The organism is Paenibacillus maysiensis (assembly GCF_000520815.1).
GTDB classification, from domain to species: domain Bacteria; phylum Bacillota; class Bacilli; order Paenibacillales; family Paenibacillaceae; genus Paenibacillus; species Paenibacillus maysiensis.
Genome location: NZ_ASRY01000014.1, coordinates 1 through 53,206 on the forward strand (window position 1 = coordinate 1; position 53,206 = coordinate 53,206).

The window sequence follows — 53,206 nt, forward strand, 5'->3', positions numbered from 1 at the left end:
GAGGCTGTCTCCAGCCACCAGTATGCGTCTGCCGGGCCACCATCCAGCCCCAATCAACTCAGCCGTCCGCAGGCTGTACAATATATCAGCCTCGCCTTTGCCGGATTTTCGCTGATCCTTGCGGGTATCCGTGTGATGCAAACAATCGGCCCTTGGATTGAGCAGGCCGGGTTGTTCCGCTGGTTTCTTGACCACGCTGCGGCCAACATGTGGTGGGCCTTCGCCGCTGGGGCCTGCCTGACCGCACTGGTTCACAGCAGCGCCGCCGTTATTGGCATGGCGATCAGCCTCGCTGCTGCGGGAGCTTTGCCAGCCGATGTGGGTATCGCCATCGTCATTGGCTCCAACGTTGGCACCTGCGTGACGGCCCTGATTGCCGCTGTTGGCGGCAGCGTATCCGGCAAATTTGTGGCCTGGTCCCATGTACTGCTGAACGTAGGCGGGGCGTTGCTGTTTATGCCGCTGATCCCCGGGCTGGAAATGGCAGCCGCCTGGATATCCGCCGAGCCTGGAGCCAAGGTCGCCCATGCCCAAACCCTGTTTAACGTGATCAGCTCTCTGCTTGTCTTGCCAGTCTGCTATTTACCTGTATGGGCACGTTTGGAGAATCGCATGTCTCCCAACATCATCAAACGTTAATTCCAAGCATGGACAGCGCTTTGCTCAAAATGACATCATTGTTGTCATATCCGCCTTGGCGCTGGAGACGCCATGCTTCCTCAGGCGTATGCCACGCAACACCTTTAATTTCTTCAATCTGTGCCTGTAAATCCCCATCCAGTGCCTCTACGAGATAATAATGAACTTCCTTGTCCACTTCCCCGAATTCAGGATGCTGATACGTATAAGCAATCATATCTACATGCTGGATAATCCGTCCGTTCAGCCCTGTTTCCTCACGAATTTCACGCAAAGCCGTCTGTTCGATCGTTTCTCCCGACTCCATTTTGCCTTTAGCCAAGGAGACCTTGCCGTATCGGTCGGTAATCAGCTGAATTTCAAGCTGCTCCCCCTGTTTACGGTACACAACACCGCCTGCGGAAATTTCCTTTTTTGCTGCCATCCTGTAATCCCCTTTCCTTGCGCAACAAGGATTCCGTCCTCCCTGTAAGGAAAGGCGAAATCCTTGTTTGCCATCACTATGGCCTGTTCAGGCTTTTTTTAGTTATTATAGGGCTGTTTGCAGTCCATTCTCCAGCACACGGACCAATTGGCCTTCACTTTCATTAACGCCCGCCTTCGTCAGCTTCACGCGGCACACCTTGCCCACCAGATCCTCAGAACCTTCAAACACCAGTTGAATGTAATTGTCACTGTAACCGTGAAGCATGCCGCTATCTTCGGTCCCTTTCGGCGCAACTTCCGGAATGACCTCCAACACCTGACCGACAAACTTCTCTGCATAAGCCAACTGCATTTGCTCTGACAGTTCAATCAGCTCATGCACACGTGCATTTTTCACGTCCTCGTCCACCTGATCCTCCATACGCGCCGCAGGTGTGCCACTGCGCTTGGAATAAGGGAACACATGCATTTCCGAGAAGCCGATTTTTTTCATCAGCTCATAGCCGTTGCGGTACATTTCGTCCGTCTCCCCAGGGAAGCCAACAATAACATCTGTCGTAATCGCCACATCCGGCATCGCCTTGCGAATCATGAGCATTTTATTGTAAAACTCTTCGGTTGTGTATTTACGGCGCATCCGTTTCAACACAGTGTCGTCTCCCGCTTGAAGCGGTATGTGAAAATGACGCACCAGCTTGGTGGAACGATTCAGCACATCGAGCATTTTTTCATCTATCTGGCTGGCTTCAATCGAGCTGATACGGATACGCTCCAGCCCTTCCACCTTCTCCAGATCCCACAGCAGATCGGACAGGTCATAGTTGTCCATGTCGTCACCATAACCGCCTGTATGAATGCCCGTGAGCACAATTTCCTTGTAGCCCGCATGCACCAGTTGACGCGCCTGAGTCATAATGCTCGCGGCATCGCGGCTGCGGGACAGCCCACGCGACCACGGAATGATGCAGAAGGTGCAGAAATTGTTGCAGCCGTCCTGAATTTTCAAAAACGCACGTGTGTGGTTAGCAAAATCAGGTACATCCATTTCCTCGAACACGCGCGTTTTCATAATATTGCGCACAGCATTCACTGGTTGACGCGACTCTTGAATCTCCTGTACAAACGGAATAATTTTGTCCCGGTCCTGTGTACCAATAACGAGATCGACACCGGGAATATCCATAATTTCGGCAGGAGAAGTTTGGGCGTAGCAGCCCGTCACTGCCACAATGGCATCTGGGTTCCGACGAATCGCACGGCGAATGATCTGACGACTCTTTTTATCGCCGGTATTCGTAACGGTGCATGTATTAATAAGGTAGACGTCAGCTGTCTGCTCATCAAAATCTACCTGCTCATAGCCTTCATTTTTGAACAGCTGCCAAATCGCTTCTGTATCATAAAAGTTTACCTTACAACCCAATGTGTAAAATGCCACTGACGGCATGTTAAACCCCTCCCATTTCTCCTGACTCATATAAAATGCAAGCCAAGGCAGCCATACCTGCGGTTTCCGCACGCAAAATGCGTCTTCCCAGCCCCGTAGACTGCGCTCCGGCCTGCTCGGCCTCCAGACTCTCCGCTTCGCTGAAGCCGCCTTCCGGACCCACTACTAGCAGAACACGCGGCTTGTCCATCGACGTCCATTGTCCTGCCAAAGGCTGAATCACATCCCGTAGCTGCCGCCCCTGCTCTTTTTCATAACAATAGCATATCAAATCATACTGCGAAAAAGAAGCCAGCAGCTCCTTCCACGTCATCGGCGCGCTAATTTCCGGAATCCGGTTACGGTGGCTTTGCTCAGCCGCTTCCTTCACAATCTTGCGCCAGCGCTCCAGTCGCTTGCCTTCCTTTTTGGCATCATACTGCACGACCGTACGCTCGGACAAAAACGGTACAAACCCCGCTGCCCCGATTTCTGTACATTTTTGCATAACAGTCTCCATCTTGTCTCCCTTGGGGAGACTTTGGGCAATGGTGACCTGCACATGCGGTTCGGAGGTCATTTCCAGCGGCTCGATGATCGTCGCCGTCACACGATCCTGTTCTATCGTATCCAGCGCAGCCAGCGCTTCCCTTGATACCCCGTCACTGACTATAATTTTGTCACCACTACGACCCCGCATGACCTTGGCGATATGCCGCGCGTCCTCACCCGCAACAATCACGTGATCTTCCAGAAACTGCTCTGCCGGAATAAAATAACGCTGCATTCTCTCTCACACCTATTCTAAAAATAACTGTTATCCACTGACGTTCCGTACAAAATCCGAATAAATCACCAAGCAACATCATATCATCTTTTGCGCCTGTATGACCAGTCTGTTCCCTCTTCCATTCGTGTAATACCTATCTGTTCTCGTAAAAAAAGGAGCCCTTAGGCTCCAAATAATCCGGTGATGTAAAAAGAAAACTGCAAAAACTGGATATAGATCATCTGGGCCAGCATGTAAAGAGGTTCAATCGTTACAGCCCGAACCTGCGGAATGACCAGTATAAGCAGAAAAATAAAGATGGACCACTGTTCAAACTGCTGAAGCTTACGGCGCACAGGAGTTGGGGCTACGTCTTCCACAATGCGGTATCCATCCAGCGGAGGCAGTGGAATCAAGTTAAAGATAAACAAAAACAGATTCAAATTGATCAGTGCATTGATAAACAAATAGATCGCCTGAGCCACCCGCTGGTTCTCCATCCCCGGCAGCACTTGAAAATGAAGGAGCATGGCATAGATCAATGTAGTGACAAATGCAAGCAGCAGATTGCTCAGCGGACCGGCAGCCGAAACAATAATGCCCATGAGGCGCGGACGGCTAAAATTGTCACGGTTAACCGGAACAGGCTTGGCCCAGCCAAAGCCCCCGATCAGCAGCAACAGCGTACCCAGCAGATCAATATGCACGGCCGGATTTAAAGTCACGCGCCCAAGCAGCTTGGCTGTGGGGTCACCAAATTTATTGGCATAATACGCATGTGCAAATTCATGCACCGTAAAAGATATGATCACAGCCAGCAAGTAAAATGGAAGAACATTTAAATTTACACGAAAAATATTTTGTAAAAAATCCATGGTTACCTCTTTCTCGCCACAAACGCCAGCCAATCCTCATCCCGGCACGTTTCGGCAATGTCGAAGCCAGCCGCCTTCAATGCGTTTTCGACAACTTCTTCTTTGTTCTTCCAAATCCCTGAAGCGATATAAATACCACCTGGCTCCAGAGCCTTGTACACATCATCAATAAACAGCAGAATAATTTCGGCCAAAATATTAGCGACCACCAGCTTGACTGGCAACTGGATACCCAGCGTTGGATCGCTCGCATTCAGTACAGACAGCAGATCGCTCTCTTTAATAGTAATGCGATCCTCCAGTCCGTTCAGATGGGTATTTTCCCGCGCACTGGATACCGCTACGGGATCAAGGTCCAGAGCCAGTACATGCTTCGCTCCCAGTTGTACGGCTCCAATCGCCAAAATGCCGGAGCCTGTGCCCACATCAATAACTTCTTCTCCACCCTTAATCACTGATTCCAGCGCTCTCAGGCAAAGTGATGTTGTGGGATGCGTTCCGGTGCCAAAGGCCATGCCGGGGTCCAGCTCAATAATTTTTTCATCTTCACTGGCAGGCTCATAGGCTTCCCAAGTAGGTTTGATCGTTAGACGATCCGACACACGCAAAGGCTTGAAATATTGCTTCCAGGCATTCGCCCAATCATCCTCGTTGACCGTTTTCAGCTCATACCGAACCTCGCCGGGATCAATATCAAATGTTCTCAATTCTTCGACGCGTGGCTCAATTTGCGCACGTATGCCGTCCATATCCACTTCTTCGGCAAAATACCCCTTGATGGTCGCTTGTCCTTCAGGAATGTCATTCAAGGGCCGATCATACCACTGTCCGTAGGACGTATCGCGTGGTTTGTTCAGCGTACCGGATTCTTCAATGGAAACCCCTCCCGCACCTGCTTCGTGCAGAAAATTCGAAATCATTTCGACGGCTTCTTCGGTTGTATGTATTGTAATTTCATTCCACAACATGGTTTTCATTTCCTCCTCATTTCACATGCATACTCTATATTGTACTATATACATGCATATGAGTTCAAAAAAGCTAGTATCATCGGAGTGCAAAATGTTTTTGTAGAACTTGTGTATGTTGTCCACTCTTTTAGTCCAAGCACCCTTAACTCTAGTATATACAATATAGTATATTCAAAGAAGGAGTGACTTATAATGGCCACGCCTGCGACTACTGCTTTCGTCTCCGGTCCCCTTGTTTTTAGCGCAACAGCATATAGCGGATAATTAATAAAAAGAGGAAAGAACATAAATAAGACGGGCTATCCCACAATCTTTAATGATGGGGGATAACCCGTCTTATTAAATCTACTCGCTGTCGTTTATGATGCGCTGCTGACGACGATCAGCCACTTCACCGCGCCGGATCGCTTCCAAATCCTCAGCATCTGCCTGATCTGCCGAGAACTCAACATCCTCATTTTTAGCAGATTGTGCACGCTTGATTTTCTCGGTTTTGGTCAGTACCTTATCGTACCGTTTGTTTGTGGGCATCTGTCACAGCTCCTTCCAACGTTTTCACAGCATACCACCCGCTTGTTCCACAATAGACATCGCCTGATGATGAATGGATTCATCCACCACAGCGGTTAGCAATATATCACGGCCTGTCGGTCCACCCTGTCCTCCATCGCTCATTCCGCTGGCAGACGGATCGGCCGCAGCCAGTATCGCCGGGGTTGCATCCGTAAAGTCCACTCCCTGTGTTAGTGAGGACAAGCTGCTAATCTGTCCCGAAAATACAGGTAATCCAGCGTTGCCCGTGGACTGTCGCGGATATCGGCTAAATCGGTCTATCGACACATCCGCTACCCGGAGAGCTTCCAGTTTTCTAGCCGCTCCTTGCGCTTCCTCGGGGCTTTTGAAATACGCCAAAATATTTTTTTCACCCATCCCAAAAACTCCCTGTGTGGTATTTAGCGCAACTCCTGTTCAATAACATAGACAGTTGCGCTTTGCTATATCCTGCTCATTGGCACGGATTTATATTCCCCACGAAAGCGGAACGGAACAGACAGCACCGAGTTTAGTAGGCTGAAACGGTTGGAAGTAGTTTGTGAAGACTATAACTTTTGCGGGTGCAGAACGGCGACAGGAGCTTTACCTGCCTTGGCTACCCCCGTCTCCCATGCAGCGCGAACGACAGCATCCCGGACCTTAGAGACTACCTGCGGATTAAACACATTGGGTATGATATAAGTTTCACTTAGCTCTTCAGGACTGATCGCATCGGCAATGGCAAGTCCGGCAGCCAGCTTCATTTCTTCATTAATCGTCGTAGCATGGCAATCCAGTGCGCCCCGGAAAATTCCCGGGAAGCACAGCACATTGTTAATCTGATTTGGAAAATCGGAGCGGCCCGTAGCCAATACACGTACAAAAGGCGCTGCTAAAGCTGGATCAATCTCTGGCTTCGGGTTCGCCATGGCGAAGACTATAGGATCAGCAGCCATGCTCTGAATATCCTCCACACTCAGTAAATCCGGGCCTGACACACCGATGAAAACATCAGCTCCCGCAATCACCTCGGATAAACTACCACTCAGATTATGGGGATTGGTCATATTCGCATACTCTGTCCAATGCGGGTTGCTGTATTCTACTCCACGATGAATGGCTCCTTGCCGATCAACGCCAATCAGATTGCGTACACCTGCCTTGAGTAGCATACGAGAGCAAGCCATACCAGCCGCACCGATACCTGCAAATACAACTTTGACATCATCCATTTTCTTGCCGCATACCTTCAGTGCATTGACCAGACCCGCCAATACTACGACTGCCGTGCCGTGCTGATCATCATGAAATACCGGAATGTCCAACTCCTCTTTCAATCGTCTCTCGATCTCAAAACAGCGTGGTGAAGAAATGTCCTCCAGATTAATGCCTCCAAAGGCAGGAGCGATCATTTTGACGATTTGAACAATTTCATCAGGGTCCTTCGTATTGAGACAGATTGGAAATGCGTCTACGTCTGCAAATTGTTTGAACAGTACCGCCTTACCCTCCATTACAGGCATGGCCGCTTCCGGTCCGATATCCCCTAATCCAAGCACCGCTGTTCCGTCCGATACGACCGCCACCGTATTTTTTTTGATCGTTAATTGATACGCTTTGGCTGGATCATTCGCAATTTCCATACAGATTTCAGCTACACCAGGTGTGTATATCTTGGATAGCTCCTCCATGCTTTCAATCAACTGCTTGGGTTGGGTCTCCATTTTACCGCCCTCATGTAATTGTCTGATTTCATCCAATAAACTACTCATATTTCTCTCCATCCTTTCATGTCTGTATTCAAGCTATGAATTTCATGTCTCTATATAAAACTCGTCAGCTCCATAAATTGAGTAACAAAGTTGCTAAAATGACCGTGGCTGCCCCGCCAATACGGGTTGCAATTTGCGCAAAAGGCATCAGCTCCATCCGATTTGATGCAGACAAAATGGCCACATCCCCCGTGCCTCCTAATCCGCCGCGACAACTGGTCACCAGTGCGGCTTCCACCGGATACATATTAATCCATTTTCCAGTAAAATACCCTGCAACAATTAATGCAACCACAACCGATGCACAGGTGATGGCATAAGGAATCGTCAAAATCCCAACCACACTATCCAAAGGCACGTATAAAATCCCTAATCCTACCATCAATGGCCACGTCAGGCTTGCCGTTATACATTTGTACAAATGAAAGGCTCCCTGCTCCAACTGATTCGGCATGATTTGAACACATTTAATAATAGCCGCTGCCAAAATCATCAGAATGGGTCCTGGAATATGAAGATACGGCTCTAACAGCTTACCTACGATAAAGAAAGTACAGGCCAATAGCAATCCTCCACCCATCAATGGAAAAGAAACGGGTTGATCCAAACTTGTAGGGGCTAGCTTTTCTTCTTTATTAAGTTTCAACAACCTTCCGTTACCCGAAGTATTTGGTCTCTTCTCCGCTAATCTCTTAAGAACACCCGCACCTATAATTGCAACGATGTTCCCGATGATCGCGGCCGGGATAAACTGGGATACGAATACCGCCGAATCTTTGCCCAGGACCAATCCATACGAGATGGACAAAGGTAAAATACCTTCTCCAATCCCACCGGAGATAATGGGAATGATGATATAAAAGAAAGTATGATAGGCACTGTAGCCAAAAGCCATCCCTACGACCATACCTGCTGCAACAGCTGCAATGGAGCCTACTATAATGGGGGCAAAAATTTTGACGATTCCGTTCATCAGCATTTTGCGATCCATACCAAGAATACTTCCGGTTACCAAACAAGCGATGTAGAAATAAAGAAAATTCGATGTTTTCATGAGCGTGTGTACAGCTCCCATCGCGGACGGACTGAACATATTCCAAAATACCATCAACGATGGAACCATGAGTGACAAAATGGCTGGGCCGCCAATATGCTTGAGCAACGGAAGTTTGGCACCCAGTTCACTGAGCAGTATGCCCAAAATCATGATGACGGCGAATCCGCCCAACATATCGTTTGGAAGTCTTTGTGTAATCGCAGCTGCGTATACAACCAACGCAATCACAGCGTAGAGCGGAAGCGGAATAACCCCCACTTTTATCCTGCCTAACATCCTGATTCCATCTGCAGGATTTTTATGCCATTTTTGCCCTTTTTGAATGACAGCCTGGTTTGTAGCATTTTCCATAAAGCTCCCTCCTTGTAGTAAAGAATGATGATCATGTTTCCATTCTACACCTTGGAAAGCGCTTCATTTGGTTTCAAAACTAATAATTCACTTTTGTAACTAAAGTAATTAAAGGCAGCCTAAATTATAACCGGCCATGATTTCTTCTGCCTGCGGCAAAATACGATATTGGTAAACAGGTCGTCCGATGGTACCATAGATGGTTTCCATGGCAAGCACCTCAATCTCCGTCAAAAAAGTCAGATATTTGCGTATAGACACCCTGGATATCCCTGTACTCTCTGCAATATCCTCGGTGGAAAATAGCATCGGTTTATGCTGCCGGATACAATTCCATATCATAGCCAGCGTTGACTTTGTTATCCCTTTGGGCAGTCGGGCCAAATCCTTAGTCGAGCTTTTATGATACAGGAGACGGTCCAGCTCCTCCTGTGAAAGCAAGCTGCGTTCACGCACGATGCTAATATGCTCCCGGTAACCCGTAAGTGCCTCCAGAAAGCGATTAAAGTGGAACGGCTTAATCAAATAATCCATCGCGCCAAAATTCATCGCTTTTTTGACACTGTTCATATCACTTGCAGCTGAAATCACGATGACGTCCGCATTCACTCCCGTCTCCCGTATGAATGACAGCAAATCAAGGCCATTGCTTTCCTGCATATATACATCTAGTAAAATCAGATCAATTGCTCGTTCAGCCAAAAATTCCTTGGCCTCTTCCACAGAAGAAGCCCAACCTCCACATTGAAAACCCTCTACCTGCTCCATGTATTTGCGGTTAAATTCCGCAACCATCGGATCATCTTCTACAATCAGGACATTAATCATATTCATCATTCCCCGTTATAATATATGGAATCATAATCTGAAAACAGCACCCTTGCTCGGCCGGAATCAGCTTTATGGTTCCTTTTAATCTTTTTACGCTTTGCATCACCAGATAAAGTCCCATTCCCCGTGAATCTCCCTTGGTTGAAAAATCTTTTTCAAATATCGTTTCCACGAGACTTCCCGGTATACCCGGACCATTGTCACACATTACACATGTCAGACAGCCGTTCTTCTGATCTTTCTCATAATAGAAGGACAGGGTTATCCACTTATGGTCCAGAGATTCCATTGCCTCCACTGCATTATCGAACAGATTTCCAAGTATGGTTATCAATTCATGAATAGTTTGGGTTCGATCGGTTTCAGGCAAGTGACTGCCTGGAGTCAATTCGAAGCTCACCCCAACCTCTCTGGCCCGGCTTAGCTTCCCCAAAACAAAGCCCGCCATCACCGGGTCCCTGATCTGCCGGGTAATCGAGCCAATCTCCACTTGATGATGCTCAACGGCATCCATGATGTAATGCTCCAGCTTATCGTACATTCGCAAATGTACCATCCCCATAATGACATGCAGCTTGTTCATAAATTCGTGAGCCTGTGCACGTAGCGCCTCCGTGTACAGGGACACACCTGTCAAACGCTCGGCAAGCCGGTTTACCTCCGTTTTATCCCGAAAGGTTACAATTGCTCCCACGATTTCCCCTTTGACCCGTATCGGAACACTGGTGGTGAGCAAGGTTATTCCCCCAAGCTCCATGTCCTCATCCATTCGTGGAGTGCCTGCCGCCAAAACCTCTTGTAATCGAAAAGCGGACAAATAAGCGTTAATCTCCTGCCCTGAAGACGAGATATCCTCAATTCCCGCTTGCCTGAGCAGACGAATTGCTTCCGCATTCATCAGTATGATACGGCTGGACTCATCCACCGCAATGACTCCTTCCTTGATGGATTGCAGCATAGCACTGCGTTCCTCCAGCAAGCGTGCGATTTCCGGTGGCTCCAGACCAACCAGCATACTTTTGATTTTACGGGCCAGCACCACAGCACCTCCAGTGCCGATCAGCATCCCGATACCAATAGCGATAGCAATAAGCCGGTAGTTCCCCACCTGAGCCCGCTCTACATCCTGTAAAGAAATACCAACGACAATTGCGCCTACCTGCTTGCCTGTAGAACTGAATACGGGAGAAAAGGCTCGCATGGACAAGCCCAGCGTTCCCTTCGCAACAGACACGCTCTCATGACCATGAAGTGCAGTGTATTCATCTCCCCCGACAAAGGCTTTGCCGATCTTCCTTACATCCGGGTGTGTTTTACGAATCCCCTTCATGTCCATAACGACGACAAACTGAATGTGATTAGCCGATGAAACACTCTCCACATACTCCTGCATGGGCGGAGACGACCCGGACTGTTGCAAATGCTCGACAATAAGCGGCGTATGGGCGAGTGTACGCGCGATGGACATCGCTTTTTCCTCTAGCCCCATTTCAGTTTCATACTCAACTCTCTCTGCGAATAACAAAGTTACAGGCAGGAGCACCAGTGCCATAACCAGACAAACCAGCAGCGTAATCAGCCCTCTGAGCTTGAATAGCGGTTTACCCCGACGAAGCTTAGGCTGTGACTTTTCGATAGAACTCACCCTTTCACACTTCATGTTAAATCTAAATAGTCCAATATGCTTATACAAAAATGGTTATGTATGTGTTTACGTGAATTTGCATAGCTATAATATCATACAGCTTCATTCTACTCTTTCGCTATAACAAAATAGGGAACTATTCCGTAATTACGGAACAGTTCCCTCCGATTCATGGTTGAAGCTCCGCGATTCTAGCTTAGCTTAGTCGCCTCGGAAGGCGCGCTTCACACGGTCAAAAAAGGATTGCTCATTCTCATGTGTCTGCTCACCGCTAAGCGAAGAGAACTGACGCAGCAATTCCTTCTGTTCCTCGCTCAGCTTGCTAGGCGTGACCACGACCACCTTAATATGCTGGTCGCCCTGACCTACGCCACGCAGTTTTGGCACACCCTTGCCTTTAAGACGGAAGTATGTTCCTGTTTGCGTACCAGCAGGAACCTTCAGCTTCACTTTCTCGGTCAGCGTCGGAATTTCAACTTCATCTCCCAATGCCGCCTGCGAGAACGTTAGCGGAATTTCGCAGTAAATATCGTCTCCCTCACGCTCAAAGAAATCATGCGACTTCACACGGAAAACGACATACAGATCACCTGCCGGTCCACCGTTGACACCGCCTTCGCCCTCACCGTTGATACGCATTTGCGCACCGTCATCCACACCTGCCGGAATGCGGATATGAATTTTACGCTGCTTGCGCACACGACCAGAACCGCTACAAGTGGTGCATTTCTCTTTGATGATTTTACCGGAGCCGCCGCAGTTGGAGCATGCGCGACGATTAACCATCCGGCCAAACGGTGTATTCTGCACCACTTCTTCTTGTCCGCTACCCTTGCAGACGGAACAGGTTTGTGGTTGAGTACCCTTTTTGGCTCCCGTACCATGACACGTATCACACGTTTCCGTGCGCTCAATGTTAATGTCGGTTTCCTTGCCGAATACAGCTTCCTTGAATTCGATCGTCATTGTATATTGAAGATCATTACCACGCTGCGGTGCATTCGGGTCACGTCGACCATTGCCGCCACCGCCAAAAAACATATCAAAAATGTCACCAAATCCGCCACCAAAGTCGGCTCCACCACCGAAGCCGCCTCCCATGCCCTGATTCGGGTCTACATGACCGTATTGATCGTATCTTGCCCGCTTCTGACCATCACTGAGAACGTCATAAGCCTCTTTCACTTCTTTAAATTTGGTTTCCGCGTCCGCAGCCTTGTTCACGTCCGGATGATACTGACGCGCCAGCTTACGGTAAGCCTTTTTAACATCTTCATCCGAAGCGCCCTTCGCGACGCCCAGCACCTCATAATAATCGCGCTTATCAGCCAATGTTCCACCCCCATGCCTACAACGTGTCTGCACTACATATAAAAGGAAAGCCAAAGGCACGGGATGACCCGGCTTTGACCTTCCCATCATTTCAAGGCAGTACAACCCGTAATATGCTTATTTATTCTGAAAATAACTGTTACCCATAGGCTAATCGTTATTTATCAAGGCAGCTACGCTGCTTCTTTTCATTCAGTATATTATAACGCACCGGTGTACCGTAATGCTACCACTACCGATTCGTGGCTTAGTCTTTCTTCTTGTCTTCGTCAACAACTTCATAGTCCGCGTCAACGACATTGTCGCGACCTTTGCTATCTGCTGCGCCGTCTTGAGCTTGTTGAGCCTGTGCTTCTTGAGCAGCTTGCTCATACAGCTTCACAGACAACTGCTGAACGATCTCAGTCAGCTCTTCAGTAGCCTTTTTGATGTCTTCCAGGTTGTCAGTTTCCAGCATTTTTTGCAGATTTTCTTTAGCTGCGTTCGCTTTTTCAACTTCACCTGCATCCGCTTTTTCGCCCAGATCTTTGATCGTTTTGTCTACGGAGTAGATCAGTTGGTCCGCAGAGTTTTTAGCTTCTACCAGATCTTTGCGTTTTTTATCTTCTTCTGCATGCAGCTCAGCGTCTTTCATCATACGTTCTACTTCCTCGTCGCTCAAGCCGCTGGAGGATGTGATCGTAATTTTTTGGCTCTTGCCTGTACCTTTATCCGTAGCAGATACGTTCACGATACCGTTGGCATCCAGATCAAAGGTAACTTCGATTTGCGGTACACCGCGCGGTGCTGGAGGAATATCTCCCAGTTGGAAACGGCCCAGCGTTTTGTTGCCTGCTGCCATTTCACGTTCACCTTGCAATACGTGGATTTCCACGCTAGGCTGGTTGTCAGCATACGTCGAGAACACCTGCGATTTGCTCGTAGGGATCGTCGTGTTACGCTCGATCATTTTAGTGAATACGCCACCTGCGGTTTCAATACCGAGGGACAATGGAGTTACGTCGAGAAGAACGACGTCTTTCACATCACCTGTCAGCACGCCTGCTTGAACTGCGGCACCCAAAGCTACCACTTCATCAGGGTTTACGCCTTTATGAGGCTCTTTGCCTGTCAGTTTTTTAATCGCTTCCTGTACAGCCGGAATACGTGTGGAACCGCCGACCAGAACGATTTTGTCGATGTCGCTGGCACTCATGCCTGCATCTTTCATCGCTTGACGAGTAGGTTCCAAAGTACGTTCTACCAGACCTTCAGACAATTCTTCAAATTTCGCACGAGTCAGGTTCAACTCCAAATGCTGTGGAACACCGTCAGCTACCGTAATGAACGGCAGGGAAATCGTCGTTGTCAGTACGCCGGACAGCTCTTTTTTCGCTTTTTCCGCTGCATCTTTCAAACGTTGTACAGCTGCTTTATCTTTGCTCAGGTCGATGCCTTGATCTTTTTTGAACTCCGTTACGAGATAATCAATAATCACTTGGTCGAAGTCATCGCCGCCCAGCTTGTTGTCGCCGCTTGTCGCTTTAACTTCGAAGAAACCGTCACCCAGTTCCAGAATGGATACGTCGAATGTACCGCCACCCAGATCATAAACAAGGATTGTTTGGTCTTCGGATTTTTCCATACCGTATGCCAGTGCAGCTGCTGTTGGCTCGTTGACGATACGCAGCACTTCCAGACCCGCGATTTTACCCGCATCCTTGGTTGCTTGACGCTGGCTGTCATTGAAGTAAGCTGGAACCGTGATAACGGCTTGAGTTACCGTTTGGCCCAGGTAAGCTTCAGCATCGGATTTCAGCTTTTGCAAAATCATAGCGGAAATTTCCTGTGCAGAATATTCCTTGCCGTCGATGCTTTCTTTATGATTTGTACCCATGTGTCGCTTGATGGACATAATTGTACGGTCCGGGTTCGTGATTGCTTGGCGTTTTGCTGTTTCACCTACAGTACGTTCTCCATCTTTTTTGAAACCAACAACCGAAGGGGTTGTGCGTGCGCCTTCCGGATTTGGAATTACAACGGCTTCGCCACCCTCCATAACAGCCACACAAGAGTTGGTTGTACCTAAGTCAATACCGATTACTTTACTCATCAGACAATTCCTCCTTCAGTATATGCGAGGCCCTCAGGCCAAAATAGTTAAAGCAAACGATTTATTGCTAATGTATATTAAAAAGCTACATGCTCACTTTTACCATAGCCGGACGAAGCACCTTGTCCTTCAGCATGTATCCTTTTTGCACCTCTTCAACGACGATGCCTTCCTCATGCTCTTCGCTTTCCACCTGCATAATCGCCTGATGGAAATCAGGGTTAAACGGTTGGCCCACCGCATTCATGGCCGTCACTCCCTCAGCCTGAAGCACGCTCTCAAACTGACGGAAGATCATCTCCACACCTTTGGTGAATGACTCAGCCTCCGCTCCTTGCGGTGCTGTTACCAGCGCACGCTCGAAGTTATCCAGAACAGGCACCAATTCGGTAACCAGTTTCATGGATGCATATTTGGCAAGGTCCTCTTTCTCTTTTAGCGTACGACGGCGAAAATTATCAAAATCTGCCTGTGCACGTAAAAACCGCTGTTGATTCTCTTCTGCCTCCACGCGAAGCTTAGCCAACTCTGTATCACCCTCCTGGGCTTCCAATGCTGCCGCTTCGTTCACCGGCTCTTCCTGCTGGTTCGTCTCAGTGGCTTCCTCTGTGCTTACATTTTGTTGTTTTTCTTCTTGGAACGCTTGTTCTTTCTTCAAAATGTTTCACCTCCTTCAAGTCATAACGCACTTCAGTTCAAATTGCTGTTACTTTGCAAAAACACGCAGCAATGCACCCGCGCAGGATACATACCGTATCCCGGCGCGGACTTGTAGCACCGCAACATGTGCAGTCTTATTCTATTTAAACCGCTGCGTGAGCATTGCGGTCAAATCCTTAGACAGGATGCCCAAAATATTAATAACTCTCGCATACTCCATCCGTGTCGGACCCAGTATACCTATTGTGCCCAACGCTTCGCCATCTACTGCATACGTCGCGGTGATCAGACTGCAATTGGCAAATGCTTCATGATCATTTTCTGTCCCGATGCGGACTTGAATTTCGGGCGCTCCGGCGACAGGCATCATCAGCTTAAGCAGGGTCGGTGTTTCCTCCAGCAGATCGAGAATATGTTTGACCTTTTCAACATCCTTAAATTCAGGCTGATTTAGCATGTTCGTCGCACCGCTCAAATACAAGCGCTGATCCGATTCATTATCCAGTGCTTTATCCAGCACCTTCATAGCGTCCTCAAAATGAGACACATGCTTTTCCATCTCCTGACCAAGCGCAGTGTAAAGACGTGATTTAAGCTGATAAATCGGCACGCCGACCAGCTTGTTGTTCAGCAAATTCACAACCTTCTCCATCTCGGAAATCGAAATTCCCGGCGGAATATCCACTGTCTTGTTCTCCACCTGACCGGTATTGGTCACGATAATCGCCACAGCAGTTGTTTCGTTGAGTGGCAATAGCTGAAAATGACGCAATGAAGTATGAAAAACCTCCGGCCCAAGCAGGATGGAAGTATAATTGGTCATATGGGACAAAATACCAGATGCGTGCTGGATTACTTGTTCCATTGCATTCAGCTTTTCGGCGTAAAAGGCTTTTAGTTCCCGCGTTTCCATAGGCTTCAGCGTATCCAGTGGTACCAAATGGTCCACATAATAGCGGTAGCCTTTATGAGATGGGATGCGTCCCGCAGAAGTATGGGGTTGCTCCAGATAGCCCTGTTCCTCTAAATCCGACATTTCATTACGGATCGTGGCGGGGCTGAATCCGACATCCTGCCTTTTGGATATGCTGCGGGAACCCACTGGCTCAGCCGAACGAATGTAGTCATCAATAATCGCATTCAGAATGAGTCTCTGACGTTCGGTTAACAAGCGAATCCCCCCTTATGTTTATCCATAATAGCATGATTGTTCAATGGAATCATTAGCACTCGTTCGCGATGAGTGCTAACCGATAATACAAAAATACCAAACCGACCGGATCATTGTCAAGTCAGATCCGTATTTTCAATTACATAAGCTGAACTTTAAAGTTTCTTATTGTGCCACTGCGCAGTCGGATGGTGCTTCCCATCGCCACCGCCCCCGGATTTCTTGAATAAAGCTTATAATTGGGTAGAAATCCGGGGACAAAAGCGACCGCTTCGCTTGTACAGCACCATTCCGCCTACTCCGTTTTATGTTCATTTTTCGAATTCAACTTATAAAGCTTTAAAATATATCAATTCAAAAGTAATTATCAATATTACTTGCGTTGAAATAGCCCAATTTTAATTTACTAACTATTTGGTCTTCCATTAAATTATTTACAATAATTTCTCTTTCGAGATTCTCCAGCCAAGCAATTTTCATGCGTTTCATAAAAATAGTCAACAAAAATTGAAGTAGTATTACAATAATGACCATAACTAAACCATCAAAAATTTGTTTCCACAATATATTATTAAAATTGTAATTTGTACAAATATAACTTGTTAGCAATAAAGTCATTATGAGTTTAAGCAAATCACTAAATAAAAGCCTGATAATAATTATCAAGAGCTTTTCATGAAGCTTATGGGCTTCAATTCTTTTTTCAGAATTCACATCGGTAGATGAATGCTCTTCAAATTCCCCTTTCCTATGCGGATCAATTATAAGCTTGCAAGTAGGTACTGTTTCAAATAAATACCGTATACAATATAGAATAAAATATAGAATAAACAAAAAATTTTTCGAGTGAAATAGAAAATATGCATTTGATCCTAAAAATGATATAAGCATAATTAGCTGATATCTCCACAAAATTTTTAATCCTTTTATATCAATTGAACTGGTTGGGGAACCATACTTCTTTATTTTTCCTTGCCTATAATAACTGTTAAAAAAGTCGAAAAGCGTAATTGCTGTATTACCGAATAGTACATACCCAATTAAAACAGTCTTCCAATTTTTTTGAATAGCTGCGATATCTGGATATATCCAATAAGCAAGGCCCATAACTGCCAAAAGCAAAGTCCAATTAGTAATACCACTTGAAATAATTTTTTGCCGCTCTCTTTCCTGTAGTCTGTTAACATAATCAAGCCAGTCTTTTTGTAATTTCATTCTTTCCATTGATGTTAGGCCCTTCACTTAAAATTAGCACAAAAATAAACCTTACCTTTTTGACTTCAACGATTGCACCTGTACTGAGACGAATCGCTGAATCACTATCCGTGGCACAAAAACGAACTGACCTGATATGCTCAGGTCAGTTCAGCATTTTCAACACCGCAATTTCATCACAATTGTTTTGTTTACTACAGTTAATGCAATCAGTCCATACCTTTTCAGGGAAAATCTCTTTGTTTACCACATCAAACCCGTTTTTTATAAAAAAGGAGACCTCGTAGGTCAAAGCCATAATTTTAGGGATACGCTGTCGCCGCGCTTCTATAATGAGGCCCTCTACGAGCTTGGAGCCGATGCCCATGCCTTTATGTCCTTCAGAAATACCAAGTGAGCGAATCTCTACCAAATCATCACCCAGTTTGCATAAAGAACCACAACCGACGACTTCGCCGTCCACTTCTGCCACAATAAACAGCTCCAGTTGGCGCATAAGCACTTCCCTTGAACGTGGCAGCATTATTCCTCGCTCTGCATAGCCGCTAATCATTTGATATAAAGGCTCCACATCCTCAGGAACCGCACTTCTGCACAATACATCTTTACACACTGAAGCCATCTTGCTCTCCTCCTGCCGCTTGCCGCATATAATGAATAAATATACAACATTGCGCATAGAATCGCAATACTTCATTTACCCTGCCGTGACAGAATTGTGTTATAAAATGAATGTCCCCGCTTATGGTCTGCAAACGTACCGTTTTGTAGCCTACGACTTACGAATTTACTGTAATGGAACCGATGAACTCCGCAAATACATCATTTCCGAACAAAATACCACGTTCGCTCAAACGATAACCGTCCTCGACCGGCTCGATCAATCCAGCATTCAGCATTTTTCCGAGAGGGGCCGTAAATGTATCCTCCAGTGACTGACCGAATTGAGCCTCAAAGCGGGACTTCGAGACACCTTCCAGCATTCTCAAACCGACCATGAGAAAATCCTCCATCGCTTCGGCCGCTGGCACCTCAAAGCTATCCAAACGCGGCAGTCCGTTACGGGTAGCCTCCACATAAGGATTAATACCCTTAATGTTCATATGGCGCTCTCTGCCAACATATCCGTGCGCCCCTGCGCCGAGACCATAATAGTCCTCATTACGCCAGTAGGTCATATTGTGCTTGCTTCCCAGACCTGGTTTCGCAAAATTGCTGATCTCGTACTGCTCATAGCCCGCCTCTTTCATGCGACGCATCAGAAGCAAATACATTTCCAGTTCATCGTCTTCATGTGGAAGTGGAAGCTGATTTTTCTGGTACAGCGTGTGGAATAGCGTATTTTCTTCGACCTTCAAGCTGTAAATGGAGTAATGAGGAAGTCCCAGCTCCAGCGCCCGGCTGACACTTTCATGCAGCATTTCTACGGTCTGATTCGGTAAACCAAACATCAGGTCAATCGACAGATTGTCCAATCCGACCTTGCGTGCATTTTCCAGACTACGATAAACGTCATCTGTATTATGAATTCGACCAATACCCGTGAGTAGCTCGTTTTGAAAAGCCTGTACGCCGAAGCTGAGCCGATTTACACCGCCTTCTTTCATCACGGTGAGTTTCTCAAAATCAGTTGTGCCCGGATTGGCTTCCATGGAAAACTCAATGTCTTCCGACCAATTCGGGAAGTAGGTACGGACGCTTTTCAGGAAATATTCCATTTCCTTCGGATTCAGTGTTGTTGGTGTACCGCCCCCGACAAAAATAGTTTTAATCTCACCCGGCGGGTGAAGGCGAACCGTATGCTCCATCTCCCGTTCCAGTGCATACAGGTATTCCATAACAGGCTGATCCTTGAGTACGTAAGAGTTAAAGTCACAGTAAAAGCATTTGTTCGTGCAAAAAGGTATATGCAGATAAACCGCTTGAGGCGCGGATGAATATTCATGTTTGTGTATGGATGCGGTCATACCGATCCTCCTTGTTAGGTGTGGGTGGTGAAAAAAAGTGCGCCGAGGTCGAGATCAACCGCTTCGTGGATGGATCATTCTTCCGATCGCTGTTACCCCCGGATTTTTTCATTGAAAAATAACCTTAAAAGGTTAAAATCCGGGGGTAAAGGCGAACGCTAACGCTTCTTCAGAACGATTCCATCCACTCCGCTGCTGCCCACCGACAATGAGCCATTTTTTTAGTGTAGGTGTTGCAATTAGCTTGCTCAAATAAAGAACGTCCATTCTCTATGCGCGGCAAATGGCTACATGAAAGAATGGACGAATACCGCTTGGGAACAAGCGGACCGCAATACCTTGGGGGTACATCACAGAGTGTGTGTACCTAAGTTACTACGGAATCATGTTGTTATTACTTATTTGTATTCAATTCATGCACACATTTGTGATGTACCGAATTCAATACGATACTGCTGTTCCAAGCAGCTTTACTCATCTATTTTCAGTACCGCCATAAATGCTTCCTGTGGTACTTCTACGTTACCCACTTGCTTCATGCGCTTCTTGCCCTCTTTTTGCTTTTCAAGCAGCTTCCGTTTACGGGAAATATCGCCGCCGTAGCATTTGGCCAAGACGTTTTTACGCATTGCCTTAACGGTTTCACGTGCTACAACCTTCGTCCCGACAGATGCCTGGATGGGCACCTCGAACATTTGGCGTGGGATTAGCTCGCGCAGCTTCTCACAAATAATACGTCCGCGATGGTAAGCGCGATCTCTGTGGACGATGAACGATAACGCATCAACCTGTTCGCCGTTTAACAGAATATCCATTTTCACCAAATTAGACTGGCGATAGCCTGAAATTTCGTAATCGAAGGAGGCGTAGCCCTTGGTACTGGATTTAAGCTGGTCAAAGAAATCGTACACGATTTCGGACAGTGGAATCTGGTACGTAATAGTTACCCGTGTCGTATCCAGATACTCCATGTTCACATACTCACCGCGCTTGGTCTGGCAAAGCTCCATAACCGTACCTACGTAATCATTAGGCACGATAATGCCTGCTCTTACGTATGGCTCCTCCACATGATCAATTCGTCCGATTTCCGGGTAATTTGACGGGTTATCGATCTGGATCGTTTCGCCATTCGTCAGCTTAATGCGGTAAATAACGCTCGGCGCTGTCGTAATCAGCGGGATGTTAAATTCGCGTTCAATCCGTTCCTGAATAACGTCCATATGAAGCAGACCGAGGAAACCACAACGGAATCCGAAGCCCAACGCACTTGATGTTTCTGGCTCAAAACTGAGCGAAGCATCGTTCAGTTGCAGCTTTTCAAGTGCCTCGCGTAGATCGTTATACTCGGATGTTTCGATCGGATACAGTCCGCAATATACCATCGGATTAATTTTCCGATAGCCCGGCATCGGTTCTGGTGTTGGATTTTTGGCATCCGTCACCGTATCCCCGACACGCGTATCGCCCACATGCTTGATACCGGCAACGATAAAACCAACATCACCGATGTTCAGCTCGTCCACGATGCTCATACGTGGCATGAAGGCTCCTACCTCGATAACCTCAAACGTTTTATCGGTCGCCATCATTTTAATTTTAGAACCAGCCTTGATGCTGCCATCCACGACGCGGACATAGACGATAACGCCTTTATATGGATCATAATGCGAATCAAAAATAAGCGCCTTTAGCGGATTATCCGGATTCCCTTGCGGAGCAGGGACGCTTCTGACCACCTGTTCCAAAATTTCCTTGATACCGATTCCAGCTTTAGCCGATGCGTGTACAGTCTCGCTCGTATCCAGGCCGATAACATCCTCGATTTCCTGCTTCACCCGTTCAGGATCGGCACTTGGCAAATCAATTTTGTTAAGCACCGGCAGAATCTCCAAATTATTGTCCAACGCCAAATATACGTTAGCCAATGTCTGTGCTTCAATACCCTGTGCCGCGTCTACAACCAGCAAGGCCCCTTCACAGGCCGCCAAGCTTCGGGAAACCTCATAGGTAAAATCGACGTGTCCCGGTGTATCAATCAGATTCAAAATGTACTCTTCGCCGTCATCGGCCTTATAGGTGAGTCGCACTGCCTGGAGCTTGATTGTAATCCCACGCTCCCGTTCCAAATCCATCTGATCAAGCACTTGCTCCTGCATTTCACGGGATGTGAGTGCACCGGTGTATTCCAAAATCCGGTCAGCCAGCGTGGATTTACCGTGGTCTATATGTGCAATGATACTAAAGTTCCGAATTTTACGTTGTCTTGCCAAAATGTCAGTCATGCCTTACCCCCACACAATGCCTAGTGTCAATCAGCTTATTATAGCAGTTGTATAGGGGGTCAGCAATATTTCTATTCCGTTACTCCGTCAAAAACAGACACAACCCAGCGAATCCCCTGTCTTGACAGGTTTTGCAGCAGCCCGGCCGTTTTGTCCGCCATGGTATCCACCGAGGTTTGTTCTGCCTTGACAGCCAATAGTTCACGCGGTGTCTCCCGGCCCTGCAAATTGGCATCCTGTGCTGTCGAATACCACTGGCGAGTTTCTCCTGTGGCTTGGGTCTCACCTCGTTCTTGTGGATTAGCTTTGTAAGTAGCCTCTCCCGTTCCCGAGTCCATTACGACATTCTCATTTCCGTTATATGTGCGGGTATACGCACGAGCATCGGCTGCGGGTGTATCTTCAATAACCGTCTGCTCATATCCGACAACGTTCTGCTGTACTTTGCTCTGAACCGATTCCCCGGCCCATTCAGGACCATATACAGAACGCAGTCCGGAGCCTGCCAGTTGCATGCCGAGCAGGACCCCCGCCCCCATCAGAAGTACAAATCCAAGCGCTTTTTTACGAAAATGTCCAGACATTGCATTTCCTCCTTTCCACCGCCTCAATTAATTGCCACCGTTGCTCTTTTTCGTATCGGATACGTTAGTACCCGCTTTCTGTGCTTTCTGATCCTCCCAGTACACCTCACCGATCATATCTGCCAGAACGTCAGAGGTACGTTTCAATTCCTCTTCGGTATTATCAATCCCGCCAATTTCGATCAAAATGCTATGGGAGGACAAGCTCTGATTGTACTCACCGTTGTTGCCTTTACCGCCATCCTTCCCCCATATCCCACGGGAAACGCCGTGATACGATTTTTCCAGCTTCTCATGAATACGAGCGGCGAAAGCTTCATTTTTGCGCCAGTTTTTGTTGTCATGGCCGATAATAAAATACACCTTGGCATAAGAAAGTCCGTTTATCGTTGCTGTCGTTTTGCCGTGACGTTGAGAATCTCTGTGGATATCAAGCAGATAGGTTAAGCTTTTATTTCCAGCCAAGGCTTCCTTGACCGTTTCACGCGAATATTTATAGGAATAATTCCAATTGTAATTTTGAACGGTTTTGGCATAGTCCTTGTTCACATGCAACGTAGATATCCCTTGCTTCTCCAATCTCTTTTTTACAAAATCCCCTACTCTCGACACATTGGCTGATTTAGAGCCAGAATTGGGATTGGAACTGGTTTTACTGAGCAAAGGGTTATATGCCTCACTCGGATGAGAATGGTAGATTAATATACGTTTGGCACCTTTGGATGCTGTATCACTCGGATCATCTTCTTGCGCAGGGTCCGTTTCTGGTGTTGTCGGAAGATCTGGCGTTGTAGAGCTATCGTTCGGCGGGTTCGTAGAAGCGTCCGGGCCGCCGGGAGCATCTGTCGTTCCCTGATCGGGCTGGTAATCCGTAGGTGCCTCCACTTTGTTGTTCCCTGAGCCCTTGCGCAGCAAGACAGGCGTACCCGCAGACATCCCAGGAATTTCGCGAGCTATGAGACTTTTGGGGTCCTGTGGATTAATACCTGTAAGCATTTGAAAAACAAAAGGCGACCATTGTTCACCCGACAATGAAGATTGTTGCTCCTTCTGTGCCAAATGAGGTACTTCCATACCGAGCATGTCCACAAAAAAACCGCTGGAAACCGAGCCTGCAAATCCTTTCATCGAAGACACCGGAGACGTTTGTAAACGATTTTCCGCCAGCCCTCCCAGCCCCAATACAACAAATAAAAGCGCCGAGCCCATAATAAGCAGCACAAGTGTATGTCCCATAGCCAAAATTTCAAGGCCCTTTCTTCTCCATCTTCCGACGTTCCAGGTTTGAATTTTTTTCATGTGGGTCTTGTCCTCCTTCGTCCCGTCGAAGCCCGCCTTATGTTCAGAACCCTATAGGTTCAGTTAGCAGCGGAAATCTCTTATACTTCAACTCTATGAACGGAGAACAATTACTAGAACACAAAAAAATCTCTATCCGCAGGTAAATCCCACCCCTTATTGCAAGAGATAGGATGCCTGCTAGATAGAGAATTTTGTGTATGAAATATGCTTTTACTAACCCTCATTAATGTGTATAAGCGGCGACATTGCCGGGATCGACGGCTTCATGCAGAGCGGCGTTCAATCCGGTTGCAATAATATTCGCAATATCTTCGATAAATTCATCAATCTCCTTAGGAGTCACAATCAGATCATGTCCCAGCGGCTGAAGCACCTCTCTCACCAATCCCAGTCTCTCAGGCTCGGAAATATCATCCAGCATCCCCAGTATTGCTTTCGTAGAAGCCTTTTCCTTGGCAAAATGTGTTTTCATCAGCTCAATTACGTTATTTACGATGGTCGAAGCGTAGCATACGGTTGGAACGCCGATGGCAATACACGGGACACCCATAATATCCTTGGTGATGCCGCGCCGCTTGTTACCAATACCTGAGCCCGGATGAATCCCGATATCTGCCACCTGGATGGTCGTATTGACGCGCTCCAGTGAACGTGACGCCAGAGCGTCAATAGCAATAATCAGCTCTGGCTTCGTTCGATCAACGATACCCTGAACAATTTCGCTCGACTCGATCCCCGTAATGCCAAGAACCCCCGGTGCAATCGCGCTCACATCCCGATAACCCGGATTGATTTGATCAGGTGTCAGTTCAAAAAATTGACGGGTTACCATCAAATTTTCAACGACAAGCGGACCTAGTGAATCGGGAGTGACATTCCAGTTGCCCAGACCTACCACAAGTACGCGTGCCTTACTGGATATCCCTATTTTTTGTATAAATTGCTCCATCTCCTTCGCGAATGCGATGGCTACCCGTTGCTGGAGCCCGGTGTCACCTTTACGTAAATCGGGCACTTCCAGCGTCACGTAATGCCCCTGAACCCGTCCAATGCGGTTAGCACCCTCTTCATTCAGCACATCCAGACGCGTGATTTTAATACCGTTATCTTCCTCCACGTCCTCGTTGATACCCGCCAGCGGCATTGGCTGATTGCGTTCCGCCAGTTCTCTTGCCTCCAGCGCCAAATCCGTACGTACCGCATACTTCTGCAAATCCAAATCCATCATTTATGCCTCCTTTTATACCATCTCAGGTTATAGTGTGCGAGACACCCAGCAGGTTTATGCACATCCATTTTCATCCTGTAATCTACCCCAGCCCGGAATGTTTCCTTATTGCAATTTGAGGTGTGGCATGCTAAAATATTTTAAGTTGTGAAACGTTTGTGTTCATAAGTAATGCCTTTACAGGAGGTGAATGTAATGCCAAACATCAAATCCGCTATCAAACGCGTTAAAACAAGCGACAAACGCCGTGCGTTGAACGCTTCTCAAAAATCCGCGCTTCGTACAGCAGTAAAAGCTGCCGATACAGCGTTGGTGAATAACGAAGCTGAAAATGCTACTGCTGCTTTCAAAGTAGCTTCCCAAAAGCTGGACAAGGCTGTAACTAAAGGTCTGATCCACAAAAATGCAGCTGCTCGCAAGAAATCCCGCTTGGCGAAAAAACTTAACGCTCTTACAGCTCAAGCGTAAGCAAGAGCTACTTTTATACGTTAATGAAAAATCCTGACCAGCCTTGGCTGATCAGGATTTTTTAGTTCACCACGATTGGATTCTGCGATGTTAACTCTCACTTAAAATAAACCGATCGGCAAACGGGCCGGGTTAGACCGAAGCCTCCGCGCCCATTTTCAGCAAAAACATCTCCAGCCCAAGCACCTTGTCGACAACTCCGGTTTTCATGCGGTAATCCAGCTCACCCAAGTCGTAGAGAAGCTGTCGCAACTGCTCAGGACGGAATCTCCGCGCCTGCTCGCCGGCAACTTTCACCCCATATGGATGCAAACTAAGCTGACTTGCAATTTGCTGCTGGGAATAGCTTTGACCCATCAGCTCCTTGACCTGCAGCATAATACGGAACTGTCGCGTGATCAAAGCTGCAATCTTGATCGGTTCCTCTTTTTGCTTAAGCAGCTCATAAAAAATACTGAGTGCCTTATCCAGCCGCAAATTAGCCAAATCCTCGACCATCGCAAACACATTTTGTTCCGTGCTGCGAGGCACAAGTGATTCAATATCGGCTGTGGAGATGATACCCTGCGCTCCTGCATACAAGCACAGCTTGTCTATCTCGGCAGCCAGAGATTGTAGTCCGGTCCCCGTATATTGAATGAGACTTTCAGCAGCTCCCGCAGCCAATTGGACTTCTCGTTCGCCTGCACGCTTATGAATCCATGCCACCAGGTCATCTCCCCCTAACGGAGTGAAGGCAATGACCGAAGCGTCACTTTTCAGCCTTTTAACAATCTTTTTCCGTTCATCCAGCTTTTCAGCCTGAACCGTAAAAATGATAATGCTATAGTCAGCCGGGTTATCCATATAAGTCAGCAACGCTTCAATGCGGTGCTCAATCTTACCGCCATCCTTGCCTGCCGCAAATACACTGGTGTCCCGTACAATAATCAGCTTTTTTGGCACCAAAAAAGGCGCAGTCTCGGCCTCCTCCACGACTACCTCAATTGGCGTCTCGGTCAGATCGTAGGGAATAATAGCAAAGTCACGATGCTCCTCTTCCACCACTTTTTCCTTAAGCATATCGACAAACTGCTTCATTTGATATTTTTCGCTGCCGTAGAGCAAATACACTGGCGAAATATCGCCTTTGCGAATAGCCTTAGCGGCTGTTTTTGCATCCATTCTCCGTACCCCCCATCCATTGATCGTACCCGACATCTGGTCGGAAGGCAAGTCATTATAAAACGAAAGGACCCTGCCTATAGGCAAGATCCCTTCACCACCATCTATATCAACACGGCAGCAGAAAGCTCTAGAAACTTTCGGCCGTCGGGATACGACGTCGGTTCATATATTCTATTCTTTGCTTTTAAAAATGTGCCATCCTCATAGCAACTATTTTCCGGAAGTACGCGGAACGGTATACGTATATTTACTTGCTGTACCATCCTGCTCAGTCTCATACATGAAGGTTTGGCTGTCTTCGGACCAGCTTCCTTTGACCCAAGCACCCTTCAAGGTACGCACTTCCAGCGTTGTCCGGTCTACACCGTTGTCGGAAAGCTTATACACCTTCAGCTTTTTGCCTTCAATGACCACCGCATAGCTGCCATCAGGTGAATTAAGCTGATCTGTAGACGTCAACTGGGCGCTAAAGGTGGAGGCATTATTGCTGTCCGGAGAGATTATTGAATTAGATGAGAAACCTTCATTCCGTACCGGGTTTTGCGACACGGAGGGTTGCTGTTCATTAGAAGCTGTATTGCTGCTCATATCTCCCGTCGTAGTCCCCGAATCCTTGGTAACCCCTTTGGAGGCTGTGTCATTCGACGTTTCATTTGAAGCAATCCGATCCTGTATCTTCATATCCCGACTGACAGACGATGACGAATCATTAGTAGCCGTGCTGTTGTCATTACTGTCTTCAGTAGTGCCCGTACCCGCTATGGGTGCTTTTTCTACATTTGGTTCTCCTTGCTGTTCAGGGGCAATCGTTTGTTGCTCGGATTTTCCCTGCTTTAACTGTTTGTCATCGGACTTAGGAGCATCCGCAGCAGAATCTTGTCCGGCAGATTTTTCTTTTGTAATCTGACGATCCGCGCTTGGCTGTTCCTGCTGTTGATCCTGACGGGGAGGATGTTCCGCTGGCGCATGCTTCGTTGAATCCTTTTCATCAACTCGCTGATCGTCACGTTGTGCAGCATCCTGTGTGGAAGGGTTCTTTTCATCATCCGCACTGTTCACATCCAGTTTGCTCGGATCAGATTGCTTCACTAGAGGTGGCTGGGATGCGTCCGTTCCCTGACCCTGCTCTGACGACTGCTTGGTCGAATCCGTTCCAATAGCTGCATCACGGCCTCCGCTTCCATTCACCGTATCTGGAACTTCTGTCTGTGCCTGCTGACTCATCACTCCAGGCGACTGGGAATCAAGCGAGCCTTCCGCATCCTGCACCGTTTTCGGTTCAAAATTGAATACCACAATGCTCAGTACAACAGCAGCGGCAGCCACGCCCATCGCAGCTCGCCCGCTCATCCGATTCCACCAAGGTATAGGCTGAGTACGCTGTCTCGGTCCCGGTCCAGAATCAACAGCTACAGGCTGCATCTCCTGAAGCGCGCTTCCCTGCTCCTCACGTGCGCGGTCAATGGCATCAAGCTGAGGCATGATGGAATCCACCAGGCTGAACGACGGGGAAACCGCAGGCAATTCCTCCAGCTCGCGCGAGAGCGTCTGAAGAATGTGAAATTTTTCCGCACAGTCCGGGCAAGTCGCAATATGGTTCATTAATTGGGACGTCTCTTCTTCGCCCAGCTCATGATCCACATAACGCTGCATCCAATCCATCACCTCTTCCCCACACTTCATCCTGATACACCACCTTTCTGATATTCCTGAAGTATCCCTTGCAATTGCTGTCTTGCTCGATACAAGTATGACTTGACCGTATTTAGCGGCAGATCCAGAGAGTCGGCAATCTCGTTATAAGAGAAATCCTGCAAATATCTCAATACGATCACCGTCCGGTGGTGCTCTGGAAGCTGCTGTATAGCCTCACGAACATCCTGTGCCAGGTAAGAGGTCAACACCTCGGCCTCCACATTTTGGGGATCGTTGAATATCATGTCATGCTCGTCAATGGATACCGAGGGCTTCGTCCTTCTGAATTTGTCGATACATATGTTCGATACAATGCGTTGAACCCAGGTTTTGAACTGCGCCTTTTCCTCATAAGAGTTAATTTTGGAATAAATCCGTATGAGGGCTTCTTGTGAAGCGTCCATGGCGTCCTGTTCATTGTTTAAAATGTAATATGCCGTACGGTACACATGCTGTTCTATCTCTCTTAATAGGGTAATGAGAGCGTCGCGATCGCCCGATTGAGCGGCTCGAATGAGTCCCTGCTCTACCACAAAGGATCCCCCTCTCCCTGCAATATTACAGACGTTTTCCTTTTGCAAATTGTTGCAGGATAGACGTCTGACGATAATTTTATTTTTTTAGTGAAAAAAATGTTACCAAAAAGCCCAGATTCCCCAGCGTATCCTCCCTTAGAATAACAGAAAAAGGGAAGGTAGTCACCTTCCCTTAGCCCTTACTCACATAAATCTGCTGGAATCTGTCGAATTGAACTTACATATTGTTACTTCTTGGAAATCAGGAAATCCGATATGCGTTCTAGCTGGTAATTCAGGGCAATCGGGTCCTGAAAATAAAAGTCGTCAATGGAGTATTGGTATACTTTCCCTGCTTTAACGGCAGGAAGGTTTCTCCACACGCTTTTAGATTCAATATCTTTCCCCCGATCTACTCCATCTCCCCTAATCCCCGGCATCAGGTAATCGGCATCGCCTAGCATCTCCGGTAAAGCCTCTATTGAAATGCTGGCCCAGCCCTTCTCGAAGGCTGCATTTTCTACCTTTTCTGGAAGAGTGAGCATATCTGTAGTGTTTTTCCTGGATCGCTCTTGTTCGTTGCTACAGTTCAAGCGTGTCCATTGGGGCATCAGCATATCACGGCAATAACTGTGCAATTCATCTTGTATCTGCATGTTCAAGGTTATGTTTGTACCGTACACTCAATTTGCCTTGATGCGCTCGGATTTGGACCTCTCCCATCGTATCTGTTCGATATATAGCAGAACCAACCGCTGATAGACGATCCAATACCGCTTCATTCGGGTGTCCATATGTATTGCTAGCTCCGACTGAAATGACGGATACCTTCGGTCGCCAGTAGGATAACCATTCTTCCGAGGTGGAGTGCCTACTACCGTGATGTGCTATTTTCAAGACATCTACAGCTTGCCTTACAACCGCCGTCCCCCCCTCTGCTTCGGTATGGGATGGAGAATGAGTTAACTCGGAAAGCAACAGCGATTCTGCTGCATCATCCATATCTCCTGTGAACAAAAAGGAAGCCCCCTCCATCTCCAATATCATTGCAACGGAATAATGATTTTGGTCCTTCACAACGGGCAAACTTCCGGTTTCTTCCTCCTGCAGCGGAAGCGGATGAATAAAGCGGATTTTCGTATCCTGATCCGGTCTCCACTCCATACCATAATACGCACCGTACAGCTTAATCTGCTTGTTTACAGCCGTGTTCAACAGCTTGCGGAAAGGTGCCTTGTCTGTCAGGGTGCCGTTAAAGACCAAGGCCGATACTGGAATCTGGTCAAGCACAGCCTGCAATCCTCCAGCGTGGTCATGATCTCCATGCGTTAAAATGACAGCATCCAGCCGATGTACACCGCGCTGCTTCAACAAGGGTACAATCGTATCCTCACCTACCTCGTAGGGGTCTTTTCGCTTACGCCAAGCATTTTTTCCTGTCGTAAAATCCATCGTGCCCCCTCCATCCACCAAAATATGTTTACCGCCCGGCGTTGTAATTAAAATGCTGTCACCTTGGCCTACATCCAGGTATTGAACCGTTCCCGTATTCCCTCCACCTGGAGTTATGTAACCTATACACATGATGCCAAGCCAGGCAATACCACTTAAAGCCAGCGCCAAATGACTATAACCATTCCACTGTCGACGTGCATATTTGCCTGCTCCTTCAGGCTCACGCTCCGTCTGCAATATAGCTGCCCACTCCGCAGATGACGCTAATCCTGTATGTATGGGTGATGGCATAGGAACGGATGTGCTTTGTCCCACCGAATTGCGTCCGGCTGAAAGTCTCTCCTTTTCCCTCCCCAGTGCTGCCCCCAAGCTAGCAGTTTCATCTGTTCGCCTTTGAGATATGATCCATGATTTGAGCCAGTACAGAATACTGTACAAAGCAGCATAATACGCTATGACCCACAGAATGGAGGAAGACGGCCAAATACTCACATAAGCGTCATCCACGTTCATCCATTTCACAAGCCAAAAGGTCAGTTCGTTCAACTGCTCTGCCGGCCATGCAAGGATACGAGCCCCGTCCTCCCATAGAAAGGCGATTCCCATCGCCACCGTACCCAGTGGAAGCACGATATACGTAATGAGTGGAACGAGTACAAAATTAGCCACAAACGATAGCAGCGAGAATTGATTAAAGTAGAAGACCGTCATCGGAAACGAAACAAGCTGCGCTGTGATCGTAATCGCAATTTCGCCGCCAATCAGAAGAGGCCATTTGGCGAAAAACGGCTTCATCAGCGGCATGTAAATGAGCAGCCCGGCTGTTACCAGAAAAGAAAGCTGAAAACTGACACTAAGCAGATAATACGGATTCCAAAGCAGCATCAATAACGCGGACACACTCAAAATGCTAAGTCCGTCCTTGAGCATTCCCCGTCTGGCTGCAAACAGGCCGATCATAGCCATAATTCCAGCCCTCACAACAGAGGGAGAAGCACCTGTCAGCAGTACATAAGCCGGAATAAGCACCATCACGACCGTAAGAGACGTCTCCCGACTCACTCGCAATAGCTTGAGTAAATACAGTAGCGTAGCTGCGTATACCGCCACATGCATACCGGATATCGCTAAAATATGAGTTAATCCAAGCTGCGTAAATTCGTTATACGTTGCCGGGTCCAGCTCATCCGTAACTCCTAGTACCAGCCCTTTCATATATCCTGCGTGATAAAGAGAACCAAAAGCTAAGTCCATCCGTTGCCCCAATTGCTCCCTAAGCTGATCATTCCACCTGAACAAGGTGTAACGGTTCCACTGGGAAGCTTGCTGCTTCTGTAGCGAAGCGGCTCCAATCCCTTTGAAAAGCCAGTGAATCTCCTGTGTATGCAGGTATTCATTGTAATCAAAGCCGCCAAAATTCCCCGCGGTTGCAGGAGCCTTTAAGCTGCCGTACAGTTGAATTGCATCTCCACGCTGCCATTCTGCCGCAAGTTGCTGTTCCTGTTTGGCAGCCAGCTTGATGTGCACCATAACGTGTTCAGAAATAGCTTCGCTCTTTCCAACCCCGCCCTGGAAAGTGTCATTTGGCAGTAATTTAGAACCAGTACGGGTACTACTCGCAGATGTAGGCTTCTTGTTCGGATTGGAATTGCCTCTCGTTTTGCTTATTGCAGTAATCCTCATCTCAAATTGTGCCCGATCACCGTCTACCTGTACCTCGGAAGCAATAAATCCAGATGCTTGAACAGGCACGTCTTCCAGCTTGGAAGCCGATACATGAAGGGCCTCGGGAATATGGCTCACATTATGCGCATCATGCCAAGCCCAATGGAATCCACCTCCGCTCAAGGCAAGCCACAGCAATACCACATGCCGGACTGGAATTTTCATCAATAGAGCTACAAGAGGTAAAATCATCGTGACACCCGCCCAGAGCAACAGCAGCATACGTCCGGAATACAAGCATGCTCCTGCACTTCCCATAATCCAACATACCGTAAGGGTTAAGATAGGTCTGCTTAAAACCAGTTTGGCTTGAATATAACCACCTCCCGGTAGAAAAATAGGGTTCTGTGCTCAAACCGCAAAACAAAAAAGAACCCCTGACTAAATAGCATTTCGTCAGAGGTTCTTCCTCGTGTACTTTTTAATTTATCATGTCTTAATTCATAACATCCATCAGCGTTTCTTTCGGTGGATGATAGTTGTCCAGTATACGGAAGGCAATTCCTTTTTGCTCCATCATGGCACGAACCTTGTCGGCATCCTTTGGGTAAGGACGGTGGTATACAATCTCCACAATACCGCTGTTCGCCAGCATGTTGGCACACGTCCAGCACGGCTGGTCGGTCACATATACCGAGGAGCCTTCACGATCAATCCGGTCCGTGAACAGTAGCAAGTTCTGCTCCGCATGAATCGTGCGGATGCAGCGCTGCTTTTTAACCATTTCCTCCAGCCCCTCGCGATGCACGACCTCGTATTCCTCCGAAATCATACAACCTGCCTCAGAGCAATCAGGTACCCCGGATGGTGCACCATTATAGGCTGTACCCAAAAGCTTTTTGCCTTGTACAAGTACGGCTCCAACATGACGCCGCGAGCAGCGCGAACGGGTAGATACCATATAAGCGATATCCATAAAATAGGTGTCCCAGTCCTTGCGTACATCTGCACTCATATCCATCTCTCCTGTAAACACAAGTTACAACGTAAATACATTCACTAAAGCCATCCTGATAGCCTGCACATCGTCTACTTATGTAATTATAAGCTGACGTAAGGCTTCATTTTCGCCAACATTTTAGCGCCGATTCCCTTCACATGATCCAAATCGTTCACACGCTTGAACGGCCCGTGCTGATTACGATAGTTCAGAATCGCTTCGGCCTTTTTAGCTCCAACCCCCGGCAGTTCCATTAACTCGGCAGCAGTCGCCGTGTTGATGTTCACCTTTTTTTCACCGGAAGCGGATGAAGCAACGGGATCGCTCACTGCATTCGTCCTGTTCGTCGTGGTATTCGAATTGTCAACGCCAGTAGCGGAAATAACGAAATCAGAATCCGTCGCCTCAGACTGCTTTACAGTACTGGAGCTTTCGCTCCCGTCGACCGCTGCACTAGCAGAACCCTGTACAGCATCAGGCTTCACATTGCCAGCTCCTTCGCCATCCGAACTGCGTTCAGCTTTGCCTAAGGCTTCCGTTACAACACGCTTTCCTTGAGTCTGGCCGCTATTGCTCTGCGACTCATTTTGGTCCGGCTCTACTACTAAAGCCTGCTCTACCTTACGATTAAGCAACTGCCACTCTTCTTCCGGCTCCGGACGCTGCCCACCAGCAAACAGAATAAGCCCACTGCCGATTAGGGAAAGCACTATTGCCGTTCCAGTCCATACGCGGTTCATTTCCATTTCGTCCCCTTCTACACATAGATTTAGGGAAAGTGAGCCACTCAATACAGCGTCACAATCGAACAGAGCAAGCCTGTCCTATCCCGTTAACCGGAGGATGTAAACAACCTCCATACGGTTCGCTGTGAGCCATTTTCCAAAGAGAGATACGTCCTTGGGCACGATCTAATATGCTCAGACATAAAATTCGTCATGTCGGCCAAGACCGGGTGCATACACTAAGAAGAATGACAGCGTCTATACCGCAAAGTATGAAAGGAGGACGTTGAACGATGAAAGTTGGATTTATCGGGACTGGCAGCATGGGAAGTCTGCTGATTGAATCTTTTATTCATTCCAACGCACTAAAGCCACAGCAAATATCAGCAAGCAATCGAACGTATTCCAAGGTAGCCGAGCTGGCCCGTCGTTATCCAGGGTTACATGCAGCCCAAAGCAACCGTGAGACGGCAGCGGATAGCGATATCTTGTTTATCTGCGTGAAGCCGCTGGAATCAAAAGCCGTGACGGATGAAATACGCAACGTCATTACAGAAGAGCAAATCGTCGTTTCTATTACAAGTCCGGTACAGATCCGCATCTTGGAGCATTCACTGAAAGCCAAAGTGTCCAAAATTATTCCCAGCATTACCCACCAGGTAGGCAGCGGAGCCTCACTATGCATCCATGGCAGCCGGATTACAGAGGAGGATCGCTCCCTTCTGGAAGAGCTTATGTCCCACATTAGCAGTCCGATTCGGGTTAAAGAATCCCATACGCGTATTACGTCGGATTTTTCCAGCTGCGGCCCTGCTTTCCTGGCCTTTTTTATGGACCAGTGGATTCATGCTGCCGTTCAGGCTACGGGTATAGACCGTACGGAGCTATACGCCCTGGCCGGTGAAATGATTATCGGCACAGGAAAGCTACTTACGGAGGGCGGAATGACACCAGCCGAGTTGCAGGCGAGGGTAGCAGTTCCCGGAGGTATTACCGCTGAAGCCCTCGCACTGCTGGACATCAGCCTGCACAGCGTCTTCCCCGAGCTGATACGGGCTACGCACAACAAGTATGAGGAGGACATGCAAAAGATAGATGCCTCCTTCGGCTTAAAGTCGATTAACCCGCAACAATATTGACCAGTTTGCCTGGAACAGCAATCACCTTGCGGACCGTTTTACCAGCCAGCGCCTGCTGAACGTTGTCCAGCGACAGCGCGAATGCCTCCATCGCTTTGGCGTCAAGGTCTTTGGCAATCGTCGCACGCTGCACGATTTTACCGTTCACCTGCACCACAATTTCCACTTCTGCATCCACCGTCCATGCTTCATCATAAGCAGGCCAAGCCGCGTAGGTAATGCTTTCGCTGTGTCCCAGCAACTGCCACAGTTCCTCAGCCAGATGCGGTGCAAGCGGCGACAGCATTTGCACGAAGTTTTCCATTGCTGCACGCGGCAGACGTTCTGCTTTGTATGCATCATTGGTAAAAATCATCAGTTGGCTGATCGCCGTATTGAAACGCAGCGCGTCCAGATCCTCGGTTACTTTTTTCAGCGTTTTATGCCAAGTCCGATTGAACTCATCACTGCCGACTTCATTTGTAATTTTATCGTTCAGGCTGCCATCCTCGGAGACGAACAGGCGCCATACGCGGGACAGAAAACGATGCGCTCCCTCAACCCCGTTTTCGCTCCATGGCTTGGTCGCTTCCAGCGGCCCCATAAACATCTCATAAATGCGCAGCGTATCGGCGCCAAACGTATTCACAATATCGTCAGGGTTGATGACATTACCGCGTGATTTACTCATTTTTTCATTATTGTTGCCCAGAATCATACCCTGGTTGACCAGCTTGTAGAAAGGCTCTTTCGTTTCCACAACACCGATATCATACAGCACCTTGTGCCAGAAACGGGCATACAGCAAGTGAAGAACCGCATGTTCCGCACCGCCGATGTACAGATCCACAGGCAGCCATTCGCGCTGCTTCTCCTTGGATACAGGCTCTTTATCATTGTGCGGATCAATATAGCGCAGGTAATACCAGCAGCTTCCTGCCCATTGCGGCATGGTGTTCGTCTCACGGCGTGCTTTCAAGCCCGTCTCGGGATCAATAGTTTCTACCCAGTCCGTCGCATTCGCCAAAGGAGACTCCCCTGTGCCTGAAGGCTTGATGTTATCCATTTCCGGCAACACGAGTGGCAGTTGATCCTCAGGAACTGTTTTGATCGTTCCATCTTCCAGATGAATCACCGGAATCGGCTCGCCCCAATAGCGTTGACGGCTGAACAGCCAGTCGCGCAAGCGGTACGTCACTTTGCCTTGCCCTTTACCCTCGGCTTCCAGCCATTCAATCATCTTCGGAATTGCTTCCTCATTCGTAAGTCCATTCAGCGGACCTGAATTGACGTGCGGACCATCCTCGGTGTATGGCGCTTTAGCCACGTCCCCACCTTGGACAACCTCAATGATATTCAGCCCGAATTGCTTCGCAAATTCCCAGTCACGTGTATCGTGACCAGGCACAGCCATAATCGCGCCTGTTCCGTAGCCAGCCAGCACATAGTCGGCGATCCAGATCGGCAGCTTTTCACCGTTCACCGGATTCACCGCGTAAGCGCCTGTGAAGACACCCGTTTTATCCTTTGCCAAATCCGTGCGCTCCAGATCGCTTTTACGGGCAGCTTGTTCACGGTATTGATTGACGGCATCCTTTTGCTCAGGTGTAGTGATAACATCCACCAATTCCTGCTCAGGAGCCAGCACACAGTAGCTTGCGCCGAACAGCGTATCCGGGCGGGTTGTAAATACCGTCAGTTGCTTGTCATGGCCTTCAATTGGAAAATGAACCTCTGCCCCGGTAGACTTGCCGATCCAGTTCCGCTGCATATCCTTAATGCTTTCGGACCAATCCAGCTCCTCCAAATCGTCCAGCAGACGATCAGCATATTCCGTTATTTTCAGCATCCATTGACGCATGGGTTTGCGGATAACCGGATGACCGCCACGCTCACTCTTGCCGTCAATTACTTCTTCATTCGCCAGCACCGTTCCCAATGCAGGACACCAGTTTACAGGCACTTCAGCTACATAAGCAAGACCGCGCTTATACAGCTGGATGAAAATCCACTGTGTCCATTTGTAATAATCGGGGTCTGTTGTGCTAATTTCACGATCCCAGTCGTATGAAAAGCCAAGCGATTTGATTTGACGGCGGAAGTTATTAACATTTTTCACCGTAATTTCACGTGGATGCTCTCCCGTATCCAGCGCATGCTGCTCGGCAGGCAGACCGAAGGCGTCCCAACCCATCGGATGCAGTACGTTGTAGCCGCGCATTCTTTTATACCGTGAGACAATATCCGTTGCCGTATATCCTTCCGGGTGGCCTACATGCAGACCAGCTCCAGACGGGTACGGGAACATATCCAAAGCATAAAACTTCGGTTTGCCTGGCTCTTCCCCGGTACGGAACGTTTTGTTCTCATCCCAATATTTCTGCCATTTTGGTTCAATACTTTGCGGTTGATAGCCGTGCTTCGGCTGTGTGTCTGTCATTGTCATTTCCTCCTCAAACGGTATGCAACAAAAAAACCTCTGCATCCCGTAGCGTGTCAGCGCTAGGGACGAGAGGTTATATTCCCGTGGTACCACCCTAGTTAGCAGAAAGCGTTCTTCGCCTTCTACTCCCTTTGCACCTGATAACGGAGGTGATCCGATGCGGGTTAATAACAGGGTACAAGCACCTGTATAGGGCATTCCTGCGTTGGGCGCATATCTCCGAGGCGAGTTCACTTTGCACTGTCAACCGGCTTGCACCATCCGCCGGCTCTCTACATGTCCAGACAAAACTACTATTCCTCATCAGCGATTGTTTAACCGTTAATAATGGCACTATTATATTGAAAACCGCGAAAAAAGTCAAATAAGGACTACATTTGGTGCTAAACACCAGCTTCATTCGTTTGCTCCATGACACACGGAGCAAAATGTTTTATAATAACTCCGAACCAGATTGAGATGAGTTGAGATGAGAAAGGTGAGCTGAGATATGGCACAAATTAAAATTTACGGAATAAAAGAAGCCCTGAATCCGATTAAGGAGCAACTTTCAGATGTGATTCATTCCGCTGTGGTGGATGCGTTCCAATATCCCCCCGACAAAAGGTTCCATCGTTTTTTCCCGATGAATCAGGAAGACTTCATATTTGCCCACGATCGCTCGGAGGCTTATACCATTATTGAAATTAGTGTGTTTGAAGGTAGAACGACAGAGGCTAAAAAGCACCTTATCCAACTGCTATTCCAAAGAATTAACGATTTAGGCATTGCCCCGCAGGATCTTGAAATAACTATATTTGAGACACCGAAACAGAATTGGGGCATTCGCGGTGTACCGGGTGATGAACTTCAACTGAACTATAAAGTAAACATATAATTTCGAAGCTCTTATGTAAAAAGACGCCCTTCATGTCATCATGAAAAGCGTCTTTCTTTTTCCCATATTCGCTTGATTAAGCTTCGCTATTTTACAGCAACATAAAATAATCTCGCCGCATCGTCTACTGCTTCTACCCATTCAAAGTCCGCATATACTTTCACATCGCGAAAACCGGCTTTGGACAATTCCATTCTCATCCAGTCCGGGTCATAGGCACGTTGCACATGAATTTCCTCGAAACGCTGGTATACATCGCGCCCTTCATTTTCTGCTCTCGCAAAAATGCTGAGATGATGCTCAATTTCACAGCGTGGAGCATCCAACGCACAAGTCCAAATATAAGAAATGGAGCGCTCATCCAGTACAAAGGGCTGCTCCTCATCATACCGCACAAACGTCTGGGGATGATGTACATCGAACAGAAAGGTTCCGCCAGGCTTAAGGCCGGCATACGTTCTGCGAAAAGTAGCAGCAATGTCCTCTTCCTCCAGCAAATAATTCAGACAATCGCAAAAAGAAATGACAGAATCCACAGGCTCCGGTAAATTCCATTCCCGCATATCCTGCTCTACCCAGCGGATGCTGCCCTCACGGAACAAACGCTGTCCTTGCGTAGTCGTTTCCATTTTGCGGCGGGCTACTGCCAGCATATCTGAAGACAAATCGATGCCAGCCACCTCGAAGCCCGAATTGACCAGTGGAATCGTAATGGAGCCCGTTCCACAGCCCAGCTCTGCCACCGTATGCGGCATACCATGCTGATCCCAGGCCTGCCGAGCAAAACGCAGCCAGTCCGGGTACGGCATGTCCTGCATCAGCTCATCATACACATAGGCAAACTTCCGGTAAGAAGCCATTTTTATTCCCCATTCCCGTCCTTCGGTTCAGGCATTTTCTCCACCAGGTAGGTCCAGTTTTCCTTTTGTGTAACCAGCCCTTCCTTCATCAGCTTGCCCATCGCACGCTTGAAGGCGGATTTACTGATACCAAACCGTTGCTTAATAATATCCGGCGGCGTTGCGTCGGAATAAGGCATACCGCCACCCGGGCGCTCTTTCAGAAAGGCAATGAGCCGATCCGCATCCTCATCACGGCCCACTTCCTTGCGTGGCGACATCGCCAGATTCACCCGACCGTCTTCACGAACCAGTGTGACCCGTACCTTCACCTCTTCACCCAAACGAAGCATCCGGTTGCGTTCCGAGGAGTGGATCATGCCAATCGCGCCAAAACCAAGCACGCCTCCGTCTACCAGGACGAACGTACCCATCTGAAGCGGCTTATACACTGTCGCCTGCACCCATGTATTTAGCCATGAATCAGGTGCATGGAAGGACAACGGAGCCAGCTCCTGCTCACCCGCCAGCTTCGCCCGCAGTCTGCCCTGCTTATCATGCTCCATGATAGCATACACGTAGTCGCCCACCTGAGGATGCAAATCCCGGTTCTCAGGCAACTCACGAATCGGCAGCAGCAATTGACGACCCAATCCCATTTCCAGAAAACAACCCAGACGCGGATGCACATCCGCCACCTGTAGCTTTGCCAGTTCGCCCAGTGACAGGAACGGTTTTTTCATAGTAGCGGCCAAACGGTCCTCTGTATCGTGAAAAATAAATACTTCCAGCCGTTCTCCAACCTCGATCTCACGTGTCAATTCTGTATAATGGAGCAGTACATCCTGATCACCGACTGTGAGAAAGTAGCCGAAGGGGGATACCTCACGATCTACCATAATCGTGACATAAGTACCAGCAATCAGATTCATACCTTCTCCACAACCTTAGCGTCCGACCAAAGTCTTTCAATGTTATAATATTCGCGCTCGTCACGATGGAAGACATGCACTACGACATCACCCAAGTCCATCAGAACCCAGCGACCGGAATCCATTCCTTCGATCCCTTTGATTGTCGTACCTTCATCATGAGCACGTTTGCGAATTTCCGTCACAATCGCCTGTACCTGGGTATCCGAATTACCGTGACAGATTACAAAATAATCCGCGACAAGAGATACGCCCCGCAAGTCAAGGGCTACAATATTCATGGCCTTCTTATCTTCAGCGGCCTCAACCGTAATTTGCATTAATTTCTCATTAGTTATGGTCATTCATGAACCTCCGATTTTCTCTGTTTAAGTTGTTGAATCAGATCATTTCGCGACAGTACCGTCAGCGGAAAAATAACCTTTTTCTTCTCCAGCAGCAGTGAAATCGTGGAATCAAATCCAGCGACAAGACCCTGCTCCAAACTTTTTTTCGCCTGCTTGCGGATATGCTCGACCCCGGGGAAATCTCGTCCCGGCTCGATGTAATCAGCTAGACACACGACTTTGTCCAGCAAACTCATACCCACACGCCCTGAGGTGTGCCAGCGAATGGCATTCCGTATTTCAAGGTCTTCCACCCCGTAGTCTCTAGAGGCAACGCAATATCCTACCTCAGAATGCCACAGTTGCTTGTCATGCTGTAAAAGCTCCTGGTCACATTCGGGATGATTGCGAATTACTTCCTCCATCTGCTGAACGGGCCAATATTTCGCTACATCATGCAAAATAGCCGCCAATTCGGCCTTATCCGGGTCCGCACCATACCGCTTGGCAAGCTCCACCGAGGTATGCATGACCCCCAGGGTGTGCTTCCAGCGTTTTTCAGGCATTTGACCGGATATAGCCTCCATCAATTGCTCACGGCTGTACTTCATACAAACCGCCCCTTGTAATGTAGTCATGCACACGATCAGGCACAAGATAGCGAATGGTGCGCCCTTCCGCAACACGTTCCCGAATATCCGTCGAAGAAATATCCACCACTGGCATATCCGCCAGCAGCACCTTGTTCTGCAAATAATGCGGCAGTTCATTCAGCGAAAGCTGGAAACCGGGACGCCGGACACCGATAAAACAAATTCGCTGTGCCAGCTCCTCAATCCCCTGCCAATGAGGTAAGTAATTCACCATATCCGCGCCGATGATAAAATAAAAATCCACAGCAGGATGCAGCTCCTGAAGCTCTTTGATCGTGTCAATAGTATAAGATACCCCACCGCGAAGCACTTCAATATCCAACACTTCAAAAGCAGAATGGCCCGCCACCGCTTCACTCGTCATCTCCAGCCGCTCCGTGCCGCTCGCCCCCGCCTGATGCTTGTGCGGAGGGATATGGGAAGGCATGAACCATACATGGTCCAGCGCATAGGCATCCCTTGCCGCTTCTCCAGCCAGCAGATGTCCAATATGAATCGGGTCAAATGTACCGCCCATAATACCGATTTTCATAGTCTTCTCCCCGCGTGCTTATCCTCTAGGCAACTCGATTTGCTTGTTATCACGGGATTCCTTGTACAAAATAATCGTGCTCCCGATGAGCTGTACAAGCTCGGAACCTGTTTCCGTAGCCAGCTCTTCCGCAATTTCATGCTTGTCATCCAGACAGTTGTTCAAAATCTGCACCTTCATCAGCTCGCGCTTTTCAATCGCATCGTTAATGTGACGCATAAGATGCTCGTTCGTACCGTTTTTCCCTACTTGAAAAACCGGGTCCAGATGATGCGCCATTGAGCGCAAATACCTTTTTTGTTTACCTGTTAACATGTATACTTAACTCCTTCATAACCACATATGCCATGTGGCAATTCCATAATTTTAGTGTAAAATCCGACTTACGACAGGCTTCTCAGCACAGCCGCTCTCATTTCTTCCACATCAGGGGCTACGCCCATAAAATACTCAAAAGCCACCGCTCCCTGATACACGAACATGCCCAAGCCTCCATGCACGATGCAGCCGCGCTGTTCACGGCTTTCGCGCAAAAATCTCGTTTCCAGCGGGTTGTAGATCAAATCACTCACAATGATTCCTTCTGGAATCAGACTCGTTTTTAGCGGAAGCTCGTCGGACAGAGGAGACATTCCTACCGAGGTCGTATTGATCAGCACATCCACCGATGCAAGTACGCTCTCCGCTTCATCGTTAGAATAGCCCGTCACAGGGATCGCTTCCGTCATCCACTCTAGTGCCAGCTGCTCGGCCTTTTCGCGTGTCCGATTCAGAATAATGACCGATTCCGGCTGTTCCTCCAGTAACGCATGAATCACACCTCTCGCAGCACCTCCGGCTCCGATCACCGCGATTCTTGTGCCCTTCAGCTTGACCGAAGTTTCTTCTTTGAGGGAACGCACGTAGCCGATCCCGTCCGTATTGTAACCCTTAAGACGTCCGTTGTCGTTCACAATCGTGTTGACAGCGCCGATGAGTCTGGCTCCTTCATCAATCTCATCCAAATATTTCATAACTTCAACTTTATGAGGAATCGTCACATTGACCCCGCGGAAATGCAGAGCACGAATCCCCTTCATGGCGTCCTCCAGTTGATCGGGCTTGACGTGAAGAGGAACAAAATCTCCCTCTATCCCCGCTGCCTTTAAAGCTACTTTATGCATGAGAGGCGATTTGGAGTGCTTGATCGGATCACCCAATACGCCCAATAATACAAGACCTTGTTCGGTCACTCCAGACTCCCCGCTGCTCATCGTCGTTCTCCCCCATATTGCAAAATATTAGGCCGCACAAATACATGAACGGCGGCAGGAACCTGAATCTGTTCCTCGCCGCCCTATCACATGGTTCAACATCCGTTAAATCAACGAAGGCCGTAAAAGGACACGGATTCCCCGAGGAGCATGAACCGCTACCAAAGCCCCGTTCTCACTATTGACCCTGATCCATCCCAGACCGGAGATATAAATATCCGATTGAGATTTACGGGGAACGCGGAACTCATGTCTTGTCCATTCCGGCATATCTGCCAACTGATCACGTGTCGGCGGTGACAACAGTTCTCCGGCATGATCTTCGAACAGTTGATCCGCCCGCTCCAGCTTGGTACGATGAATTTTAAGGCCACCATTGATGTAGCAGGTGAACGATTGGTGTTGCCCCTCTACAAAATCAAACCGTGCCATCCCACCGAAAAACAGCGTTTGTCCAGAGTCTAACTGATAAGCAGCTGGTTTCAGCGGCTTGTCCGGCATAATAGCGCCCAAATCCTGCCGGGACACGATTTCACTGAAACGCCAAGGATACACAATCCCCGGTGTATCAATAATATGCTTGCCGTCGTCAAGCGGAATATTCACCATATCCAGCGTCGTTCCCGGGTAGCGGGATGTTGTTAACTCCTGCTCCATATCGCTATGATCACGGATCAAACGGTTAATGAGCGTGGATTTACCAACATTTGTTGCACCGACCACATACACATCCCGATTGCCGCGCAGTTCGGATACTACATCCAGCAGACGATCAAAGCCCTGATTTTTTTTGGCCGAGCACAGAACGATATCCGCCGTACGAAGTCCTTGCTCCTTAGCCTGTTTTTGTACCCAGTTAAGGACCTTGTTCCAGTTCGTTACCTTAGGCAACAAATCCGTCTTGTTCACAGCCAGTACAACCGGATTAGAGCCTACAAAACGTTGCAAGCCGGAAATCAGACTACCTTCAAAGTCAAAAATATCCACAATGTGGATGACGAGCGCGTCCTTGTCCCCAATCTGGCTAAGCAGTTTCAGGAACTCATCCTGATCCACGGCTACCGAAGACGTTTCATTATAGTTTTTAATCCGGAAACAGCGCTGGCAAATGACAGGCTCTCGTGTAAGCAGTTTTTCCAGAATATATCCCGGAAGCTCCGGGCTGGTGGTCTGCATCGTGATACCGCAGCCACTACATTTGACAGCAGTTCCGCCGTCAGGTCTTTCAGTCATTCTTCTTATCCTCCTCAAGCCATAAGCCTTTCTTACGTAACCTTGTGAGCGCGATTCGCTCCAACCGCCGATTAAATCGGGTCATGACTCCTTCATCATGAATGGATATCGGTAGCACCAACACCGTGTACAATCCCAGTCGGTTACCGCCCAATACGTCCGTCAACATTTGGTCTCCGACCATAATAGTCTCTTCCGAAGTAAGCCCCATCATACGGATGGCTCTACGAAAGGACGAGTTGGAGGGCTTCCGTGCGGCATGTATAAATTCAATGTCCAAAGGCGTAGCAAACACGGATACACGGTCCATATTGTTATTAGACACGATGACAAGCTTAAAACCCGCCTGTTTGACCTTCTCAAACCAGGCCACCAGCTCGGGAGTCGCATTCGGCGCTTTTGCACCAACCAGCGTATTATCCAAATCCGTAATAATGCCGCGATATCCTTGAGCATACAAGCCTTCAAGATCAATATCAAAGACGGTATTCACCCGTAATTTGGGCATCAGCATTTCAAACAACGTCGGTCACCTCAGTTTCATACGACAAACTATACCATATTAATAGGGGTTAGTAAAAAGCTATCCGCAACAAACGGACAGCTTTTTACAAAGCATATGAAGAAGATTATAAATCGGCAGCATTCGAGCCGAATAAAAATGGTTTAGCCCTTTTCGTTCAGTTTGTCGTCTGGACTAACCTTTCTTATGCAACAGGGCCGCTTGTTGGCGGACCTTGCGCCAATCCTCGGCAGTTACCGAGGAAGGACTGTAGCGTGCTTGTTCAAACAGCTCCAGCAGCAGATTCAAAATTGAAGCAAGTTCCGGTGATTCAACCGACCATCTGCCGACCGATTCCCTCAGCGTATCGTGACTAGTGCGAGCAAACCCCTTACTCCGCATATACCGTAGCCAGCGCTCAGTTTCGACGATCACCTTTTCATCAGGGGTCAACGGCTTTCCTTTACGCAGACGCAGCAAATAAAAATGAATATCTGCCCGATTACGCCATACGATATAAGCGCCCCACAGTACAATAACAGCCACTGCCGCTGCTATGATTACCGGATGAATCTTCATGCCTTCCTCCAGATTGGGCTGTGGTGTCTGCGCAGACTGTTCCGGTTCAGGCTGATCTTTCACCTTTGGAGCATCAGGTGTCTTCGAATCCTCCTGCTCCGTAAGCAATGGCATATCAAAGCCCGGTGTGGCTTCTACAGGAACCCAGCCGTATTCACCCAGATATACCTCTGCCCAGGAATGCGCATCCGCATTGGTAATAGAGTAGGAAGACATATTTTCATTATCATCGCCTGTCGTTGCATCATCCGAAAATGTCTGCTGACCGGGAGCATAGCCTTTGACCCACCGCGTCGGAACACCGACGGAGCGAGCCATCATAACCAGCGAAGTGGAGTAATAATCGCAATAGCCCTCCCGAATCTCAAACAGAAAGGCATCCACAAAATCCTTGCTTTTTTTGCGGGAAAGATCCGGATTGTTCGTATATGCATAATTTCGCTGTAAATATTGTTGAAGCAGTCCGACCTTTTCATAAGGCGTCTTCGCCGACGACGTTACATTTTGAGCCAAATCACGCACTCGCTGCGGCAGCTCATTCGGGATTTGCAAATACGCTTCCTGCTTGTTCTTTCCATACAGCTCAGTAAACGTTTTTGTGCGAAGCTCTTTTTCCGGGATCACAGGCACATGTGACACCAGCGTATACGTTTTCGGATAAGCCGTTCTTCTGGAGGGTGGGTTCCAAAGCAGTTCTGCCTGTTCCGGCTTCCAACGCAACCCGTCTGCCCGCGAGTCTCTGTCCACCGATTGAACACGATGTACCGAATAGGCGCCGAACAAAACCGGATAGCTCTGATCGTTTTGCATCGTAACGGTCTGAACGACCTGCTCGGTCGAATGCCGTGTTTCTTGTGTATTTTCCAGCTCTGCCGTCATCGACACATCGTTCAGCGTCTGGTCGTCGTTGCCTGCATCACTCCAGCCTGTGCCGGAATACGTTCGCTTCGTCTCACCCCGCCAGTAGCTTCGCTGATTGGTTGTGATCGTCATTACCGGAGAATAGTCAAAATTGAATCCCCCGCCCAGCCGATTGTCCTGCCGACTATAGCCTGATGCCGTACTCATCCGCTGATTCACAGCCCCGGTTCCATTGTTAATACCAACGGTGGATGAGCTATTTCGCTGGGTCCATGCCGTGTAAGGGTCAGTTAAGGTCGGTCCTATCTCCGGCATATTCACGCCAGCCATAATAATCAAAGCAAATATCACCGCAATATTGGCTGCAATTTTATACGGGTAACGGCGAATGTGCTTCCAGCCTTGAGGATAGTGCTGCCGAAAATACTGCAGATGCTGAGTCACCAGCCACCCCATACCCGCAAAGACCATCCATGCGACTTCTTGCCACAGCACGGTTGGCGTGAACGAATCAAGCACTGCCAGTACGGCAATATTAATGCCTACAAACACCAGAATGCGCTGCTTCGTCGTAACGATGAGCGGTAACATCTCAATGACTAGCCAAGCAATCAGTGAAAACCAGATATATGGAGACATATTCGATATAAATTGATCCAGACGGTTTGTAAAACCCCCGAAAGGAATAAAGATCGAGTAGGACACGAGCGTCCGGTACAAAATAAAAAATAACGTCGCAGCCTTGAGGATAAATTCAATCCAAGGTCGAAGCGGCAGCAAAATTTTCACCAAAGCCAGCATCGTAACCGTCGCCAATACCAGCGTTCTTGTCTCTTTCAGCCATAGGTCTGAAGCAAAGGATACCCACTGCATGGCAATAATAATAATCCATAAAAATGTAAAGGCAACAGCCCAAGAGCCCTTCAGCGATTGCAGCCAGTTTTTCATAGCGTCCCTCCCCCCATTACTGTTGGGAGCTCTTCAAGACCCGGAACATGATAACCCTGAATGCCTCTTGTACGAAGCATGCTCATCCATTCTTCAGCCTGTCCCTCGCTTGAGCCTTCTCCGATATAGACATGGCAAGGGGTCATCCCCCGGGTATCGGCCCAGCGAAGAAGCTCCAACGCCTGATGATCCTTCAACGGACTGATCAACACAAAATGGCAGCCTTGTGGAAATTGCCGAACACCGCTTTCTACAGCAGCCATAAGACTGCCTTGGGAAGTGGTGTGTATGTCTACCAAATGATGCATCATCCGTTGCCGTTCCATCATCTGCTCACTGGGCTGAAAAACAGTGCCCGTTTCCCCTGCAGTACAAAGACCTACTCCCATCCGTTCCCGTCCGCCGTATTCCAGCAATGAAGCAATGGAGGATACGGCCAGCTCAAACTGATCGGCATTTACATAATGTTTTGTGTGTATGTCCAGTACAAGCATCGTTTTCGGAACCGTCTCATGCTCAAATTCCTTGGATTTCCAGCTGCCTGTACGTGCGGTCGCATTCCAATGGATACGTGAAAAACGGTCCCCATATACATAGTCCCGCACTCCGTTAATTTGCGTCGTTTCGCGCCGTGTTCGAGTCTGGACGGTCTGTGGCCCGGACATCCGCGAGCGACGGTCATTCAACTGCCAATAGGGAATAAATACCGTGCGGGGCAGTACCCGAAATTCACCGGGTGCGTTTAACCTGCCTTTATGCTCCAACAGGCCGAAGATATCCTCGCTCACACACTCGGTTTCCGTAAAATAATAGCTTCCCCGCTCCAACGCAGGAGTCTGAAAAGCAAGCTGTCCGCTTCCTTTCATGCTGGGGATAACACTGTCCTCAAACGACCAGGATTCACCTGTATGACGCTTGAGCACCTCGCGAACAATGATATACGGCAACGGCAGAAAGCCGGGAAGGCTCAAGCTCAGCTTTACATGCACCTGATCTCCCGCATGCAGTAGCTCCCCAAACTCTGAGCCTTGCGAAAGCTGCCTTGAACCCTGAACACGACGTACCCCGCTCAGCCCGACGATCCATAAATAAATACCCAGCAGCGTAACCATGGACAATAGCATGACTGACGTCTTGCCACCCTGAAACAACAGATATAGCAGACATACCACCCATATGACCATCAGTAGCCAGATGCGGCCTGACAGCCGGGGAAGCCTGCGCTTCCTTTTGACCATCTTCATTCCCTACGGACGCTCCATTCGTACGGGTACATTCACCTGCCGAAGAACAGCCTGAAGTACAGACTGGGCATTGGAGCTGTCGAGACGCGCCTCGGGACGTAACAGCAAACGATGCGCCAGCACATAGGGTGCCAATATTTTCACATCATCAGGGAGAACGTAATCCCGATTTTCCAGAAAAGCGTACGCCTTGGCCGCCATTACAAAAGCAAGCGCCGCCCGCGGGCTGGCTCCCAGCAGTACCGAAGGATGCTCTCTCGTCGCACGGACGATATCAAGTAAATAGGACGTAATTGCTTCGTCCATATACATTTCTCTGATTTCCTGCTGGATCGCAGCAATCTGTTCCATATGGGCTACCGCCTCCAGCCGATCTGCCGGCTGGCCCTTCTGATGACGAAGCAGCATATTCCGCTCAGTCTCCATATCAGGGTAGCCTAGACTGATTTTGAGCATAAAACGATCAAGCTGCGCTTCCGGCAGCATATAAGTCCCTTCAAAATCAATCGGATTTTGCGTAGCACACAGCATAAAAGGATGAGGCAGCATATGCGTTTCTCCATCCACGGTTACACTGCGCTCCTCCATCACTTCCAGCAAAGCCGATTGGGTTTTCGTCGTGGCCCGGTTAATTTCGTCTGCCAGTAAAATATGGGTCATCACGGGACCCGGACGGAAATAAAAGCGCTCATCCCGTGGATGAAATATGGAAACCCCTGTAATATCACTGGGGAGAATATCAGGATTACATTGAACACGGCGGTAATCACCGCGCATGGATTTGGCAAGAGCCTTGATCATTTGCGTTTTTCCCGTACCCGGAACGTCCTCGATCAGAATGTGCCCACCCGCCAGCATAGTCGTTAGCAGTAATTTTATTTCAAAGGATTTACCTAATATACATGATTCCAGATTAGAACGGATTGCAGATACAATCTGCACAGATTCTTGACGCACGGGCATAGCTCTGTAAACCTCCTAGATAGCAACATGTTTCCTATTATTGTACATGAAGGTGGGCACAGAGTACACTTGAGTCCTTATCCAGATGTTCGAGCCAGCACTACAGTTTGGTAACATTTTGTATACAGGCACATAAAAAGCCCTCCGGTCACACAGATCCGAAGGGTTGATTTTTAAGCTTGTTTAATTGTAAGTTTAATCTATAATGCATTTTTATATGCTTCCTTTTGGACGAACAAACAAGCATGCCAGAAAAGAGAAAATAATCGCCGAGGAAATTCCTGCACTTGTCAGACTAAAGATCCCTGTAATGACACCCAGCCATCCGTCCTTCTCCAATTCGGTTAATGCGCCGTGTACGAGCGAGTTACCAAAACTGGTAATTGGAATGGTTGCACCCGCCCCTGCAAATTTAATAAGCGGATCGTATATCCCAACGGCATCAGCAATTGCGCCTGCAACTACCAACGTACTCATCGTATGTGCTGGCGTCATTTTAAACGCATCCATCATCAACTGGCCCACGACACAAATGGCACCACCCACTAAAAAAGCCCATAGATATATCATACTTTTCCTCCCGCTTCGAAAGCTACAGCATGTGCAACACAGGGAATACTTTCACCCTGCTGTGTGGACAAAGGAGATAATAACGCTCCGGTCGCCACGACTAGTACCTTTTGCAGTTCTCCCTTTTCGATCCGCTTCAACAGATGCCCATAAGTTACCACAGCCGAGCATCCGCAACCACTTCCCCCTGCAATGACTTTCTTTTGCTTATTGATGTCGTAAATCAGTAAACCGCAATCATTAAATTCCGTCTGATTCATATCGTACCCATCTTTTTTGAGCAGCTCCTTGGCAATCGGCAGCCCCACTGAGGCTAAATCCCCCGTTACAATGAGGTCATAATAACCAGGGTCCCGGCCTGTATCTCGAAAATGAGACAACAGGGTATCCGCCGCCGCTGGAGCCATGGCTCCGCCCATATTAAAAGGGTCTTTAATGCCCATATCCATCACGCGTCCAATGGTAGCACAATCCACCACCGTACCTGACTTGGCATGTCCCACAATTGCGGCTCCGGAACCCGTAACGGTATACTGAGCCGAGGGCGGCTTCTGTGACCCATATTCCGTAGGGTAACGGAACTGCTTTTCCACCGTACAGTTATGACTGGTCGTACCCGCCATCACGTAGTCACCCGCCTCTGAGTCCACAATAAGCGCGGCTAAGGCTAAGCTTTCCATTGATGTTGAGCAGGCTCCAAAAACACCTAAATAGGGAATGCCCAGCTTGCTAGCCGAGAAGGAGCTGCTGATAATCTGATTCATCAAATCACCACTAATAAAAAATTGCACTTCCTCTTTGTTTAAATTGGCATTAATTAGCGCCAGCTCAGTAGAATGCTCAATCAATCTACGTTCCGCTTTTTCCCACGTTTTCTCGTTAATTTCCATATTGTCATAAATATAATCAAAATCTGTGGACAACGGCCCCTCTCCTTCATCCGGGCCAACAACGGTGGCACTGCCAATAATGCGCGGTCTCGATTCAAACTTCCAGGTTTGTCCTCCCTGCCTTCTCATAGGTGATTGCCCCCCACACCAAGGATGGCGTATATAACGCCTACGATAAATGCGGCCACCACCCCGAATACGATAACCGAGCCTGCCAGCTTGAACATATTCGCGCCCACACCGAGCACCAGTCCCTCGGAACGATATTCCAACGCAGCCGAACACATTGAGTTAGCAAAGCCTGTAATTGGCACAGCGGTTCCCGCTCCCGCCCATTGGGCAACCTTATCGTAAACCCCGATGCAGGTTAATATGACCGCCAGCAAGATCATCATGGATGAGGTCGGCGGCGCTGCCTCCTTGGCTGACATGTGCATTCCTGCCATAAAAGCCTCCTGAATCGCCTGTCCAATCACACAGATCACGCCTCCAACCAGAAAAGCGCGCACACAATTGGCAAATACTTTTCTCGAAGGTTCATGCTTTTGTGAAATACTCTGATAGTCCTTCTCATTTATGGACAGCGGCGACGTATTGGTACGAAAACCGCGCTGCCCGGATTTAGCTGGCATCATTCACCACCCCTTATCTATAAGTTTCGCGCTTGGCGGTTCGAATTGCTTGGGCCTTTACCATTATGAGCTTTTTGGAGAAATGTTATGTCAGGAAAATGATATCGTGGACATTCCGTACAAATCCATTCATACTGGATGGATGACGACCACTGGTTAATTAATAAGGAGTGAGATATAACATCATGGAATCAAAAACATTAGAGCTATTTAAAACTTTAACGGAGTTTCCTTCTATTCCCGGGCATGAGCGAGAGCTGCGGGCATGGGTTAAAGAGCGGATATCCGGTTATACGGACGAAATCGTACAGGATCGTTTGGGCAGCCTTTTCGGCGTGCTGCGCGGTGAAGAGAACGGACCGCGTGTCATGGTGGCAGGGCATCTGGATGAAGTCGGATTTATCGTCAACGGCATTTCGGAAAATGGCATGATTCGTTTTCAGCCGGTTGGAGGCTGGTGGAGTCAGGCCATCATGTCACAGCGTCTTCAGGTGCTGACTCCGAATGGACCAGTTATCGGTGTCGTCGGCTCTGTCTCCCCCCATTTACTGGATGAATCGCAACGCAGCAAGCCTATGGACATCAAGCATATGTATCTGGATATCGGCGTGGACAGCCGTCAGGAAGCACAGGATCTGGGCATCGTGCCGGGAACGGCCATTGCGCCGATCTGTGATTTTACTCCACTGGCAAATCCGAAAAAAATTATGGCTAAAGCGTGGGATAACCGCTATGGTGTAGGCCTGGCTATTGAGCTGCTTGAAGCGTTACATAAGGAAAAGGACAAACTGCCAAATACGCTGTATGCGGGGGCTACCGTTCAGGAGGAAGTGGGACTGCGCGGCGCACGCACGGCAGCCAACCTGATTCAACCGGACGTTTTCTTTGCACTGGATTGCAGTGCGGCCAACGATATGGGTGGTGATCCGAACGCTTACGGACATCTCGGTAAAGGCGCGCTGCTGCGGGTATTTGATCCAGGTATGATTACACATCGCGGGATTGTGGAATACGTGCAAGACATGGCTGAGACGCACAAGATCAAGTATCAATACTTCATCTCCACAGGGGGAACCGATGCAGGCCAAGTGCACTTGAGCGGAATTGGCGTGCCATCCACCGTCATAGGCATCTGTGGACGATACATCCATACTTCCTCGTCCATTATTCACACCGATGATTACGATGCAGCTAAAGAGCTGATCGTCAAGCTGGTGCAAAATCTGGATCGCACGACACTGAATACGATTATTGAACGAGCTTAAGCTTTTTCCAGAGAACTAGGATCTATTAAAAACAGTCAAAACACGGATAACGTGCTTTGACTGTTTTTTAGTTGAATAGAGTTACCGATTGGAGCACTTCATATCAAATGCTTATAATGAAGCAAGGCGATAATAACAAGTATAGCCGTCAAGGCAATGCAGATGTTCTCCACCTGCGCCCCTTTGCGCGTTCCGGTACTCATCAGCTTAAATCGCAGCTTCCATTTGAACGGTGGCAAAGGCTTGATCCCGTTATTCGTCAAGGAATCTGCCAACAAATGCAGCAGATACGCCAAGCCCCCAGCCAGCCATATGCTGTCACCATGCAGACGGGTTGTACCGTACAGCAACGCAGTCCATGCGACTGTTCCATACACCGTATGCGTCAATCCCCGGTGCGGGACAAGCGTACAGATAATCAACAGACAACCGGCTATGTAATTCCACGGCGCATAGGCTTCTCCATACCAGGCCAAGCCAATTCCAATTAAAAAGATAATGGCCTTTCGCATCGACCGTGAAGGCATAAAAGAAGCGCTGATCATCAGCAAAGCCAGAACAAGATTCCATGGCGGCGGAGCCAGACGGGTTAAAAATACCCAGCCCGCAGCCCCAAGCATCAGGAGCTGTACGAGTCTGAGCATTTTGGTAGGCAACGCACGACTCACGAGCATGGAGTTAGGCTCGTCAATATCCGGCAGCAGTGAACCGACTACAGCGGCAG

51 protein-coding genes and 1 other annotated feature are annotated in these 53,206 nt (G+C 48.3%); of the genes, 5 read left to right on the forward strand and 46 right to left on the reverse strand.

The genetic code is table 11. The annotated features are described in order from the left end of the window. The coding region (locus L696_RS0100995) for a Na/Pi symporter (RefSeq protein WP_025681983.1) at positions 1–639 on the forward strand (639 nt) is incomplete at its 5' end. On the opposite strand, the gene L696_RS0101000 is transcribed toward L696_RS0100995, so the two are convergent. From L696_RS0101000 to gpr, 22 genes are all read right to left on the reverse strand, one after another. Next, positions 629–1,063 carry an NUDIX hydrolase gene (locus L696_RS0101000; protein WP_025681984.1) on the reverse strand — a complete coding sequence of 145 codons (435 nt, stop codon included), beginning with the start codon at positions 1,061–1,063 and terminating at the stop codon, positions 629–631. The two genes, L696_RS0100995 and L696_RS0101000, sit on opposite strands and share 11 nt — an antisense overlap. A 105-nt stretch (positions 1,064–1,168) precedes the next feature. Continuing rightward, positions 1,169–2,512 carry a tRNA (N(6)-L-threonylcarbamoyladenosine(37)-C(2))-methylthiotransferase MtaB gene (mtaB, locus tag L696_RS0101005; protein ID WP_025681985.1) on the reverse strand — a complete coding sequence of 448 codons (1,344 nt, stop codon included), beginning with the start codon at positions 2,510–2,512 and terminating at the stop codon, positions 1,169–1,171. Position 2,513: 1 nt separating this feature from the next. After that, a complete protein-coding gene (locus L696_RS0101010; protein ID WP_025681986.1) occupies positions 2,514–3,278 on the reverse strand; it encodes a 16S rRNA (uracil(1498)-N(3))-methyltransferase in 765 nt (254 codons plus the stop codon). Positions 3,279–3,442: 164 nt separating this feature from the next. Continuing rightward, positions 3,443–4,135: a site-2 protease family protein gene (locus tag L696_RS0101015; protein ID WP_025681987.1), complete on the reverse strand. Its 693-nt coding sequence runs from the start codon at positions 4,133–4,135 to the stop codon at positions 3,443–3,445. 2 nt (positions 4,136–4,137) lie between these two features. Then, entirely contained in the window at positions 4,138–5,103 is a 966-nt protein-coding gene (gene prmA, locus L696_RS0101020) for a 50S ribosomal protein L11 methyltransferase (protein ID WP_025681988.1), read from the reverse strand. A gap of 348 nt (positions 5,104–5,451) precedes the next feature. Continuing rightward, the gene (locus tag L696_RS0101025) at positions 5,452–5,637 is read right to left on the reverse strand and encodes a YfhD family protein (RefSeq protein ID WP_025681989.1); all 186 of its coding nucleotides are present in this window, start codon (positions 5,635–5,637) and stop codon (positions 5,452–5,454) included. 24 nt (positions 5,638–5,661) lie between these two features. Beyond that, positions 5,662–6,036 (reverse strand): hypothetical protein, encoded by a 375-nt coding sequence (locus tag L696_RS0101030; RefSeq protein ID WP_013311164.1) that lies wholly within the window; start codon positions 6,034–6,036, stop codon positions 5,662–5,664. A 170-nt stretch (positions 6,037–6,206) separates the two neighbouring features. Next, entirely contained in the window at positions 6,207–7,412 is a 1,206-nt protein-coding gene (locus L696_RS0101035; RefSeq protein ID WP_025681990.1) for an NAD(P)-dependent malic enzyme, read from the reverse strand. Positions 7,413–7,476: 64 nt separating this feature from the next. Beyond that, on the reverse strand, positions 7,477–8,820 hold the full coding sequence (locus L696_RS0101040) for a 2-hydroxycarboxylate transporter family protein (RefSeq protein WP_025681991.1): 1,344 nt from the start codon (positions 8,818–8,820) through the stop codon (positions 7,477–7,479). Positions 8,821–8,928: 108 nt separating this feature from the next. Continuing rightward, the gene (gene dcuR, locus L696_RS0101045; protein ID WP_025681992.1) at positions 8,929–9,648 is read right to left on the reverse strand and encodes a two-component system response regulator DcuR; all 720 of its coding nucleotides are present in this window, start codon (positions 9,646–9,648) and stop codon (positions 8,929–8,931) included. After that, entirely contained in the window at positions 9,641–11,296 is a 1,656-nt protein-coding gene (dcuS, locus tag L696_RS0101050; RefSeq protein WP_155985281.1) for a DcuS/MalK family sensor histidine kinase, read from the reverse strand. The genes dcuR and dcuS overlap by 8 nt, the downstream gene beginning before the upstream one ends. 201 nt (positions 11,297–11,497) lie before the next feature. Further along, positions 11,498–12,628 carry a molecular chaperone DnaJ gene (dnaJ, locus tag L696_RS0101055; RefSeq protein WP_025681994.1) on the reverse strand — a complete coding sequence of 377 codons (1,131 nt, stop codon included), beginning with the start codon at positions 12,626–12,628 and terminating at the stop codon, positions 11,498–11,500. 247 nt (positions 12,629–12,875) lie between these two features. Further along, positions 12,876–14,720 (reverse strand): molecular chaperone DnaK, encoded by a 1,845-nt coding sequence (dnaK, locus tag L696_RS0101060; RefSeq protein WP_025681995.1) that lies wholly within the window; start codon positions 14,718–14,720, stop codon positions 12,876–12,878. An 85-nt stretch (positions 14,721–14,805) separates the two neighbouring features. Further along, the gene (grpE, locus tag L696_RS0101065) at positions 14,806–15,378 is read right to left on the reverse strand and encodes a nucleotide exchange factor GrpE (protein ID WP_025681996.1); all 573 of its coding nucleotides are present in this window, start codon (positions 15,376–15,378) and stop codon (positions 14,806–14,808) included. A 141-nt stretch (positions 15,379–15,519) separates the two neighbouring features. Next, a complete protein-coding gene (gene hrcA / locus L696_RS0101070) occupies positions 15,520–16,551 on the reverse strand; it encodes a heat-inducible transcriptional repressor HrcA (protein ID WP_025681997.1) in 1,032 nt (343 codons plus the stop codon). A gap of 354 nt (positions 16,552–16,905) precedes the next feature. Beyond that, a complete protein-coding gene (locus L696_RS0101075; RefSeq protein WP_025681998.1) occupies positions 16,906–17,775 on the reverse strand; it encodes a hypothetical protein in 870 nt (289 codons plus the stop codon). 136 nt (positions 17,776–17,911) lie between these two features. Next, entirely contained in the window at positions 17,912–18,388 is a 477-nt protein-coding gene (locus L696_RS0101080) for an N-acetyltransferase (RefSeq protein ID WP_014282525.1), read from the reverse strand. A 157-nt stretch (positions 18,389–18,545) separates the two neighbouring features. Then, the gene (hemW, locus tag L696_RS0101085) at positions 18,546–19,733 is read right to left on the reverse strand and encodes a radical SAM family heme chaperone HemW (protein ID WP_025681999.1); all 1,188 of its coding nucleotides are present in this window, start codon (positions 19,731–19,733) and stop codon (positions 18,546–18,548) included. A 470-nt stretch (positions 19,734–20,203) separates the two neighbouring features. Further along, positions 20,204–22,018: a translation elongation factor 4 gene (lepA, locus tag L696_RS0101090; protein ID WP_025682000.1), complete on the reverse strand. Its 1,815-nt coding sequence runs from the start codon at positions 22,016–22,018 to the stop codon at positions 20,204–20,206. Positions 22,019–22,089: 71 nt separating this feature from the next. Next, a complete protein-coding gene (locus tag L696_RS0101095) occupies positions 22,090–22,602 on the reverse strand; it encodes a hypothetical protein (protein ID WP_025682001.1) in 513 nt (170 codons plus the stop codon). A gap of 27 nt (positions 22,603–22,629) precedes the next feature. Continuing rightward, on the reverse strand, positions 22,630–23,901 hold the full coding sequence (locus tag L696_RS0101100; RefSeq protein ID WP_025682002.1) for a stage II sporulation protein P: 1,272 nt from the start codon (positions 23,899–23,901) through the stop codon (positions 22,630–22,632). 226 nt (positions 23,902–24,127) lie between these two features. Then, positions 24,128–25,129 (reverse strand): GPR endopeptidase, encoded by a 1,002-nt coding sequence (gene gpr, locus L696_RS0101105; protein WP_025682003.1) that lies wholly within the window; start codon positions 25,127–25,129, stop codon positions 24,128–24,130. A 198-nt stretch (positions 25,130–25,327) separates the two neighbouring features. Between gpr and rpsT the strand changes: the two genes are divergently transcribed. Further along, positions 25,328–25,600, forward strand: coding sequence for a 30S ribosomal protein S20 (gene rpsT, locus L696_RS0101110; protein ID WP_025682004.1), 273 nt, complete (start codon positions 25,328–25,330; stop codon positions 25,598–25,600). A gap of 132 nt (positions 25,601–25,732) precedes the next feature. Here rpsT and holA read toward each other — a convergent pair whose 3' ends face one another. The 7 genes from holA to L696_RS0101145 form a co-directional block, all read right to left on the reverse strand. Next, complete coding sequence (gene holA, locus L696_RS0101115; protein WP_025682005.1) at positions 25,733–26,764, reverse strand: DNA polymerase III subunit delta; 1,032 nt, start codon at positions 26,762–26,764, stop codon at positions 25,733–25,735. Between the two features lie 213 nt (positions 26,765–26,977). Next, complete coding sequence (locus L696_RS0101120; protein ID WP_025682006.1) at positions 26,978–28,450, reverse strand: anti-sigma factor; 1,473 nt, start codon at positions 28,448–28,450, stop codon at positions 26,978–26,980. After that, entirely contained in the window at positions 28,447–28,995 is a 549-nt protein-coding gene (locus L696_RS0101125) for an RNA polymerase sigma factor (protein ID WP_025682007.1), read from the reverse strand. The genes L696_RS0101120 and L696_RS0101125 overlap by 4 nt, the downstream gene beginning before the upstream one ends. Positions 28,996–29,225: 230 nt before the next feature. Next, positions 29,226–29,522 carry a TroA family protein gene (locus L696_RS0101130; RefSeq protein ID WP_025682008.1) on the reverse strand — a complete coding sequence of 99 codons (297 nt, stop codon included), beginning with the start codon at positions 29,520–29,522 and terminating at the stop codon, positions 29,226–29,228. Between the two features lie 94 nt (positions 29,523–29,616). Next, positions 29,617–32,373 carry a ComEC/Rec2 family competence protein gene (locus tag L696_RS0101135; RefSeq protein ID WP_025682009.1) on the reverse strand — a complete coding sequence of 919 codons (2,757 nt, stop codon included), beginning with the start codon at positions 32,371–32,373 and terminating at the stop codon, positions 29,617–29,619. A gap of 220 nt (positions 32,374–32,593) precedes the next feature. Then, positions 32,594–33,112, reverse strand: a complete 519-nt coding sequence (locus L696_RS0101140; RefSeq protein WP_025682010.1) for a deoxycytidylate deaminase — start codon at positions 33,110–33,112, stop codon at positions 32,594–32,596. Positions 33,113–33,198: 86 nt separating this feature from the next. Beyond that, on the reverse strand, positions 33,199–33,837 hold the full coding sequence (locus tag L696_RS0101145; RefSeq protein ID WP_025682011.1) for a ComEA family DNA-binding protein: 639 nt from the start codon (positions 33,835–33,837) through the stop codon (positions 33,199–33,201). 278 nt (positions 33,838–34,115) lie between these two features. Between L696_RS0101145 and comER the strand changes: the two genes are divergently transcribed. Further along, on the forward strand, positions 34,116–34,961 hold the full coding sequence (gene comER / locus L696_RS0101150; RefSeq protein WP_025682012.1) for a late competence protein ComER: 846 nt from the start codon (positions 34,116–34,118) through the stop codon (positions 34,959–34,961). Here the strand turns inward: comER and leuS are convergent. Then, on the reverse strand, positions 34,942–37,380 hold the full coding sequence (gene leuS, locus L696_RS0101155; protein WP_025682013.1) for a leucine--tRNA ligase: 2,439 nt from the start codon (positions 37,378–37,380) through the stop codon (positions 34,942–34,944). The genes comER and leuS overlap by 20 nt on opposite strands. 61 nt (positions 37,381–37,441) lie before the next feature. After that, positions 37,442–37,699, reverse strand: a binding site (T-box leader). A gap of 174 nt (positions 37,700–37,873) precedes the next feature. Here leuS and L696_RS0101160 point away from each other — a divergent pair. After that, positions 37,874–38,260 carry a tautomerase family protein gene (locus tag L696_RS0101160; RefSeq protein WP_025682014.1) on the forward strand — a complete coding sequence of 129 codons (387 nt, stop codon included), beginning with the start codon at positions 37,874–37,876 and terminating at the stop codon, positions 38,258–38,260. An 86-nt stretch (positions 38,261–38,346) separates the two neighbouring features. Here the strand turns inward: L696_RS0101160 and L696_RS0101165 are convergent, their stop codons facing one another. The 15 genes from L696_RS0101165 to spoVAC form a co-directional block, all read right to left on the reverse strand. Further along, entirely contained in the window at positions 38,347–39,120 is a 774-nt protein-coding gene (locus tag L696_RS0101165; RefSeq protein WP_025682015.1) for a class I SAM-dependent DNA methyltransferase, read from the reverse strand. Between the two features lie 2 nt (positions 39,121–39,122). Beyond that, positions 39,123–40,031, reverse strand: a complete 909-nt coding sequence (locus tag L696_RS0101170; protein ID WP_014282544.1) for a CvfB family protein — start codon at positions 40,029–40,031, stop codon at positions 39,123–39,125. After that, a complete protein-coding gene (gene rsfS, locus L696_RS0101175) occupies positions 40,028–40,375 on the reverse strand; it encodes a ribosome silencing factor (protein ID WP_025682016.1) in 348 nt (115 codons plus the stop codon). Before rsfS ends, L696_RS0101170 begins: the two co-directional genes overlap by 4 nt. After that, positions 40,372–40,968, reverse strand: a complete 597-nt coding sequence (gene yqeK / locus L696_RS0101180; protein WP_025682017.1) for a bis(5'-nucleosyl)-tetraphosphatase (symmetrical) YqeK — start codon at positions 40,966–40,968, stop codon at positions 40,372–40,374. Before yqeK ends, rsfS begins: the two co-directional genes overlap by 4 nt. Continuing rightward, the gene (gene nadD / locus L696_RS0101185; RefSeq protein ID WP_025682018.1) at positions 40,952–41,542 is read right to left on the reverse strand and encodes a nicotinate-nucleotide adenylyltransferase; all 591 of its coding nucleotides are present in this window, start codon (positions 41,540–41,542) and stop codon (positions 40,952–40,954) included. Before nadD ends, yqeK begins: the two co-directional genes overlap by 17 nt. An 18-nt stretch (positions 41,543–41,560) precedes the next feature. After that, positions 41,561–41,857 carry a ribosome assembly RNA-binding protein YhbY gene (gene yhbY / locus L696_RS0101190; RefSeq protein WP_014282548.1) on the reverse strand — a complete coding sequence of 99 codons (297 nt, stop codon included), beginning with the start codon at positions 41,855–41,857 and terminating at the stop codon, positions 41,561–41,563. Positions 41,858–41,925: 68 nt separating this feature from the next. Then, complete coding sequence (aroE, locus tag L696_RS0101195) at positions 41,926–42,795, reverse strand: shikimate dehydrogenase (protein WP_025682019.1); 870 nt, start codon at positions 42,793–42,795, stop codon at positions 41,926–41,928. A 105-nt stretch (positions 42,796–42,900) separates the two neighbouring features. Then, the gene (gene yqeH / locus L696_RS0101200; protein ID WP_025682020.1) at positions 42,901–44,028 is read right to left on the reverse strand and encodes a ribosome biogenesis GTPase YqeH; all 1,128 of its coding nucleotides are present in this window, start codon (positions 44,026–44,028) and stop codon (positions 42,901–42,903) included. Next, on the reverse strand, positions 44,021–44,551 hold the full coding sequence (locus L696_RS0101205) for a YqeG family HAD IIIA-type phosphatase (protein WP_025682021.1): 531 nt from the start codon (positions 44,549–44,551) through the stop codon (positions 44,021–44,023). Before L696_RS0101205 ends, yqeH begins: the two co-directional genes overlap by 8 nt. A 174-nt stretch (positions 44,552–44,725) precedes the next feature. Further along, positions 44,726–46,918 (reverse strand): transglutaminase TgpA family protein, encoded by a 2,193-nt coding sequence (locus L696_RS0101210; protein ID WP_025682022.1) that lies wholly within the window; start codon positions 46,916–46,918, stop codon positions 44,726–44,728. Then, a complete protein-coding gene (locus tag L696_RS0101215) occupies positions 46,915–48,162 on the reverse strand; it encodes a DUF58 domain-containing protein (protein ID WP_025682023.1) in 1,248 nt (415 codons plus the stop codon). Before L696_RS0101215 ends, L696_RS0101210 begins: the two co-directional genes overlap by 4 nt. A 3-nt stretch (positions 48,163–48,165) precedes the next feature. Next, complete coding sequence (locus L696_RS0101220; RefSeq protein WP_025682024.1) at positions 48,166–49,125, reverse strand: AAA family ATPase; 960 nt, start codon at positions 49,123–49,125, stop codon at positions 48,166–48,168. 213 nt (positions 49,126–49,338) lie between these two features. After that, positions 49,339–49,695 (reverse strand): stage V sporulation protein AE, encoded by a 357-nt coding sequence (gene spoVAE, locus L696_RS0101225; protein WP_025682025.1) that lies wholly within the window; start codon positions 49,693–49,695, stop codon positions 49,339–49,341. Next, the gene (gene spoVAD / locus L696_RS0101230; protein ID WP_025682026.1) at positions 49,692–50,714 is read right to left on the reverse strand and encodes a stage V sporulation protein AD; all 1,023 of its coding nucleotides are present in this window, start codon (positions 50,712–50,714) and stop codon (positions 49,692–49,694) included. Before spoVAD ends, spoVAE begins: the two co-directional genes overlap by 4 nt. Further along, positions 50,711–51,217: a stage V sporulation protein AC gene (gene spoVAC, locus L696_RS0101235; protein ID WP_025682027.1), complete on the reverse strand. Its 507-nt coding sequence runs from the start codon at positions 51,215–51,217 to the stop codon at positions 50,711–50,713. Before spoVAC ends, spoVAD begins: the two co-directional genes overlap by 4 nt. Positions 51,218–51,402: 185 nt before the next feature. Between spoVAC and L696_RS0101240 the strand changes: the two genes are divergently transcribed. Further along, positions 51,403–52,482: a M42 family metallopeptidase gene (locus L696_RS0101240; RefSeq protein WP_025682028.1), complete on the forward strand. Its 1,080-nt coding sequence runs from the start codon at positions 51,403–51,405 to the stop codon at positions 52,480–52,482. A gap of 98 nt (positions 52,483–52,580) precedes the next feature. On the opposite strand, the gene L696_RS0101245 is transcribed toward L696_RS0101240, so the two are convergent. Beyond that, positions 52,581–53,206 (reverse strand): metal-dependent hydrolase (locus L696_RS0101245; RefSeq protein ID WP_025682029.1); only part of this gene is annotated, 626 nt, incomplete at its 5' end.

Bases quoted from the DNA above. Each gene is read 5' to 3' on its own strand.
- L696_RS0101030 (WP_013311164.1), bottom strand. From the start codon at position 6,036: ATGGGTGAAAAAAATATTTTGGCGTATTTCAAAAGCCCCGAGGAAGCG.
- L696_RS0101140 (WP_025682010.1), bottom strand. From the start codon at position 33,112: ATGAGTGCAGATGTACGCAAGGACTGGGACACCTATTTTATGGATATC.
- hemW (WP_025681999.1), bottom strand. From the start codon at position 19,733: ATGACCGCATCCATACACAAACATGAATATTCATCCGCGCCTCAAGCG.
- L696_RS0101220 (WP_025682024.1), bottom strand. From the start codon at position 49,125: ATGCCCGTGCGTCAAGAATCTGTGCAGATTGTATCTGCAATCCGTTCT.
- L696_RS0101120 (WP_025682006.1), bottom strand. From the start codon at position 28,450: ATGAAGTGTGGGGAAGAGGTGATGGATTGGATGCAGCGTTATGTGGAT.
- gpr (WP_025682003.1), bottom strand. From the start codon at position 25,129: ATGGATTTGGATTTGCAGAAGTATGCGGTACGTACGGATTTGGCGCTG.
- L696_RS0101015 (WP_025681987.1), bottom strand. From the start codon at position 4,135: ATGGATTTTTTACAAAATATTTTTCGTGTAAATTTAAATGTTCTTCCA.
- L696_RS0101160 (WP_025682014.1), top strand. From the start codon at position 37,874: ATGGCACAAATTAAAATTTACGGAATAAAAGAAGCCCTGAATCCGATT.
- L696_RS0101100 (WP_025682002.1), bottom strand. From the start codon at position 23,901: ATGAAAAAAATTCAAACCTGGAACGTCGGAAGATGGAGAAGAAAGGGC.
- yqeH (WP_025682020.1), bottom strand. From the start codon at position 44,028: ATGACTGAAAGACCTGACGGCGGAACTGCTGTCAAATGTAGTGGCTGC.
- L696_RS0101025 (WP_025681989.1), bottom strand. From the start codon at position 5,637: ATGCCCACAAACAAACGGTACGATAAGGTACTGACCAAAACCGAGAAA.
- L696_RS0101080 (WP_014282525.1), bottom strand. From the start codon at position 18,388: ATGGCTTCAGTGTGTAAAGATGTATTGTGCAGAAGTGCGGTTCCTGAG.
- L696_RS0101145 (WP_025682011.1), bottom strand. From the start codon at position 33,837: ATGAACCGCGTATGGACTGGAACGGCAATAGTGCTTTCCCTAATCGGC.
- mtaB (WP_025681985.1), bottom strand. From the start codon at position 2,512: ATGCCGTCAGTGGCATTTTACACATTGGGTTGTAAGGTAAACTTTTAT.
- rpsT (WP_025682004.1), top strand. From the start codon at position 25,328: ATGCCAAACATCAAATCCGCTATCAAACGCGTTAAAACAAGCGACAAA.
- comER (WP_025682012.1), top strand. From the start codon at position 34,116: ATGAAAGTTGGATTTATCGGGACTGGCAGCATGGGAAGTCTGCTGATT.
- yhbY (WP_014282548.1), bottom strand. From the start codon at position 41,857: ATGTTAACAGGTAAACAAAAAAGGTATTTGCGCTCAATGGCGCATCAT.
- L696_RS0101130 (WP_025682008.1), bottom strand. From the start codon at position 29,522: ATGCTCACTCTTCCAGAAAAGGTAGAAAATGCAGCCTTCGAGAAGGGC.
- L696_RS0101170 (WP_014282544.1), bottom strand. From the start codon at position 40,031: ATGAATCTGATTGCTGGTACTTATGTCACGATTATGGTAGATCGTGAG.
- L696_RS0101035 (WP_025681990.1), bottom strand. From the start codon at position 7,412: ATGAGTAGTTTATTGGATGAAATCAGACAATTACATGAGGGCGGTAAA.
- L696_RS0101240 (WP_025682028.1), top strand. From the start codon at position 51,403: ATGGAATCAAAAACATTAGAGCTATTTAAAACTTTAACGGAGTTTCCT.
- L696_RS0101165 (WP_025682015.1), bottom strand. From the start codon at position 39,120: ATGGCTTCTTACCGGAAGTTTGCCTATGTGTATGATGAGCTGATGCAG.
- L696_RS0101215 (WP_025682023.1), bottom strand. From the start codon at position 48,162: ATGAAGATGGTCAAAAGGAAGCGCAGGCTTCCCCGGCTGTCAGGCCGC.
- spoVAE (WP_025682025.1), bottom strand. From the start codon at position 49,695: ATGATATATCTATGGGCTTTTTTAGTGGGTGGTGCCATTTGTGTCGTG.
- nadD (WP_025682018.1), bottom strand. From the start codon at position 41,542: ATGAAAATCGGTATTATGGGCGGTACATTTGACCCGATTCATATTGGA.
- prmA (WP_025681988.1), bottom strand. From the start codon at position 5,103: ATGTTGTGGAATGAAATTACAATACATACAACCGAAGAAGCCGTCGAA.
- holA (WP_025682005.1), bottom strand. From the start codon at position 26,764: ATGGATGCAAAAACAGCCGCTAAGGCTATTCGCAAAGGCGATATTTCG.
- L696_RS0101075 (WP_025681998.1), bottom strand. From the start codon at position 17,775: ATGGAAAGAATGAAATTACAAAAAGACTGGCTTGATTATGTTAACAGA.
- aroE (WP_025682019.1), bottom strand. From the start codon at position 42,795: ATGAGCAGCGGGGAGTCTGGAGTGACCGAACAAGGTCTTGTATTATTG.
- leuS (WP_025682013.1), bottom strand. From the start codon at position 37,380: ATGACAGACACACAGCCGAAGCACGGCTATCAACCGCAAAGTATTGAA.
- yqeK (WP_025682017.1), bottom strand. From the start codon at position 40,968: ATGAAGTACAGCCGTGAGCAATTGATGGAGGCTATATCCGGTCAAATG.
- L696_RS0101040 (WP_025681991.1), bottom strand. From the start codon at position 8,820: ATGGAAAATGCTACAAACCAGGCTGTCATTCAAAAAGGGCAAAAATGG.
- dcuR (WP_025681992.1), bottom strand. From the start codon at position 9,648: ATGATTAATGTCCTGATTGTAGAAGATGATCCGATGGTTGCGGAATTT.
- L696_RS0101010 (WP_025681986.1), bottom strand. From the start codon at position 3,278: ATGCAGCGTTATTTTATTCCGGCAGAGCAGTTTCTGGAAGATCACGTG.
- dnaK (WP_025681995.1), bottom strand. From the start codon at position 14,720: ATGAGTAAAGTAATCGGTATTGACTTAGGTACAACCAACTCTTGTGTG.
- L696_RS0101095 (WP_025682001.1), bottom strand. From the start codon at position 22,602: ATGTCTGGACATTTTCGTAAAAAAGCGCTTGGATTTGTACTTCTGATG.
- spoVAD (WP_025682026.1), bottom strand. From the start codon at position 50,714: ATGAGAAGGCAGGGAGGACAAACCTGGAAGTTTGAATCGAGACCGCGC.
- spoVAC (WP_025682027.1), bottom strand. From the start codon at position 51,217: ATGCCAGCTAAATCCGGGCAGCGCGGTTTTCGTACCAATACGTCGCCG.
- rsfS (WP_025682016.1), bottom strand. From the start codon at position 40,375: ATGACCATAACTAATGAGAAATTAATGCAAATTACGGTTGAGGCCGCT.
- L696_RS0101210 (WP_025682022.1), bottom strand. From the start codon at position 46,918: ATGAAAAACTGGCTGCAATCGCTGAAGGGCTCTTGGGCTGTTGCCTTT.
- lepA (WP_025682000.1), bottom strand. From the start codon at position 22,018: ATGACTGACATTTTGGCAAGACAACGTAAAATTCGGAACTTTAGTATC.
- L696_RS0101000 (WP_025681984.1), bottom strand. From the start codon at position 1,063: ATGGCAGCAAAAAAGGAAATTTCCGCAGGCGGTGTTGTGTACCGTAAA.